Consider the following 57,671-nt stretch of genomic DNA (forward strand, 5'->3'; position numbering starts at 1 on the left):
AGAAAAGCTGTTGACATTCGTCTGAATATTTATAATAATGAGTTCAATTCAATTGTGAACGACATTGAAAGGACGAGTACACAGAAGACGTAAGCAAAGCGAGCCGGGGAAGGTGAGAGCCCGGACTGAAATCTCTGTCGAAGAACCTCCTGGAGTCGCTACCCGAACGCTTTGCAAGTAGACGTAGCCGGACCGTTCCCCGTTATCGGAACTACGAGATGTTCGTCTCGAAAAAGTGAGTAGATTCGTCTACTAATTTGGGTGGCACCGCGGAGCTTGAAGCCTTCCGTCCCATAGTCCATGGGATTGGAGGGCTTTTTTCTATTGCTCCGTCCCAAATCCCACAATTGGAGGAAGACAAAATGACAAAGACAGCAACAAGCATGATGAAGGAAAAACAACAGGCAATCACGGCGGTAAAGGCAATGTTCGAGGACAAGTTCAGCACGGCGCTAGGTCTCACGCAAGTACAGGCACCGCTATTCGTCACATCGGCGAGCGGAGTCAACGATCACTTGAACGGCGTCGAGCGCATCATTCAGTTTGACACGCAATATCCGGGACATGAGCTTGAAATCGTCCAGTCGCTTGCGAAATGGAAGCGCGAAGCGCTCGGCCGGTACGGGTTCAAAGTTGGCGAAGGGTTGTATACACAGATGCGTGCGATCCGCCGCGACGAAGAACTCGACGCGACACACTCGCTTCATGTCGATCAATGGGACTGGGAACGCGTCATCGCCCGGGAACACCGGACGACCGATTATTTGAAAGCGACCGTCGAATCGATTTATGCGGCCTTGCTTGAAACGGAACGGTCGGTCGAGTCGGCATACGCGATCGAAGCGATTCTCCCTGAGTCGATTCACTTCTTGACGAGCCAAGAGCTAGAAGACCTGTATCCGACGCTGACGCCAAAAGAACGAGAACATGCGATTTGTAAAGAGCATGGCGCGGTCTTCCTCTCACAAATCGGAGGCGCGCTCGCCTCAGGAGAGAAACATGATGGCCGAGCGGCTGACTATGACGACTGGTCGCTCAACGGCGATATTCTCGTCTGGCATCCAGAACTCGAGACGGCGTTCGAACTGTCGTCGATGGGGATCCGTGTCGATGAGACAGCACTCGCTGAGCAGTTGGTGACAGCCGACGCGGAAGAGAAGCGGAAGTATCCGTTCCATCAAGCCGTGCTCGAAGGACGTCTCCCACTTACGGTCGGAGGCGGAATCGGCCAGTCACGTGTCGCCATGTATCTGCTCCGGGCCCGTCATATCGGTGAAGTCCAATCGTCGGTCTGGCCGAGCGAGATGGTCGCGGCGTGCGAAGAAGCTGGAATTAGCCTGTTGTAATTATATAGAAGCAAATGAGCCAGGACTTTCTTACGAGAAAGTCCTGGTTTTCTGTACAACATTTTCCACCCTACACGTCAATTTTGACACCTACATAATGGAAGCGTTTTCATTTAAAGTAAGGGTGTACTGATTGGATCGATTATTTTAGTCGACTTATACACCGAGGGAGGAAGCAAGATGAAACGCAAATGGAGATTATCGACAGCTGTGATGACGGCTGGCATGGTATTGACGCTCGCTGCCTGCGGGGGCGGATCGCTCACAGAAGGGGAAGGGTCGGCTGACGAGAACGCGGATAGCGGTGACTCAAAAGATGTGACGTTGAACGTCTTCCAATTTAAAGCCGAAATCGCTAAAGATCTCGAGGCGATGGCGAAAGAATATGAAGAAGAGACGGGCGTCAAAGTGACCGTTCAAACGGTCGGCGGCGGAGCCGACTACGGTGCCGCGCTCAAATCGCAATTCGCATCTGGCAATGAACCGGATATCTTTAACAACGGTGGCTTCACGGAAGCACAGACGTGGAAAGATAAGTTGGAAGATTTGTCGGATGAAAAGTGGGTCGGTGATTTGACGGAAGTGGCCAAAGAACCGATGACGATGGACGGGAAACTGTACGGTATGCCGATGAACCTTGAAGGCTACGGTTTCATCTACAATAAGGAGCTGTTTGAGAAAGCGGGCATCAGTGAACTGCCGAAGACGCTGTCTGAATTGACGGATGCGGCTGAAAAGTTGGACAAGGCGGGCATCACCCCGTTTTCGGTCGGCTACGCGGAGTTTTGGATTCTCGGCATCCACTTGCTCAACATCCCGATGGCACAACAAGATGATCCCGATGCGTTCATCCAAGCGCTCAACGACAACAAAGAGAAGTTCGAAGACAATGAGCAGTTCCAACAGTTCTTGAAACTGTTCGACCTGACCATCAAATACGGCAACAAGAACCCGCTCACGACGGACTACAACACGCAAGTCACACAGTTCGCCCAAGGCGAGACAGCGATGCTCCAGCAAGGCAACTGGGCCCAACAGATGATTCTCGACGTGAATCCGGACATCGAGATGGGCTTCGTACCGATTCCAATCAATGATGATAAAGAGAAGATGGACCGCTTGCCGGTCGGCGTCCCGAATAACTGGGTCGTCAACAAAAACTCACAATATAAAGAAGAAGCGAAAGACTTCCTCGAGTGGATGGCGACGTCAGACACAGGAAAAGACTACATGGTCAACAAGTTCAAGTTCATCCCGGCCTTCAAGTCGATCGAAGCGAACGACCTCGGACCACTCGCTGACGATATCCTTGCCTATTCGAACGAAGGCAAGACGATCTCATGGAACTGGTTCAAGTATCCGGACGGCGCGGTCAACGAGTATGGCGCTTTGATGCAAGCGTACGTCGGCGGTCAGAAGACCGGTGATGAGATGCTCCAAGACTTCACAAAAGTATGGATGGATAAAGCTAAATAAAGACAACACAAGCAGCGAACTGACCCCTTCGCCGCTTGTGTTTTTTTTATGAAGAAACTGTCACAGGAATCCCATAAAAAGCACACACATACCCCCCTAGGTTTTCGTACAATATGTTTTGTAAGCGATTGATCAAGAGGAGGGGTTATGAGACAACTAAAACTTGGATTGCTCATCGGCTTGTTGTTCGCAGCCCCGTCTGTCCACGCGGAGTCCGATTTAGTGACGCTTGACGAACCGATCGTGGTCCGTTCGAATGAGACGTTTGACGGTGCGGGGAAACGCTTCGTCAGCTGCAATGAACCGGCGTTTCGGTTAGAAGGGACCGGGGCGGTGCTCGAGAATGTTTTGGTCGAACAGTGCCGGCAGACGGACGTGGCTGCCATACAAGTCTCAGGGCTTGGGCATCAGTTGATCGATGTGACCGTCGAAGCGTCGGGGACCGGTATCGTAGTGGAAGACAGCTACGGGGTAAGGCTCGTCCGTCCCGTCATCTCGGGGTCTAATCAACACGAGGGCATCTCGCTATTGAACAGCGAAGCGGCTTTGATCAAAGGGGCGGTCATCGACCGAGTCCGTGACGGGATCTACATCGAGAACGGGTCGGGTCACCAGCTGATTCGACCGAGCGTTGCTGATGCTAGATACGGTGTCCATCTCATGTTTCCGACAGACGTGTCGATCAATTTGCCGAACCTCCGGCGCAACGGAGCAGGTGCGATGATCATGGGGACAGAGCGCGTCGTCATCGAGAACGGACAAATCCATGACCAAGTCGGCGCGACGGCGACCGGGATCATGTTGTTTGAAGCAGTCGAGACGACGTTGCGTGCCAACGCGATCTTCGGCAATCGGATCGGGATTTATGCGGAAAAATCGGAGTGGACGACGATTCATGACAATGGTGTGAACGGCAATGATGTAGGACTGCGCTTGAAGTCGGCGAACGGGATGACGATGACAGGGAATGACTTGACCGGCAATCGGTATCCGGTCGTCTCGTTTGAGTCGGCAGACAATGTGATTCAAGGAAACGATTGGGGCGGACAGACGCTCGATTTGACACGCGACGGGTTCAGTGAGATCCCGTTTCGGGCCGACCCGTACTTGTTTTTATTGGCCGATTCATATGAAGCGTTCGAGTTGCTGTACGGTGCCCCGGGGCTAACCGTGCTTGAACGTGTGCTCCGTAGCCCGGACGAGGTCACACTCACGGACGCAGGGCCAATTGTGTCCGCGTTTCGCATTGAGTGGAACGGGTCGTTCGGAGCGGTCGCTTTAACCGGAATGATGGTTTTACTATGGATATTTGGGAGGAAACGATATGACTACGTATAAGAAAATGGCAGGACTATTCGCCGCATCAAGTTTGACGCTCGCACTTGGGGCGTGTTCGAGCGCTGCGGCGGAACCGTTCGATATCGAATGGGGCGAGACCGAGTGTGAAGTGTGCAAGATGAAAGTGATGGATAAACAATTCGCTGCCGAAGCGATCATGGACAACGGGAAAGGCTATGCGTTCGACGATATCGGTTGTTTGATGCGTGACTGGTACCCTGAGCAAACGGAAGAGGACATCGCGGCGATGTATGTGAAAGACTACAATACGATGGACTGGGTCGATTTAGATGAAGGTACGTTTGTCTATAATAAAGAAGCGAAAACGCCGATGGCTTATAACATCGTCTCGTTCGCAAAAGCAGCGGACGCGGAGACGTATGCCGAAGAGAATGGCGGCATGGTGATGGATTTAGACGACTTGAAAGAACACACGTGGGAACGCGGCGAGATGAACGGTCATAAAAAAATGAACTCGGACGACGATGGCGAAGCGAGCGACATGAGTGACGCGCACGATTCGGATGAGTCATCTGACGGTCACGGGCAGTAAGCGATGTTATGGCGGATCGAATGGTCCCGTACGCTGCGTCAGAAAGAAAGTTACGTCTTCTTGCTTGCTTGGGTACTGACACTCGTCTTGCTGGGTGGTCTCGGCCAAGCGATCCCGGTGGCGACGGCGTATACGAACGTCAGCGCGACACTCGTCACGGTGATCGGGCTCGTGTTACCGCTCCTCGTCATGTTGACGACGGCACTGCAGTGGGGCAATGAGCGTGAATCAAAGCGGATGCGACTCGTCTCGACGTTCACGGTGTCGATGCGCCGCGTGGTCTGGATGCGTTACAGCGCATTCCTGGCGACGCAAGGACTCATCATCACGCTTGCGTTCGCGCTCGCCTCGTTCCTTGTTTCGATGCCGCTCGAGACGTGGTTCGTCCTATGGGTGTATGCGTTCGGGCTCACCGCATACGGTGCCGCGATCGGCACGTTCATCGGCGTCGTCGGACGGACGAGGCTTCGAGCCGTGCTCCTCTCGTTCATCGTCTGGGTCGTCCTCGTTTTACTTTGGCCGACGCTCCTCGTGGCAACGATTGCTTGGCTGCCTTACGGGTCGCAAGCGAGTGCGATGGTCGGGCTTCTGTTTTTGAACGGATTTGAGCTGCTGCGCGTCTGGGTGAGCTCGGTCTTGTCGGCACCTGACCTGTTTGGGGCCGTCTATGAAACGTTTATCGGCTGGCTCGGCGACCCACTCGGTAGTTTGACCGTCGGCATCGCAATCTTGAGTGTCGTGTTTGTGTTGTGGTTCGGGACAGCTTGGTTACTTCGACAGGAGGGACGACATGATTCAGCTTGAACAGGTCGGTAAATGTTATGGCGATGTATGGTCGCTCCATCCGCTTGACGGAGCGATTGCCGACGGTCGGGTCGTCGCCTTATGCGGAAGCAACGGGGCTGGGAAATCGACGCTACTGAACATGTTGAACGGTACGCTCGCACCGAGTGTCGGTCATGTCTCGTTGAACGGGGAGACGCGTGACCGTCGAAAATCGTATAATCAATCGTTTGGTTATATGCCTGATGATTTCGCATTCGATCCGTCGTGGACCGTCGGTGAGACGTTTGCGTATTACGCGTTGCTTCAAGGAGTCAAACCGGATGCGTCTCTATTGAACCGTGTCGGGCTTGACGCCAAGACCCGGCAACAGGTCGGGATGTTGTCGAAAGGGATGCGGCAACGTCTCCTGCTCGCTCAAGCGTTGGTCACGAAACCTGACATTTTACTGCTAGACGAGCCGACGAACGGTCTCGACCCGACGTGGATGCATGTATTGGGCCGACTGTTGCGGGAAGAGGCCGACCGCGGGACGACGATCGTGTTCTCGACACACCAGCTCGATGTGGCGGCGAGGCTTGCTGACGAAGTCTGGATGCTTGATGCCGGCCGGCTGGAAGGACGTGTCCTCGTTCAAGATGAACAGGCCGCTTACGCCGAAATTAAAAACTTCTTTTTCGAACCTGAAGTTGAGGCTTGTCAAACAGACGCCGCTCGCACAAAATAATAGACAGTTGAAGTGGTGGTCGGAGCCTTCCGGCGCCACTATTTTTGTGGGGAGATGGAACAGATGAGAAAGAATGTTACGGTCGCACTACTGCTTGCGACTTTTTTGGCAGCGATTGAAGGGACGGTCGTCTCGGTCGCGACGCCGGTCATTGCGAGCGAGTTGAATGGCGCGGCGCTCGTTAGTTGGGTATTTGCCGCCTTCTTACTATTTACCGCGGTGTCGACACCGATTTACGGGAAAGTCGCCGACTTGTTCGGTCGAAAGCGTGTCCTCTTGTTTGGGATCGGGCTGTTCACACTCGCCTCGCTCTTGTGCGGTCTAGCGACATCGATGGAGCAGTTGATCGTGTTTCGGGCGCTACAAGGTCTTGGTGCCGGTGCGGTCCTGCCGATCTCGATGACGATTATCGGGGACTTGTATAAGTATGAAGAGCGCGGCAAGATCCAAGGGATTTTAAGCGCGGTGTGGGGCGTGTCCGGTGTACTCGGACCGGTCATTGGAGGATTTTTGGTCGAGACGTTGTCTTGGCGCTACGTGTTCTTGTTGAACGTTCCGTTTGCGCTCTTATCGTTCATCATGATCGTCACATTTTATAAAGAGACGGTCGCCGAGACGACCGAACGGATCGATATAAAAGGGGCACTCCTGTTCGCCGGGGGGACGACCGCATTCTTGTACGCCTTGATCACGTTCAGTGAAACGAACATCTTGACGTTACCGGTCGTCGTCAGCGCTGTGCTCAGTCTTATCTTGCTCGTCAGCTTCTTCATGTCGGAGCGCCGGGCCAAGACACCACTCCTGCCGCTCGAGCTGTTGAAGCAGCCGATTATCGCGTCCATCAACGGGGCCGTCTTCTTTGCTGCTTGGGTGCTCGTCTCGATGTCAGCCTACATCCCGATTTGGGCGCAGGCTGTACTTGGTAAATCGGCGACGGAGGCGGGCTTTATGCTCATGCCGCTCTCGGTCGCATGGACGTTCACGTCGATTATCGGCGGACGGACGCTCGGAGCGGCATCACCGCGACGACGAGCTGTCTTCGGGATGGGCCTGCTCTTGATTGGGACGGTCATCTTGACGCTGATGACTCCATCGAGTTCGGACGTCTGGGTGTACCTCGCCGTCGCCATCATCGGCGTCGGATTCGGTTTGTCACAACCGATGTTCATCGTCGTGTTGCAGACGGTCGTGTCATACCGTCAGCGCGGGACAGCGACAGCGGCGAACTCGTTTTTAAGTACGGTCGGACAGACGCTCGGAGTCGCGGTGTTCGGGGCGATGTTCAACTTTATCGTCTTGAGCGGATTCCGGAACGACGAAACGTTGAGCAGTGCCTCGCTCGAATCGTTCTTCAACCAGGCGGCGAGTGCCACGCTTGACGAGGGTGTTCGCCTGCAAGGTGAGCAGTTGATCGCCTCGGGACTGAACAGTGTCTTCGTCGGAGCGGCGCTCGCGGCGTTCATCGCCTTGCTCATCGCGCTTCGGTTACCGGCCCGCCCACCCGAACCTTCACGCGACGCCTAAAAGCGCGGTATGATGGGGGAAAGGAGGCGGTCACGTTGAAACGATGGTTACTCATGTTGTCACTCGTCTTTGTTGCCGGTTGTGCGTCTGATCCGGCGGACGATGCGGTCCAAGAAGAGGAAACCCCGATCGAACAACCGGCTGAATCGACGGAAGTTGCGCCGAACGAAGATGACGCGTTATCGGTTGGGGCGAACGAATCGATTGCGCGACAGCTCGACGTCCCATGGTCGATTACACGAACCGAGGACGGTTGGCTCGTTTCAGAGCGCGGGGGAACGATTGCTGTCATTGATGCTGACGGTAACGTCTCGCGTCAACCGGTCGAACTGACTGAAGATGTGCTTGAAATCGGGGAAGGCGGACTACTCGGTCTTGCTCTCGCGGATGACTTTGCGACGTCGCGACAGCTGTACGCCTATCATACGTACGGGATACCTGGGGATGTGCGGAACCGGGTCGTCGAATTGACGTGGGACGGAGAACGATTTGAAGAGACGGACATCGTCTTGGAAGACATTCCTGGAGCGCAGTTCCATAACGGCGGACGCTTATTACTCGACGGTGACGTGATTTGGGTCACGACCGGAGACGCACTCGTCCCAGACCTCGCTCAAGATGAGACGTCGATTGCCGGGAAAATCCTGCGCGTGCCGTTGTCCGGCGAAGGGGACCCGGTCGATTGGATTTATTCGTCCGGCCATCGGAATCCGCAAGGGTTGACCGTCATCGAAGACGTGCTCTATGCGAGCGAACACGGGGCGTCCGGTCATGACGAAGTGAACATCATCGAGCCAGGCAACAACTACGGGTGGCCGATCATCGAGGCCGATGAGACGGAAGACGGTCTCGAGACGCCTTGGTTTGAGGTCGGAGGAACGTCATGGGCGCCATCTGGCATCGTTGCCGACGATCAGTACGTCTATATGGCGACGTTGCGTGGAAATCGTTTGGTCGCGATCGACCGTGAGACGCGCGAAGTCGTTCCGCTCGTCGAGGATCAAGGGCGCATCCGGGACGTCTGGTTAGAAGACGACCGTCTGTATTACATCACGAACAATACGGACGGCCGGGGCAATCCGGGAACGGAAGACGATCAACTGTTCATGTTGGAATTACGTTAGAAACTGACATCTCGTCAGTTTCTATTTTTTTGTTGTTTTACGTGTGAGATTCCGTATAATAAAGACGGTAATTGGAAAATGAAGGAGTTAATGACATGAATCATTCAAAATTGGTACATAAGCACGAACAATTGTATTTCGGACTGCTTGTCGCGATGAGCATCCTGACAATTATTGTCGGAATCGTCTTGACGATTGCCTCACTCGGTATCTTCCTGTGGATCATCGGGCTAATCGTCTCGCTGTCGATGTTCGCACACTGGATTCAAATCGGCTATATTCGGACGAACGGGGTCAAAGTGACGGAGCGACAATTCACCGACCTGCATGAGATGTATCAGCGCGTCGGACAAGGGATGGGTATCCGTTTGTTGCCAGACGTCTATATTTTACAGGCGGGCGGGGTCTTGAACGCGTTCGCGACCCGATTCTTCCAAAAGAATATGATCATCTTGTATTCGGACGTCGTGGAACTGTCGCGGAACGGTCAGACGAAAGAAGTCGAGTTCGTCATCGCGCATGAACTCGCGCACATCCGCCGCAATCACGTCCAAAAACAGTGGCTCGTCTTGCTCGGGAATATCGTTCCATTTTTAGGGACAGCGTATTCACGCGCTTGCGAATATACGTGCGACCGGATGGCCGCGCATTATATTCAAGACGAAGCGGCTTCAAAACGAGCGCTCACCATCCTCGCCGTCGGCGGAAAGCTCGCCAAAGAAGTGAACGAGTTCGACTATTTATATGAAGCAAGCCGTGAGAACGGGTTCATCGCCAAATATAGCGAACTGATCTCGACGCATCCGACATTGCCGAAACGGATCGCCGCTATTGCCACGCATGCCGGTGAGGCGAACGTGCCGATGTTCAAGACGGCTGGTTATGTCAAAGCCTCAATCATCGGAACGATTGTCGTCACCGTGCTCGTCAACGGGGCCATCATCGCGTGGCTCGTCATGAGTGACGGGTTCACGGGCCTTGCCGCTTCACCGTTCAGCGAAGGATTCGCCGATGAGATGGCTGTGGAGCCGCTCCAAGAATTGGCGTACGACAATGCCAGTTATGATGCGGTGGAAGAAGAGGTGATGAACGGAGCGGATGTGAACATGCAAGATGATTACGGGGACACGCCGCTCCATAATTTCCTTTATAGTGAGAACGTCGATGTAGAAACAATCACGTTATTACTTGATAGCGGGGCAGACGTATCGCTTGAAAACGAAGACGGAATGACGCCGGGTGAATTAGCAGCAAATATGGACCATTCCGACGAAGTGATTCAATTGATCAATTCATACGAGTGACAAGAAAGACTTGAGGCATCCTTTTTGGGGCTCAAGTCTTTTTTTACGACATGATTGCAAACGCTTGCATGACCCGTGATATAATTTTCAAGAGGAGGGGTGTCGGTGAGGAGCATCCGTACGAAATTGACCGGGATGATCGCATTGACAATCATCGTTCCGGTTATTTTAGCGACCGTCATATCATTTTGGTACGTCAAAGACCGGGAACGAGAACGTGGTCTCGAACTCACGGACTGGTCACTCGAGCGCGGGACGTTGCAGATCGAACGCTACATCTCTGACTTGAGCCGCCTGCCGACGAGCCTATACGCCAATCGGGACGTCCTCGACATTCTTGAATACGGTCCCGGGCTGTCACTCGAGCAGACGGAGCTTGAAGTTCGGCGGGCCCTCCTTGGTATGTACTTATCACGTGAGGACGTCGCACAGATTCAATTGCTTATGCTTGAAGACATGGACTCGTTCGCCGCCTATAAAATGAAAGTGTCACCACGTTCGAAAAAACAACCGAGTGCGATTCAACAACAATTGCTGAAGTATGAAGAGAGCCGTGTCTTGCTCGAGGCGTCGCATCCGCTCGTCCCGTACCACGACTTTGGACCGATCGTCTCGGCAGAAGAGGTCGTGACGCTTCATTTCCGGCTCGACAAGATCGAGACGGATAAACCGCTCGCGATCCTCTCGATCGATATACCGGAAGACGTGTTTGTCGGACAACTAGCGTCGTTGCAAAACAATCCGGAGGAAAGCCTTTGGTTCATCGGCGGGAACAATCAAGTGTTTGCCAAGCTCGGGGACGAGGACATCCCGGACACGGTGGCGGCGAAGTCGATGTCGGTCGACGGGAAACATCATCGGATCATTAAATCGTTCGAGTTTGAGAATCAAACGTTTTATGTCGGGAAATCGATTCCGGATCGGTTGTTGATTGAACCGGCATCCCGGACGTCATTCATCATCTTCGTCGTCGGGATGGTTTCGCTCGTGTTAGCGTTGATCGGGGCGACATACGCATCGATGCGTTTGACGACGCCGATTAAAACGCTCACGTCGAACATTTGGCGAATCGAGCAAGGGGACATGACCGTCTCGTTCGATTCCCTGGGAAATGATGAGTTCGGCGTCCTTGGCCGGCAGTTCAAACGGATGATCGAACGGATCGATGACTTGATTCAGCGCGAATATCGGTTGGCGCTCGAAAATCGGACGAACGAACTGCGCGCCCTGCAGGCGCAAACGAACCCGCACTTTTTATTCAATGCGCTGCAGTCGATCGGGACGCTCGCCCTAAAAGGGGACGGTAAAACGGTTTATCGCTTAATCACACAGTTATCCTCGATGATGCGGTACACGATGCACCCGGACGAGTCGATGGTGACGCTCAAGCGCGAAGTCGAGCATCTCAATTCGTACGTTCGGCTCCAACAGGTCCGCTTCCCCGATCAGTTCGACGTCGAGGTCGACGTCCCGGACGCGTTGCTCGACTTGATCGTTCCGAAGATGATCCTCCAACCGCTCGCGGAGAACTTTTTCAAACATGGGTTTGAGCGGGACGGGGCGACGGCGGCCAATCGATTCTGCTTAAACATCCGTCAAACGGGAGCCGACCTCATCATCCGTTGTGAGAACAGCGGGCGAGCGATCTCGGACTTTGAGCTGAACGCCCTGCAACAACGGATCGAACGGTCGACAGGACCGATTCATGGTGCGGAAGGCACCGGTTTAAAGAACATTCGCGATCGACTCATGTTAAACTATAATCGGGAGGCTGAGTTTATGTTGGCTACACCAGAGACCGGCGGATTCCGCATCGTCATGCGTTTCCCGGCCGTGAAGGAGGCGGGTGCGTCATGACGAAAGTATTGATCGTCGACGATGAGTCGCCAGTACGGGAAGCGGTCAAATTGCTTGGGGAGTGGGAACGTCTCGGCGTCACGAAAGTGTTCGAGGCGAGCGACGGCGAAGAAGCGAAACGGATTATCACGAAAGAGCGCCCAGCCTTGGTTTTATCGGATATTCAAATGCCGCGCTGCAACGGGATTGAGTTGATGGAATGGGTGCATCAAGAGGTGGAGTCGGTAAAGCTGATCGTGTTGACCGGGTACGATGAGTATTCGTATATGCGGCGCGCGATTCAGCTCGGCAGCTTCGATTACTTGCTGAAACCGATTGATCCGGACGTGTTGAACGACACGCTCGAGCGTGCCCTCGCGGACGTCTGTCCAGCCGAGGAAGACCCAATCTTCCAAATCGGTGCGTTTATCGAGCGTCATTATGCGGAAGAGCTCAGCTTGCAAGGGATGAGCGAGCGCTTTTACTTGAGCCGCGAATACATATCGCGTCGTTTTAAGCAGCAGTATGGCGTTAACTTATCCGAGTACTTGCTGTCGATCCGCATGCTCGAGGCCAAGCGTCTCCTTGAAACAAGTAGACAACGTATTTATGAAGTCGCCCAAGCGGTTGGTTTTTCGGACGACAAATACTTCCGAAAAGTCTTTAAAAAACAAGTTGGTGTTACCCCGAACGAATATCGGGAAGGCTACCAACGACAACTTTAAAGGAGGAATTTTATCATGAGTGTACACATTGGGGCAAAAGAAGGACAAATCGCAGAAACGGTATTACTTCCAGGAGATCCGTTGCGTGCGAAATATATCGCCGAGACGTTCTTAGAGGATGTCGAACTGTATAACGAAGTGCGTGGCATGTACGGTTTCACGGGTACGTATAAAGGCAAACGCATCTCTGTTCAAGGGACAGGTATGGGTGTGCCGTCGATGTCGATTTACGTCAACGAATTGATCATGTCGTACGGTGCTAAAAACTTGATTCGTGTCGGTACAGCCGGCGGGATTCAAGAAGACGTCAAAGTGCGTGACGTTGTCATCGCGATGAGCGCATCGAGTGAGATGGGACAAAACCGTGTCCGGTTCGACGGCATGGACTACGCACCGACAGCGACGTTCGACCTCCTACATCGTGCGTATATGAACGCGGAGAAAGCGGGCATCCCGGTCAAAGTCGGTCAAATCTTCACGGCCGACCAGTTCTATCAAGATGACTTCCACCACTTCAAAAAGTGGGCGGACTTCGGTTGCCTCGCAATCGAGATGGAAGCAGCCGGCCTTTACACGCTCGCGGCGAAACATAAAGTTAACGCCTTGACGATCCTCACGATCTCTGACCACTTGTTGACGGGTGAAGAGACGACATCAGAAGAACGTCAATCGACGTTCGACGAGATGATTCGTGTCGCCCTCGACACAGCAGTCGAAGTGACGAACTAAATCATAAGTCCCTACAGACGCAACGTTTGTAGGGACTTTTTGTGTCAGTGTGCCAACGTGTCTATACAAAGCGGAACCGGCAAGCTAGACTGAAGCTGAAAACTCAGTGTCCGTGGAGGTGCTGAGCTAAGGAGAGAATTCCGTGAATAAACCATCCGCTTTTGTGATTTATAGTATCGTCTTTTTTGCGTTTTTTGATCTGTTTGCCCAACTTCCCGTCATGAGCACGTTCGCGACCTCAGTCGGTGCGACGCCGTTCATCGCCGGTGTCGTCATTGCCATCTATTCATTGTCGAACACGTTCGGGAACATTTTGTCTGGCGTTTGGACGGACAAGTTCGGTCCGTTCCGAATCTTACTCGTCGGTTTAGTGTTATCAAGTGCGAGTCTGCTCATGTATCGCCTTGTCGATGATGCTTCGATGTTATTGGTGGTGCGTGTCGTTCACGGATTCGTGGCCGGCTTGATTGTACCGGCTGCGTTTACGCTATCCGCGAACTTGACCGCGGCCAATCGACAAGGGAAAAAAGTGGCGCTCACCGGGAGCTTCGTCGGGTTGGCGGCGATTCTAGGACCAGCGTTCAGCGGCATCATGGCCAGCCGCACATCGGTCCCGGTCGTATTTACGTACGTGGCGGCGTATGGCGTGCTTGTGGCTTTGCTTGCCCTCGTCGTGTTAAAGCGGTTGCGATTCGCTGTTAAACATGAGGACCGGCGCGAAGTGGTTGGCTCGAAAACGCTAGAGCGTGACGTCGTCAAAGCGTATGTCGGGGCGTTTTTATTGATGTTCTCGCAAGGAGCGCTCGCTTATTTATTACCGCTTTACGTGCAAGCGCTCGGTTACGACTCACGGCTCAGCGGGACGTTGCTCAGCACGTTTGGCGTTGCTGCCGTCCTCGTGTTCGTCTTGCCGACGAACCGTATCTTCGACCGGTTCGAGCCGGCGCGCTTGGCTGCGCTCGGGATCGCCATCCTTGGGGTTAGTCAAATTCTGATCGGTTTGTCGGGTAGCGCAAATTTGCTCTATCTCGTGCTCGGCTGTTATGGCGTCGGCTTCGCTATTTTGTTCCCGGCCATCAACACGATGTTGATCAAAGCGACGAACAGTGCCAATCGTGGCAAATCGTACGGCTATTTCTATGCGTTCTTCTCGCTCGGTACGGTCGTGGGTTCGGCTCTCTTAGGGTGGCTGTCCGTCTCGTTAACGCAGAAATTCACGCTGACCGGGATTGTTTTGCTGCTAGCGGGCCTGCTTTTGATTGTGATCGAGCAGACAAGGAAACGTGTCGTTTCAAACAAGACCGGGTGAGATGGGCACGTATCAAGCAGCAACGGCTGAACGTTCAAAATGGTCGGGTCTGATTGGATAGTGATAAGATGAAGACAGCGTTATCACTCAAAGGGAGGCAGATTTATGCTCGCACCAATCGAACAGTTGACGATCGAAGAGCTCATCAGTAAGCAACGTCGTTTCTTTAAGACGCAAGCGACCAAATCGCTTGCATTTCGTCTCAGTATGTTGACGTTTTTGAAAGAATCGATCAAACATCACGAAACGGAAATTATTGAAGCGTTAAAAACAGATTTAAATAAATCAGAGCTCGATGCGTTCACGACGGAGATCGGCTTTATTTACGACGAGATCAGTCGGACGAATCGAGAGTTGAAGCGTTGGATGCGTCCAAAACGGGTTCGCGGCGCGGCGATCCACCTCGGGACAAAAAGTGAGGTCATATTTGAACCGCGCGGTACCGTTCTGATCATCGCTCCTTGGAATTATCCGTTCCAATTGGCTATCGCACCGCTCATCGGAGCAATCGCGGCCGGGAACACGGCTGTCGTGAAACCGTCGGAATTGACGCCGAACGTGGCCCAAGTGATGACGAAAGTGCTCGAACGGGCGTTCACCGATCGTTACGTCGTCAGCGTCGAAGGGGATAAAGACGTCGCTCAAGCTCTGCTCGAACAAAAATGGGATCACATCTTCTTCACCGGTTCGACCCCGGTCGGAAAAATCGTCATGGAGGCTGCGGCCAAGCAATTGACGCCGGTCACACTTGAACTCGGTGGGAAGTCACCGGCCATCGTCCATGAAGATGCCAATATTAACATTGCGGCGAAACGAATCGCATGGGGGAAATGGATGAACGCCGGTCAGACGTGTGTCGCCCCGGACTACGTGCTCGTCCACGAATCGAAACGTGATGCGTTTCTTGAAGCGATCAAGCGGGAAGCGTTCACGATGTTTGGGAACGGAATCGGGACAGAACGGTTCACCCGGATCGTCAGCGAGTCTCATTTTGATCGGTTGACGAGTTATTTGAGTCAAGGAAACGTCTTCTTCGGGGGAGCGACGGAGCGGGACAGCTTGAAAATCGCCCCGACCGTCATGACGGATATTCATGATGGGGCTGCTGTCATGAAAGACGAGATTTTCGGACCGATTTTGCCGGTGCTGACGTATCGTCAAATCGATGAGGCGATCGAGTTTGTGTCCGACCGTCCGCATCCGCTCGCGCTCTATCTGTTCACGGAAACGAAAGCTGTCGAACAGACGGTGCTCAAGCATCTGACATTCGGCGGCGGTTGTGTCAACGATGTCCTCATGCATTTGACGAACCCGAACTTGCCATTTGGCGGTGTCGGGGAGAGTGGGATGGGGGCTTATCACGGACGCTATAGCTTTGAGGCGTTCAGCCATGCCAAATCAATCTTACGCAACACGACAAAATTTGATGTGCCGATTCGTTATCCAAACTTTAAAGGTGCGGAGAAGCTGATCCGTCTCGTCTATCGCTGAGACTGATCTGAGACTGTAGACTTTCTACAGTCTTTTTTTTATGAGAACGATTTGAAAAATAGAAGATTGTTTGAAATGTCACATACTTTTGTGATCAGGGTGCTCACGCTACTGTATAATAAAGCCATAAATGAAACGTACGAGACATTCCAGGCACGAATGAATTGTGGAGGGAGCAGACGAACATGTCTACGAAATGTGGGACGACCGAACCGAACAGCTTTATCTTTTCAGCGGAGACGAAACAGTTATTGCTCGAAATGATGATACCTCAAGACTACCCGAAGGCTAGCATCGTCTGTTGGGAAGGTGAGAAGTGTGATAAATTCTTTTATTTGAAGAGCGGATCTGTCAAATTCACGAAGATCACGAAAAAAGGGAATCCGATCGTCATGTTCTTATATGGCGCCGACGATTTTTTTGGTGAGTTTGATATCGTCGACACGTTCCCGAGTTCTTACAGCATCGAGACGACCGAGGAGAGTGTCATTGGCGTTATTTCAAAGAAAGATATCGAGACCATCATGCAGCACGACGCCAAATTTGCCGGTGACGTGCTGCGCTGGACGTCGATGATGCGTAAGCATTCAGAGATGAAACTACGTGATTTGCTATTGTACGGAAAGCCGGGAGCGCTCGCTTCGACGTTGCTTCGGATGGCGGCCATGCACGGTGTGGAGGAAGATGACGCGGTCGTCATCTCACGACATCCTTCCGATGGGGAGCTCGGTCAACTGATCGGGGCACCGCGTGAGACCGTCAACCGGATGATGAACCAGTGGCGAAAAGAAGGCGTCCTGACAACGACGGGAAACTCGATCGTCTTGCATGATATCGATTTCTTAAAAGAGCTGTGCCATTGTGAAGGCTGTCCGGCCGGGATTTGCCGATTATAATGAGGAACCGTCTCTTAGAGAGGCGGTTTTTTTGTCGTGTTGATTTGGCTAATTGTGAATTTTATGTGTGGAAACTACGCAAAATTGATGTGATTGTCACTTTTGAAGTGATAAAAGTCACATATTAAGTCGGGGTGAATTTCATACAATGAAAGAGGAAATCATAGCGAAAGGGGTCCTTCACGTGGATAAGAACGGTGGACAAGAACCGAATCTGAAAGGCACGTTTACATCGGTCATGATCGTCGCGGGTGTCATCATCGCCATGTGGTCGTCGGTCTTTTATTTATTTGTTACACGATAACGTCAAAAGGAGAAAACAAACATGCATATTCATAAGCTTGAAAAATATTGGTTGATCTTTGGCATCGTTCTATTAGGCGTGTTTTTGACAGTGCTCGGCATTTCGGCGTTTGCAGCCGGCAACCAGCCCGCATCGGACGCCGATTTGATCGACCCGGCGAAAGTGCATCAGACGGCGCCGTTCGATAAACCTGGACTTAATAAAATTGGTGATAACGAGTATGAACTCGTCATGGTCGCGCAGGCGTTCACGTTCACACCGGGTAACGTTGAAATCCCGAAAGGTGCGAAAGTGACGTTTCTCGTCACGTCACCGGACGTCGTCCACGGTTTCCAGTTGACGGGAACACCGGTCAACATGATGGTCGTACCGGGACATATCAACTCGCTCACGTATACGTTTGAAGAAGCGGGCGAATTTTTAATCCTCTGTAACGAATATTGCGGTACGGGACATCACATGATGTCGACAAAAATTAAGGTGGTGGACTAAATGAACGACGTAGCCTCAAAACTGAAACAGTGGGAAATGGAGCGCGGCGTGCCGGTGCCGAGCATCGGTGTGAAAGAAGCGCGCCTCGCCTATGCCCACGTTGTCGTCTCGGTACTCGCCGTCTTGATTGGAGCGATCGCGGGACTCATGCAGACGCTCATTCGTACAGGAATCATTCCGGAAGTATTCGGTTACTATCAATTGTTGACGGCCCACGGTATCATGCTCGGTCTCGTCTTTACGACGATGTTTATCATCGGCTTACTTTACGCGCTGCTCGCCAAGTCGTTCGGACGGTTTGAATCGTTCCCGACACGTGTCGCTTGGCTCGGTTTTTGGATGATCATCGCCGGGGCGGTACTCGTGACGATCATGGTGCTCGCCAATAAAGCGACTGTACTTTACACGTTCTACGCTCCGCTCATGGCCGACCCGATCTTCTATGTCGGTCTCGTTCTCTTCGTCGTCGGTACATGGTTCTCGGCGTTCGCGATGTTCCGCATGTATGCGGACTATAAACAGGAACACCCTGGCGTCCATCCGCCACTCCCAGCGTACATGAGTATCATGACGATGTTGCTCTGGGTCATCGCGACACTCGGTGTTGCCGGGACGATTTTGTTCCAACTGCTCCCGCTCTCGCTCGGATGGAAAGACACGGTCGGGATTGAATTGAGCCGGACGTTGTTCTGGTACTTCGGTCACCCGCTCGTTTACTTCTGGCTCATGCCGGCCTATATCGTCTGGTATACGGTCGTGCCGAAAGTCATCGGTGGGAAGATCTTCTCGGACGCGCTCGCGCGGATGGCGTTCTTGTTGTTCCTCTTGTTCTCGTTCCCGGTCGGTTTCCACCACCAGTTGACAGAGCCGGGGATTGATCCGTTTTGGAAGTTCGTCCAAGTCATCTTGACGTTCCTCGTCGTCATTCCGTCGTTCATGACGGCGTTCTCGCTGTTCGCGACGTTCGAGCTGCGGGGACGCGCTCTCGGAGCACGCGGTCTGTTCGGTTGGGTCAAAAAGATGCCGTACGGCGATGTGCGTTTCCTCGCCCCGTTCGTCGGGATGTTGTTCTTCATTCCGGCTGGTGCCGGCGGTATCATCAACGCGTCGCACCAATTGAACGCGATGGTCCACAACACGCTTTGGGTCACCGGTCACTTCCATATCACGGTCGGAACGGCCGTCGCCTTGACGTTCTTTGGAACTGCCTATTGGCTCGTACCGGTACTACGCGGACGTACACTCACGAAATCAATGAACCGTCTCGGTTTGATTCAGACGGGGACGTGGGCGTTCGGGATGTCGATCATGTCGTATGCGATGCACATCTCAGGCCTTCAAGGTAACCCGCGTCGGACCGGTCCGGCGACGTATTTCTCAGACGCGTTGACGCGTGAATGGATCCCGTACCATATGGCAATGGCAATCGGCGGGACGATCCTTCTCGTCTCGGTGCTCATCTTCGTATATTCGATGTTCAACTTGTCATTCCTCGCACCAAAAGGTGAGGAAGAGTTCCCACTCGCAGAAACGGAAGAGGCGGCAATGGAGACGCCACGGTTCTTTGAGAACTGGAAGCTCTGGATCACGGTCACGTTCGTCTTGATTGCATTCGCCTACACGGTTCCGATTTGGCACTTGATTGAAAGCGCGCCTCCGGGAGCGAAAGGTTGGGTGCTCTGGTAAACTGAAGTCAGCCTCTAGGGCTGACTTTTTTGATTTGGGGGAGAACGTATGGAGACGTTACAGGAAGTGATTCGTGAAGCATACGCTAACCGTGTCCACGACCGACCGTTCATCGTCGCGATCGACGGCTTGAGCGGGGCCGGGAAGACGACGCTCGTCGAACAATTGAGTGGTATCGCGCCGAACGAACTGCTTCTACATATTGATGACTTCATCGTCGAACGGCATCGGCGCTATGAGACGGGGCAGCCTGAGGCGGTGGAATACTATGCGCTCCAATGGGACGTCGATCTGCTCGTGAAGATGTTGTTCGAGCCGTTGTCCCGAGGTGAGACGCGTCTGACGTTGCCATACTACGAGCGAGACGAGGACGCGATTGTCATGCGGACGATCGATGTGGCTCCGAATGCGCTCGTGTTGATTGAAGGCATCTTCTTATTGCGGGACGAGTGGCGGTCGTATTTCGACTACATCGTTTATCTTGACTGTCCACGCGAGACGCGTTACGAGCGTGTGCTAAATCGCGATACGTATATCGGCGATTTAGCGGCACGGCTCGCCAAATATGAGCGCCGCTACTGGCCGGGTGAAGCGCACTACATCAAGACGGTCAATCCAGTGATACGAGCCGACTATATCGTCCGCTCATCAAACTGACGCATCCTAATCAATGAGGATGCGTCTTTTGTTTTGGATTGTTTTGGGAAATTATTATTGACAGTCAAGTGTATTACAGTGATAATACAGTCAGATAGTGTATTAGTCGCATCATACACTTAGAGAGGTGACAACATGATCATTCAATTTAACACGAGGTCTCCCGTCTACATCCAAGTCGTCGACTACTTCAAAAAGAAGATGGCGCTAGGCGAGTTGAAGGCGGGCGAAGAGATGCCGTCGCGACGAGAGCTCGCGACCGAACTGAAAATCAATCCGAACACCGTCCAAAAGGCGTTCAAGGAAATGGAGGAACAGCAATTGATCACGACCGAACGCAATCGTCCAAGTCGGGTGACGACGGACGACCACGTATTAAAACGAATTCGGACCGAACTCGTCGATGAGGCGGTCGCTGTCTTCGTAGAATCGATTCAAGAGCTCGACGTCACGATGGACGAGCTCGTCAGCAAAATCAAACGGCAATACGGGGAGGGGAATCTCGATGATCGAGGTACTGGGAGTTAAGAAGCGTTACCGCAAAAAACAAGTCATCGAAGATGTGTCGTTCACGGCCAACAAAGGCGAGATCACATGCCTCATCGGTCTGAACGGGACCGGGAAGTCGACGATTTTAAAAGGCATCATGGGGCTGACTCCGTTTGACCAAGGCAACGTTTTGATTGACGGCAAGCCGATCGATTTGAACAACGTCGCGTTCGTACCGGACCATTCGACGTTCCCGATCCACTTCACGATCGAGCAGTGCGAGGCGTTCATGCGCGATTTTTATCCGAAGTTCGACACCAAGTTGTTCGCCCGGCTCGTCGACGAGTTCAAACTGTTTCCGGAGGACAAGTTGAGTGAACTGTCGAAAGGGACGCTCGCGAAAGTCAATTTGACGCTCGGCATCGCCCAAGACCCAGATTACTTGCTGCTCGACGAACCGTTCTCAGGTATCGATGTGTTTTCAAAAGAGCAAATCGTCGAGCTGTTTTCGAGTGACATCATGGAAGACCGCGGTGTCTTGATCACGACGCACGAGATTGACGACATCGAGTATTTGGTCGACAAGGCCGTCATGTTGAACCGGGGACGGATCGTACGTGAATTCGACGTCGAGGACGTCCGCTTCATTCACGGGAAATCGATTGTCGACGTCATGAGAGAGGAGTATGGAGCATGAATCTATTGAAATTGATTGGCTGGGAACTCGATCGCGTCAAAAAGATGTACGGGTTGTTGCTAGGGGTATTGATGACGATTCAATTCGGTTGGTTGGCCGTGTTTATATGGCGGAATACAGTACTGAATGAAGAATACAGACGTGAAGGTCAAAGCTTGTTGGTAGTGTTTCATTCCTATCTCATGAGCACTCCTTACATTTTATCGATTGGGATTGGACTCATCGTGATGCTCGTCTTCAGTGGCTGGATTTGGTATCGAGAATTTTGGGGCCGTGGCACGTTCATGATGCGCTTACTGACGTTACCCACGAAACGGATTCAACTGTTCATCTCGAAATTCATCACGGTCATGATGATGATTTTAGGGCTGATTGCCGTGCAATGGTTCGCGCTCGTTATCGAATATCAGATTTTCACGACATGGTTGGACGGACAGGGGATACGACAACAAGATACGTTCGCAGACATTCGACAATTAGATGTGTTCTCCCTTTTATATCCGACATCATTCGTCAATTTTATCATCCATGTGATGCTTATCGCTTTCGTCGTCTTAACAGTCTTCACGTTCGTATTGGTGGAACGGAGCTTATGGCAACGAACAATCTTTTCTCCGCTCGTGTCCATCGCGCTCATCGGAGGCGTCCTCGCGATTCCGTCAACCATCTTTTATGTCATTGAACAATATTTGTTTATGGATGAGCTCGCACTCATCCTCGTTATAGGGTTTCTCTTCAGCGTTGCGACATTGACGATAATTGCGCGACAGTACTTACAAAAAAAATAAGTGTGTGAGGTGAAGTGATATGAGACGTATACTGAATATCGCAGCTTTAGGCGCAATCATCGTAGCGGGAATCGGTACATATGCCGTCAGTGGGGAACAAAACCAGGACGACTGGATGTTACACGTCGATTCGAACGAGGCCGTATGGAAAAATCGCGCGGTACGCCTCTCGGCTACTGATATGGATCGATCGGGTCAAGATGTAGAGGTGTCTATTGATGGGAGTCGATTTGTCAATGGAAGTTATATTGACGAAGTCATGCAATATCGAAGCGATATCGGGGGACAAGACCGCTCGTTCGCTCGTGCTTTAAAGCAACTTAATTATGCGCAACAAATTAAAACGGAAGACGGCTATGTGGCTATCGGACAAAAAGGCCAAGACACGCTCGTATTATTGCAATCGAAAGACGGGAATATGGTCGAACGGACAGAGTTTCCTAACGTACAGTCGATTGTCGACAGTGGATGGGGCGGAATGTTTGTTTATGACGGTACTGTTCATATCGTGTATAACGAAAACTATGAACTGACGAATCAGCATGTAGCAGTGCTCGACGTAGCGACAACAACGATTGACACGAAAAAAATCGCACGTGATGGTGTGCTCATTGAATACGTGATGGGTGAAACGTGGGGATTCGCGTTAGGTGATGGTCAGCGAACGACAATCGGGAAAGACAATCGCTACATCCCGATTCAAGCGACACGCTTAGAGACGGTCGAGGCAGAAGATGGTGAAGCGTATTCAGAACATATGTCTTTATCTGGCTTATACGTCTACGACGTCGAAGAAAATCGGGTCGTTTCATTAGATGTTGAGCAAGAAGCGATTGCAACTAGCGTATTCGGGGATACGTATCAGGCCCTTCTCGCCGATGGGACGGAGACGAGTATCGACTTAAAAACGTTAACCGAAACGTCACGGACAATCATTCAAGGCGAAGTCGGGACAGCAAGTTATTACGATGGATTGCTTTACCATGTGAGTCCGACAAAAGACGGGGCAGAAGTCGATGTCTATGACGAAGCCGACCTCGTCTCAGAGGCGACCGTGACAGGGAAAGAGGTCAATCCCGACTCATTCCAATATTATGTCTATTAAAAAAGAGGCAGCGCGAGAGCTGCCTCTTTTTTACTTGGAAGGTTTTGGAATGATGACCCCTTCTTCTAAATCAAGCAACATATCGATCAGTTCCGCGCAAAACTCAGGGAATTGATCGAGGAACGCACCTGGACCGACCTCATCCATGAAGTCGATGTACAGATCTGCTACGTTGCCAGCCATCTTCGCTGGAAGTGCGAGGAAGGCCGACCCGAAGCGCCAGCTGCCACGGATGTCGAGCAGCTTGCCGAGCATGACGTCGCCTGGTTCGCGTACTTCCGGTAGCATTACCTTGTACGTCTCTTTCGTCTCCCAATCACGTAAGCCGTCTTCGGTCACTTCAAACACAGAGCACCGGGGGACGGCGAGACCGCGCAAGGCATGATAGAGAGCAGGTGACATGTCAGCTTTGTGGTCCGCCAAATAGCGGCCATGCGGTGTCATCCCATCCTCATCCGTCTCAAAGAAGACGGCCCAATCGATGAACAAATCGCGGAACAGTTCGGCGTCTTTCAAGTGCCACGTGCCTTCCGAAGCGATCTCTTGGATATAGTTCGTCCACTGCGTGCTGCGTGCGAGTGCCGCTTGCTCGTATAACTTTTTCAGTTCGGCCAGCAATTCGGACTCTTCGACGAGCAAAGGGAAGGGAATTACTTTCCGGTCTTTTTTCATCGCCGTGGTCCTCGCTTGTCTGCAGGACGTTTGACGACCGGCGGTTTGTCTTCGATCCGTTTCTCGATGACTTCGCCACGGTAAATCTCAAGCTCTTTCAATTCGACACCGAGCTGGCGGGCGAACGATTTCAAGTGCGTCAAATCTTCCGGAGTCACGATCGAGAGGACCGTCCCGGCCGCGTTACCGCGAGCGGTCCGTCCAGAGCGGTGGATGAAGTCATCGGTCGATTCAGGTAAATCGAAATGAACGACGTGCGTCACTTCATCGATGTCGAGTCCGCGCGCTGCGAGACCCGTCGTGATGAGGAGCGGATATTCGCCTTTACGGAATTCGCGGAGCGTCTCGACGCGGGCACGTTTCCCTTTCAAGCTATCGAGCATGCGATAGTTCACTTTCATCTTATCGAGCTCACCTTTGAGCGGCGGTAAGAACGAGCGGTTGTTAATAAAGGCGAGCACTTTGACGCCATCGACGTGTGACAGGCGACGAAGCAGTTCTGGCTTATAGCGACGTGTCGTCAACATATAGCCGTACGTTACTTGAGCACTGACAGTCCGTTCGACCTTCACGTGAATCGGTTCTTTCAAGAACGGGGCAGCCCATGCTTGAAGCGTGTCCGTCAATGTCGCCGAGACGAGTGAGATTTGATGCTCGTGCGCCGTATGGTTGATGATGCGCTCGGCCGCTTCCGTCAATCCGCTGTCGATGATTTGATCGGCTTCATCGAGCACGATCGTATGCGTTTCGTGCAGTTTGAGTTTTTTCTTCTCGATCAATTCAACGAGACGTCCTGGTGTCCCGACGATCAAATGCGGTTTTTTCTTCAAGCGATCGATTTGGCGCTTCAGTTCGACGCCGCCGATGAACGAGGCGATCCGGACGTCACCTTTTTCGGTGAAACGTTGCGCCACCGTTTGGATCTGCATGACGAGTTCGCGCGTCGGTGCGACGATGACGACTTGGATCCGGTCGTTCGAGGCATCGATTTTTTCAATAGCGGGTAAAAGATAAGCGAGTGTCTTACCTGTTCCTGTCGGCGCTTCAATCGTGACGTCTTTTCCTTCTAAAAGGGGCGGGAACGCTTCCGCTTGGACCGGCATCGGTTCGTTAAAGCCAAGGCGTTCCCAGGCTTCGTTAATGAATGGTTTTGTAAAGTTCATATCAGTTCTCCTTATCGTTGGGCAAAAACAAAGGAAGCATAAGCGCTCCCTGGTTCAAATATAGCGAACATGTTCAGTGTCTTGGTCAATTGATGAACGGAGCGTCTGTGTGTACACTTGTCCGTCCTCGACGAGTTTGATGTGCACGTCGATGTGCTCAGGCGAGGCTTCGACACCTTCGACCGTGAAGCCTTGATACACGCGGTATTCCAATTCTTTAAGCAATTTTGAATAGGCGTTTAGTTCTGGATACGTCGTCGCGACGTCGATTGGGCGCGACACGAGTGCGACCATTAAATGGTCACGGAAATCAATGAAATCTTCATTCTCGATATCGTCATCAAAGCGAATCCAAAAGCCTTTTTCTTCAAATTCTGTGATAAATCCGTCGCGCTTGTCTCCAGCCTCTTCGACTTTAAGGGAGATGCGGTCACCGGCTTTTAAGTTATGCTCGGCTGTTAATGGTTCATACGTCATGGGAAGAACCCCTTCCTCTTCTACAATGTTCTGCTTCCATTGTGCTCGATATAAGGCAAAAATTCAAGTTCTATCCCGAACCTGTGAGTTAAGTCACTACAAAAACTGTATGATTTTTCACAACTCTTTAAAGATAATACAGGATTAACAAGAACGTGAACGGACAGGGATTCGTCTGTTTCTATGTAAGTTAAAAAATGACTATAACAGATAAAATAGCGCTTACAAAAACGGCATAACACCAATGTTCATGAGATTGTTACAACTTTCACAAGAATGTAAAACATATTGTTCACGTTTTCACGTACACTCATATTATAAGGAATCAGGCAGTTATCTCAACTATGAGGAGTGACCATAATGGCAACTGAAATTAAATCAGCCTGGTCAGGATTTGTTCCTGGACAGTGGACGAACGAAGTGAATGTCGGTGAATTTATCCGCTTGAACCGCCACGAGTATACAGGGGATGACCGTTTCTTAGTCGGACCGACAGAGGCGACGAATCGTCTTTGGGGACAAGTGATGGAATTGACGAAAGAAGAACGGGAACGCGGGGGCGTTTGGGATGTCGATCAAAACACGCCGTCGACAATCATCTCACACGGACCTGGGTACTTAAATAAAGACCTTGAAAAAGTCGTCGGTGTCCAAACGGACGAACCGTTCAAACGCTCGATTCATCCGAACGGCGGCATTCGCATGGTCGACGCCGCGCTCGAGTCATACGGCTTCGAACCAAATCCTGAAATCACAAAAATCTATTCAGACATTCGTAAAACACACAACCAAGGTGTTTTCGATGCCTACACACCAGAGATGCGGGCAGCACGTAAGTCAGGGATCATCACAGGTCTCCCAGACGCATACGGACGTGGTCGGATCATCGGTGACTACCGTCGCGTTGCCTTGTACGGTTTAGACTTCTTGATTGCCGAGCGTAAAAAAGATTTGGCGAACAATGGCGGTTTCCTCTCGGAAGCAGACATTCGGACGCGGGAAGAGATGTCTGAACAGCTTCGTGCCCTTCAAGAATTGAAACAACTCGGCGCTGCTTACGGATTCGACCTCGGTCGCCCGGCTGAAACGACGCAAGAAGCCTATCAATGGGTATATCTCGCTTACCTTGCAGCTGTCAAAGAACAAAACGGTGCGGCGATGTCTCTCGGACGCGTATCGACATTCCTTGACGTGTACGCTGAGCGTGACATGGCGGCGGGCCGTTTGACAGAGTCAGACGTCCAAGAAATCGTCGATCACTTCATCATGAAACTCCGCATCGTCAAATTCTTGCGGACGCCTGACTATAACGAATTGTTCTCTGGAGATCCAACGTGGGTCACGGAATCAATCGGTGGGATGAGTGAGGATGGCCGTTCGAACGTCACGAAGAGCTCGTTCCGTTTCCTTCACTCGCTCACAAACCTCGGCCCGGCACCAGAACCGAACTTGACGGTACTTTGGTCGACGAAATTACCGGAAGGATTCAAACAATATTGCGCGAAGATGTCAATTGAGACGTCAGCAATCCAATATGAGAACGACGACCTCATGCTTCCAGAGTTTGGTGACGATTACGGCATCGCCTGCTGTGTGTCACCGATGAAGATCGGCAAACAGATGCAGTTCTTCGGGGCCCGTGCCAATATGGCGAAAGCACTCCTCTACAGCATGAACGGTGGACGCGATGAGAAAAGCGGCGATCAAATCGCTCCGGCTTGGGACATGAACACAGAAGACGTCCTCACGTACGACAAAGTGTACGCTGACTTCGACCGGACGCTCGACTGGCTCGCGGAGCTTTACGTCAACACACTCAACGTCATTCACTTCATGCATGATAAATATGCGTACGAACGGATTGAAATGGCGCTCCACGACCCTGAAATCTTACGGACGATGGCTTGTGGTATCGCTGGCCTTTCGGTGACGGCGGACAGCTTGTCAGCAATCAAATATGCGACGGTCAAACCGGTCCGAAATGAATTCGGCATCGCTGTCGACTTTGAAACAGAAGGCGACTTCCCGAAATTCGGGAACAACGATGACCGTGTCGACGCGATCGCTGTCGAACTCGTAGAATCGTTCATGGAAAAAGTCCGGAAACACAAAACGTACCGCGACGCGCTTCATACGCAATCGGTCTTGACGATCACGTCGAACGTCGTCTACGGCAAGAAAACAGGTAATACACCGGACGGCCGTCGTGCTGGTGAGCCGTTCGCACCGGGTGCGAACCCGATGCACGGCCGCGATACGAAAGGAGCGGCAGCGTCACTCTCGTCAGTCGCTAAACTTCCGTTCGAACACGCGCAAGACGGTATCTCATACACGTTCTCGATCGTACCGAAAGCACTCGGTAAAGAAGACGTCGCACGTGAACTTAACTTGGCGGCACTTCTTGACGGCTATATGGGTGGCGAGCACAAAGGTCACCACTTGAACGTCAACGTCTTCAACCGTGAGACGTTGCTCGACGCCATGGAACATCCAGAAGAGTATCCGCAGCTCACGATCCGCGTATCAGGTTACGCCGTCAACTTCATCAAGTTGACACGCGAGCAACAGATCGACGTCATCAACCGGACGTTCCACGGTTCATTATAAGTAAAGGCTTGGCGGCCTTCGCTTGAAGGCCGCTCATTCGTTAGGAGGTCATCTCGATGACAATGGGATATGTACACTCGGTCGAATCGTTTGGAACCGTTGACGGCCCGGGAATTCGTTTTATCGTCTTTTTGCAAGGTTGTGCGCTTCGCTGCTTGTATTGCCACAACGCTGATACGTGGGATTTTAAAAAGAATAACCATCGTTCGGCCGAGGACGTCATTCAAGAAGCGCTCAGCTATCGTCCGTTCATGGAAGCATCAAAAGGCGGCATTACAATTTCAGGGGGCGATCCGCTCGCGCAGCCAGAGTTTTTAGAAGCGCTGTTGCGTGAAGCGAAAAAACACGGGCTCCACACGACGCTCGATACGTCGGGTGCACTCCGTCCCCCTAACCTTGACGCCATCTTAGACCATACCGACCTCGTCTTGCTCGATATTAAACACATCGATGACGACATGTGCAAGAAACTGACAGGACGGAGCAACGCCAACACGCTCGCGCTTGCTGAACACTTATCCGAGCGCGGAACGAAAATGTGGATTCGCCACGTCCTTGTCCCGGAATGGACGCTTGACGAAGGGGCGCTCCGGCGCACGGCGGCGTTCATTCAAAAACTCGACCACGTCGAGAAAGTCGAAATCTTGCCGTATCATGAGATGGGCGTCTATAAATGGGAGGCGCTCGGCCTCGACTATCCGTTAAAAGGCATCAAACCACCGACGACGGAAGAAGTCGAGTGGGCGGAAGGAATCTTACAAGGTACAGTCTAAAAAACTGCGCAGACCGTTATGGTCTGCGCAGTTTTTCGTGTTATAGCCGCTTATCACGTACGTGGCAGCGAATGGCGTCCTCGTCGAGCGGACGGTTGGCGACACCGGTCTCGACAGCAGTCTTCGCGACGGCGATCGCGACGGCCGGTGCGACCCGCTCGTCGAACGGGCTCGGGATGACGATGCCGTTCGCGAGGTCGTCCTCTGTCAACAAGTCGGCGATCGCATGGACGGCCGCTTCTTTCATCTCTTCGTTGATCTCTGACGCCCGGACGTCGAGCGCCCCACGGAAAATACCGGGGAAGGCGAGGACGTTGTTCACTTGGTTGGCGAAGTCCGAGCGACCGGTCGCGACGATGCGGGCACCAGCGGAAGTCGCGAGATTCGGCATAATCTCCGGCACTGGGTTCGCGAGGGCGAAGATGATCGAATCTGTGGCCATCGAGCGGACCATGTCCTCGGTGACGGCGCCTGCGGCCGAGACACCGATGAAGACGTCGGCCCCCTCGAGCACGTCTGAGAGTGTGCCGACGTGGAGCTTCCGGTTCGTCGCCTTGGCGATCTGGTCTTTGAACGGGTTCATGCCGTCGGCGCGTCCTTCATAGATCGCACCTTTCGTATCACAGATGACGAGATCCTCTACGCCGAAGCGCTTGAGCAGCTTGGCGATGGCGATTCCGGCGGCCCCGGCTCCGTTCATGACGACACGCAGTTCAGGCATCGCTTTGTCGACTAAACGGAGTGCATTGACGAGGCCGGCCAAGACGACGATGGCCGTCCCGTGTTGATCGTCATGGAAGACCGGGATCGGGAGCGTCTGCTTCAACCGGGCCTCGATCTCAAAACATTCGGGTGCCTTGATGTCTTCTAAGTTGACGGCGCCGAACGTCGGGGCGAGCAGTTCGACCGTCCGCACGATCTCATCGACGTTGTGTGTGTCTAAACAAATCGGGAACGCATCGACCCCGGCGAAACTTTTGAACAGGACGGCCTTGCCTTCCATGACCGGCAACGCCGCTTCCGGACCGATGTTGCCGAGCCCGAGTACGGCGCTTCCGTCCGAGACGACGGCGACCGTGTTGGCGCGCAACGTATATTCATAGGACAGCTCTTTATTTTCAGCGATGCGGCGGCACGGTTCGGCGACGCCCGGTGAGTAGGCGAGGCTGAGCGCTTCTGTCGTGTCGACGTCGACTTTTGGTGTCGTTTCCAATTTACCGTGGTGCAAAGCATGCATCTCGAGTGCGCGTTCGTTCAATGTTTTCATAACTCTCTCCCTGTGTGCGTACGATTTTTTGTCTGTCACAATCGACTACATTGTATCGAAGAAACCGCTTACTTTCGAGCGTTTTACCTGCTATGGACGCAATTATTTCTGAACGATTGTTCATATATGTAGAATTGGTCTTAACATTTGGTACTAATCATAAACGAAAACAAAAAGAGTCGCGGATATTCCGCAACTCCTTTGATTTCATGCTTTTGTTTTGCGCTGTTTCTTTTCTGCTAGTCGTGCCGCTTCGGCTTGGCGTTTTTCAGCGTAACGCAGCTCGCGTTCGAGTTTGACGTAACTCGCATACCGTTTTTTATCGAGCGCACCGGTCGCAATCGCGTCGCGAACGGCACAACCGGGTTCGGCTTGATGCGAGCAGTCACGGAACCGGCATCGTTCTGACAACTCCTCGATATCGCTGAACGTGTCGTCGAGATGATCGGCGCCGTCCCAAAGACCGAACTCACGCATGCCGGGCGTGTCGATGATGAAGAAGTCGTCGACGCGGAATAGTTCGCGGTGCGTCGTCGTATGCTTGCCGCGCTCGTCGCTTTCGCGGACGGCTTGCGTCTCGGCGAGTGTTTTCCCGGCAAGCGCGTTTGTCAGCGTCGACTTCCCGACACCGGACGAACCGACGAGGACGAGCGTGCTCCCGCTCGGCAGCGCAGTTCGCAATGCCTCGACCCCGTCGCCGGTGATCGAGCTGACCGGGAAGACGTCAATTCCTGGCGTCGTCAGTTGGATGTCTTGAACGAGTGGGGCCACATCAGGTACTTGATCAGCCTTCGTTAAGACGATAAGCGGTGTCGCCCCCGTCTCCCAGGCGGCGAGCGAGTAACGCTCGAGCCGGCGTAGATTGAAATCGTGGCCGCACGCCATCGTGATTAGAATATAGTCGACGTTCGCGCAGATCAGTTGTTCGCGCGTCTCGTTGCCGGCGGCTGTCCGTGAAAGAACAGTCCGTCGTTCAAGGAGACGTCGAACCGTACCTTGACCGTGCTCACGAACCGTGAACTCGACGAAGTCGCCGATGACCGGATAGTCGCGCTCGCTCATCGCCTCGTGGCGAAATTTGCCCGATATCCCGCATGTGAAAGCAGCGTCCGCTGTCGTTACGGTGTACATATGTTGGAACTGTGCCGTGACACGCCCCGTTGTTGTGTGATCCAAATCGAATCCTCCTTTTAATTGTGGAGGACAACTGCCCTCCTGTTGGCTGACAAGGTGTATACGGCTGTTTGTAAGGTGCTCATAAAACATCATCCTTTCATTGTTCGATACATTCACTGTACCACATTTTCTGATAACGCTATCATCTCAGTCTACAGACCGAGGGAAAACAAGCCTTCCGCTCGTCGCCATCTTTTAAATGGCGTATTATGATAAGAGTGTACTTAATGAGGAGGGATGACAGATGAATCGCCAAGTGAAGCAAGTGTTGTTCATCGTGGCGGCAATCTCTCTAGTTCTCGTCCTAATCGGCTTTTTACCAAATATGATCATGTTTGGTTTGGGGGCGCTCTTAGCACTTTGGGCTGGAGTCAGATTCATGGCCGTGACACATGTCGGCGCAAAAATCGGTTACGGCTTGCTCGCCGTGATCGGGATCATCACGATTTTGTCGAATATTTGGGCGTTAATCGGAATTGTGGTGGCATGGATGTTGTTTAAAGGGTATATGATGTATGCCAACCAAAAGCGGGACGTTGAGATTTTAAATGCGGACGGGTCGCGTGCTAGTCGTAGCAGCTTCCAATCGTTCGATCAAGTCTGGCAAAAGTTTGTAAACCGTCGCTAAGTTTTTAGAAGGAGGATTTTATGATGAAGACACCATTTGATCAGTTTCGTGATTTAGCTAACGAGTTGACGAAAGAATTTTCAAAAGAAATGAAAAAGTATCAAGAAAAAGAGGCGCCACGCTCGAGTGGGGAAGCCGAATTGAACCGCCATATCCGCGGTGCTGAAAAAGAAGCGTTGTCGGTCGAACGTCTCGTCGAGCGTCAGAAGGCGTTGCTCGGCGAACTCGCGACGAAGCGTGACGATGCCAAATTGATGGCTGACAAGCGCTACGAACAGACAGAGCTCGCGAAACAAGCCGGCGAAGAGAAACTGGCTGAACGCGCCGCTCTCGAGTCAAAACATTACGGTGAACAGTATCGCTACTTCGAAGGCTTGCTCGACGAAGGCGGTCGTGAACTTGACGCTCTTGAGCGCCGTGCCCTCGAGATGCGCCTTAAACTCGACGAGATGCAAAACAAACGTTACGAGTTCGCGATGCGTGAGAACCTTGATTTGTTGAAAGGTGCGCTCGATCAAATCTTCGGAGCGGACACATCGAAGTCGCATCCGTTCACAGAAGAAGAGAAGAAAGACGCAACGAAGGAAGAACCTGCGGCCGAAGAAAAAACCGACGCGGCGGACGAAGATGATTTCGAAGCAAAACTAAAAGAACTTGAGCGTCGCTTTAAACAAGACTGACGTAACAGTTCAGCGATGGTCCAGAGTATTTTCGGGCCATCGCTTCTTTGCTTCATTGTACATATCGTTAGGGAGGGGGAAGCAGAGTGGAACGTTGGAACACACGCCAAATTATCGGCTTCATGATTATTTTATTTGCCATCGGACTATTTATCGACATCGTGACGGGTGGGAACAGCGTCCTCTTCAGCATGATTGTGCCGCTCTTGTTGCTTTATATCGGGCGTCGCTTCAGCCGGAAAGGAAATCAGCCGATCAGTTATATCTTTTATGGAATTGGCGGCGTGATGCTCGTCGGACTCATCTTTTCTTCGGCCGCGTTCGGGTTCGTCTTGTCAGGATTGTTACTCATGTTCGGGTACCGTTTGTATAAAAATCGACCGCTTGAGTCGAGTCGGTTCCGGTCGCATATTCGTCAAGAACAGGCGTTTTCGTTCGGGACGAAAGAGTCGGGTCATTACGTCTTGCAAGACACGAATGAATTCTTTTTGCTGCGCGACGTCGAGATGGATTTATCGCGCGCCATCATTCCAGAAGGGGAGACGTTCTTGCTCTTGAACGGACTCGCCGGGGATATCCGTATCCTCATCCCAGCCGGTTACGATTACTCGATCGATGCCTCAATCGGTTTTGGCAAGATCCAAGTCGATGAATCGAACTATTCACCGGTGTTCAACCGCCGTTTTTATACGGCGTCTGATGAGTACCAAGCGGCGACGCGAAAAGTCCGGATTCATATCGTGCTCATGAGCGGAAGCGTCGAGGTGATGACCGTATGAAGAAGGATTCTTACCCAAGGACGGTCGTCTGGCACCAGTTATTCAGCAGCCTACTGACAGCGTTATTCGTGACGATTGCATTTCTAATAGGTGACTCGACTTCACTCCGAGATTTATTTACACGTGAAGAAGGGTTGCCTTTCGGTGTGTCTATCGTTGTCATCGCCGTCTTGATCGGCAGCATATTCGGAGTTGGGTCTTACTTTTACTTGCGCCGGGATTTCCGTGAAGTGGCGATTGCCCTATGGAAGCTCGAGAATCAAAAAGAGATCACGTTCCGGCCGTTATCGCCGTACCGCGATACGCTTGAACGGATTGTCCGCATCAGCAAACAACGTACGGAGATGATCGAGGTCGCCAAACGGGTCGGCGATCGGCCGGTCAGTGTCGAAGAGGCACGTAGCGAGGCGGTCGTCGAAGAACGTCGTCGTGTCGCCCGTGAGCTGCACGACTCGGTCAGTCAACAGCTCTATGCGATCTCGATGATGACGACAGCGGTCAAGCAGACGATCGAATCGAAACCGGAACTCGCCGCTAAACAGATCGGTCAAGTCGAAGTCATGGCACAGACCGCCCAGGCCGAGATGCGTTCGCTCTTGTTGCAGCTTCGTCCCGTCGAGTTAGAAGGGATGACCTTGAAGACGGGGATTGAACGTCTGTTAGAAGAACTGTCCCGCAAGCAATCGACCGAGCTCGTCTGGCGTCTCGAGGAAGTGAAATTGTCACGCCATACGGAAAATGAGTTGTTCCGTATCGTTCAAGAAGCGATCAGCAATACGCTCAGGCATGCCAAGGCGAAGCGGCTCGAAATCGAAATGCGGACCGTCCAACAGACGGTCATCTTGAAAATAAATGACGACGGGATCGGTTTTAACGTCGAGGATACACAAGTCGCCTCATATGGCTTACAATCGATAAGAGAGAGAACGGCCGAAGTCGGCGGGACGTTACGTCTCGTCAGCGTGCCTGGAGTCGGTACACAAATCGAAGTGCGTGTGAAACAACAAGTGGAGGGGTTAGAATGATTCGAGTCGTATTGATTGATGATCATGAAATGGTCCGGGCCGGTGTCTCGGCATTTCTGTCGACACAGCCGGACATTGAAGTAGTCGGGGAAGCGTCGGACGGGGCGACCGGAGCGGAGCTCGCCATCGCTGAAAAACCGGACGTCGTCTTGATGGACCTCGTGATGGAACCTGTGGACGGAGTCGAGTCGACGAAGCGTATTAAAGCGAGCTGGAAAGATGCGAAAATCTTAGTCGTGACGAGCTTTTTGGACGATGAAAAAGTGTATCCGGTCATCGAGGCCGGTGCGATGAGTTATGTCTTGAAGACGGCGAACGCGAATGAAATCGCCGACGCGATCCGTCAGACGGCAGCCGGTAATCCGGTCATGGCCGCACAAGTGACCGGCAAGATGCTCGAACGTCTGCGGCACCCGGAGACGACCCTTCATGAAAGTTTGACGGCACGGGAACGCGAGATTTTGCAACTGATGGCCGAAGGCAAGGCGAACCAAGTCATCGCCGATGAATTATACATTTCGTTGAAGACGGTGAAGACGCACGTCTCGAACATTTTGACGAAGCTTGACGTCTATGACCGGACGCAAGCGGTCGTCTATGCGTTTCAACATAATTTAGTGGACAAATAATCACTCGGACGGGGGGGAACGGGATGATTCCAACGATTGAAACGGAACGACTGCAGTTACGGCAGTTACAATCGACCGATGCGGAGCAGTTACACACGATTTTTTCAAACGTCGACGTGTTGCGCCATTATGGGATGGAGCCGCATCAATCGCTTGAGCAGACGGAACAAATGCTATTCGGGATGCTAGAAGGGATTGCCGACGGATCGATCATGCGCTGGGGCATTATGAGGAAAGGTCACCCCGAGTTGATGGGGACGATCGGATTCCACAATCGCGCCCCGCGCCATCGACGTGCCGAAATCGGTTATGAGATCCATCCGCGTTATTGACGGAACGGCTACGCGACAGAGGCATTGCAGGCGGCATTGACGTTTGCTGCGTGTTCCGCAGATATCGAGCGAGTCGGGGCTATCGTCTATCCTGAAAATATCCCTTCGCAGCAACTGTTAGAACGCAACGGTTTCATTCGTGAAGGAACGCTGCGCCACTATATGCGCCAAGGCAATCAAACATACGACGTGTACGTATACGGCTACATAGCGAAAAAAGACGGACCACAATGTTAAATTGTGATCCGTCTTTTTTTATTTTTTCTGAGCCTGAATTTGTTCATCGATTTCAGACAAGTACTCCCAGCGCTCCATTTTTTCTTCGAGTGTTTGCTTGAGGGTACTGATTTCATCGTAAAGATCGTTCACTTTCCCGAGATCGCTACCGGCATCGGCGAGTCGCGCTTCTGCGGCTTCGATTTTCTGTTCGGTTATAGCGATCTCTTCCTCGATCGTCTCCCACTCTTTTTGTTCTTTAAAAGTGAACTTGACGACGTCGGCTTTGGCGCGTTCTTTCTTGTCTTTCGGTTCTTTTTTAAGCTGCCGTGCCTCGTCTTGAAGCTCGGCCAGATAGTCGCTATATTCGGCGTGGTAGACGTTGATCGTCCCCTCTTCGAAGGCGATCAGTTGCTCGGCGATACGGTCAAGGAAGTAACGGTCGTGACTGACGGCGATGACGGTTCCTGGGAACGACTCTAAGTAGTCCTCTAAAACCGACAACGTTTCCGTATCGAGATCGTTCGTCGGCTCATCTAAGAACAAGACATTCGGCTCATCCATCAAAATCCGCAGCAACACAAGACGACGCTTCTCGCCACCGGACAGTTTACTGATCGGTTTATATTGGGCGTCCGGTGTGAACAAGAAACGCTCGAGCATTTGACCGGCGGTGATCGTCTCGCCGTCCGGTGTGTAGATGACTTGGGCGATCCGTTCGATCTCGTCGATGACCCGTCGCGTCGTATCGTCAAATTCGACTTGTTGACCGTAGTAACCGATGTGAACCGTCTCACCGTGGACGACCGTGCCTGACGTCGGTTCGATGCGACCGGCGAGCAAGTTCATGAGCGTCGTCTTGCCGCTCCCGTTCGGTCCAACGATGCCGTATCGTTCTCGGCGTCCGAACAGCCAGCTGAAATCGTGAATGAGCGGCGTGTCCGCATACTGGAACGATAACTGTTCGACTTCGATGACTTTTTTTCCGAGCCGGCGTGAACCGACCGATACGTCGAGCGCATCGTCTTCGGCGAGTGCCTCTTGCTGCTTTAAGCCCTCGACACGTTGAATCCGGGCTTTCTGTTTCGTCGTCCGAGCTTTGGCACCGCGGCGTAGCCAAGCGAGCTCGCGTCGCAAGATGTTTTGCCGCTTTTGTTCCATCGACTGAGAGCGGGCTTTGCGTTCGGCCCGTTTCTCGAGGAACAGTTCATAGTTCCCGTCATAAAAGTAAGACGTGCCGTCGGCAATCTCGAGAATATGGTTCGTCACCCGGTTCAAGAAATAACGGTCGTGGGTGATGAGCAAGATCGCGCCTCGGTAGTCCGCGAGAACCGTCTCGAGCCAAGCGATCGTATCGGCGTCGAGTTCGTTCGTCGGCTCGTCGAGTAAGAGCAAGTCGGCTTCGTCGAGCAAGGCCGCAGCGAGCGCGACCCGTTTTTGTTGGCCCCCGGAGAGGGAACTGATCTCGGCCGACACGTCAGGTAACCCAAGCCGATTCAAGATCGACTTCAGCTTCGCTTCCGTTTCCCAAGCGTCAGCGGCATCGACCGCTTGCTGTGCTTTCATGAAACGTTCGAGCCATTGCTCGCTCGATGGGTTCGCCTCGAGTGCTTGGCGAGCGAGCTCGTATTGTTTTAACGCCATGACGGATGGGGTGTTGCTTGTGAACAAGGCGTCTAAAATTGTCTGACCGGGAGCGAAATCAACGGTTTGCGTCAAATAACGAATCCGATAGTCGTTCGGATGTTGCATCGTGCCTTTGTCGGCTGTTTCGACGCCGGCAATGATTTTTAAGAACGTCGATTTCCCAGAACCGTTGACGCCGATGACGCCAATCCGGTTACCGGGATGAATCGTCATCGTGACGTCGTCAAACAAGACTTTGTCGGCGAACTCTTTACGGATGCCTTCGATTGTTAATAAACTCATTTGGAACCTCCTTCAACGACTTGGCGAATCATCGCTTCTACTTTCGCTGTCAATTCTTTATTCGAGACGTCGGCCGGGTCGATGGCCGGTAAAAACGTCACATCGACGATACCCGGTCTAATCCGATTTTTCATTTCGAGCAGGTGATGGCTGCCGTTGATCGCCACCGGAACGATTTTTGCTCCGCTCGACGTAGCGAGCGTCAGGCTGCCGGCTTTAAACTCTTTCATCGGCCCACCTTTTGAACGAGTGCCTTCCGGGAAGATGATGATGGACTGTCCGGATTGGATCGTCTCGACACCGGCACGGATCGCTTTGACGGATTGGCGGCGGTCACTGCGATCGATAAAGATGCAACCCATCAATTCCATCCAACCCGCGATCATCGGAATTTTTTTGACTTCGATTTTTGAGATGAACGCTTTCGGGTGCTTTGTCGCCGTGATCATGATCGGGATGTCGAAGTTTCCTTGGTGGTTGGCGACGTAGACGACCGGTTCGTTCGGAATATGTTCTTGTCCGTGCACACGGACTCGGGCTCCGGCCACTTTCAATAAGAAGCCGGCCCAGTTGTAGGCGATTTTTTGAACGTAATCGTATCGTGCCGGTACGTCGAGTCGTTTTGCTTTCGGATAAAACGGAAGCAAGACGGGCAAGACGGCGAAGAACGAGAAAAACCAAATGGCGGTGCGTAACATAGTATCAATCTCCTTTTCAAAATAGAGCCAAACAGCAAGAAAGAGTCTTCTTCTCACACAGAGAATCTGACTCTTAGACATGAATCTTTATTCCCAGAAGCGAGAATCGGTTTCCTCTTCTTCTTCCTCGAGTTCGAACGTAATTCGTTTATTCACCGGGTCAACGACAAAGTAGGCACCGTCTTGCTCGATGCTCTTAAACTGCATCACGTGATCACTGCCAATTTCTAAGGTGAGGCGGATTCGATTGTCGTCATCGACGAGCAAAATGCCGTCTTCTTTCAGCCACAGCTCCATGACGGGTGAATAGCGTAACAGCCATTCGTTCGATAAAGGGATTTCATTCATTCGTGTTTGTGCCTCCTACGGTCCAAGTCCGTTGTGCTCTTCTATCTAGAATAGAATACCAAAAGTGGAGTGGGAACACGAGCGTTATGTAGAGCGTTTGCGTGAACTGGAGTGCATGCGAGCGACGATGCGATCGATGCGCTTTTGATTGCGCCTTTCTTTCAGGAGCACGTTCATTTGTGCGATAAGCTGTTTAAATGAAGATAGACCCATGGCGAGCAGTGCCGCGAACAAGAATGTGCCGATCGGATCTTTGAAAAAACCGGTTTGGAGCGAGACGGACAAACCGACGACTGAAAGAATCGTGGTGAGAAAATAAAATAGCATGAGTGACTCTCCCTTCCCAGATGATTCAATTGAAAAAACCGAACGTATTTCTCGTTCGACAAGTGAGCAAAAAATTCCTTTTTTTGTCGAACAAAACAAAAAAACGCCTTCTGACGAGCGAGAGGGCGCTTACTCTTGAACCATCGTGACGGAAGACGACACGTTCGTATCGACACCGTTTGAGAATATGAAACTCAGCGAAGCTAGAAGAGCGAAGAATGCAATCAAAAGGCCCTTCATGAAGCGTTTCGCAAATGAGCGAGATTGAACATCAAACATTTTATTTCCCCCGTTCGGACATTGCTGAAACCTGATTTATAAACAACACTCCTTTAATAATAACGTTTTCAAAAAGTGGATACTAGATGGAAAAACATTGTTCACAAAATTGTCACAAAATTCCGTCTGATACTCGGTCGATTTAGAAGCTTGACGGTTGGGTGGTTCATTGTCCCGTTCACAAATTGGACACAATTGACCTGAAGCAGGAAAAGGAACGTGATATGATTAAGAACGTGTGTAGGTAGGTATACTGACAGTAATAAGATGAAAAAGGATGTGTATAGAATGGTATTACGTGCAGGAGATGTAGTCGATCTAGTTGCGGAACGTTCAGCCGATTTTGGCGTATTTATTGGGAACGGCCGTGAAGAGGTATTACTTCATCGGAAAGAACAAACAGAAGAAGTCACAGTCGGTCAAACGGTGCGTGTCTTCCTATATCATGACTCGGAAGGCCGTCTCGCTTCGACGATGACGATTCCGAACGTATCGTTTGATGAATATGAATGGTTCGAGGTGACAGGCGTTCGCTACAATACGGGCGTCTTCGTCAACATCGGCATTCAAAAGGACGTGCTCGTCTCGCTCGACGACCTTCCTGAAAACCGGACATATTGGCCAAAAGAAGGCGATAAGCTATGCGTCCGTCTCAAGTACGATCAAAAAGGCCGTCTGCTCGGAGAACCGGCTCATTATGCGTATTTGAACTTGCTCGCCCGTCCCGCCAAAGAAGAGTGGGGCAATCAAGACGTTCAAGCGATCGTCGTCAATAAACGCGATGTCGGTGTCAACGTCTGGGTCGAGAACGAATCACTCGGTTTCTTACATGAAGCAGAGATGACGCGATGGCCGCGTCTCGGCGAACAGTTAGCAGTACGTGTGACGCAAGTGAAACAAGACGGCACCGTTCTTGTGTCGATGAAACCACGGGCGTACGAAGCAATCGACCCGGATGCAGAAAGCATTCGTTCTTACATCGAAGAACGCGGCGGTGAAATGCCTTACGGCGACAAGACAGCCCCGGACGTGATCGACCGTGAGTTTGGCATGAGCAAGGCGGCCTTCAAACGGGCGCTCGGGAAGCTCTTGAAAGAAAAGCAAGTTGAAAAACTCGACAACGGGTATAAATTGAAATAAGATTACTCATGTACAGGTGGCCGAAAAAAGTTTTAGAATGTATTTCTTTCATTTTAGAAACAAATGCGGTATAGTAATAAGAGTTGACTACGAGGAAACATTTAAAGAACGTCTGCAGAACCAACCTCAGACGTTTTTTGCATGAACAAAGGAGAATATAATTTGACAAAATTTCAAGATTTACAGTTAAGTGATGCATTAGTAAAAGGTGTACTCAAAATGGGCTTCGAGGAAGCGACACCGATCCAAGCTGAAACAATTCCAATCGCACTCACAGGAGTGGACGTATTAGGTCAAGCACAAACAGGTACAGGGAAAACAGCAGCTTTCGGTATTCCGACAATTGAGCGAATCGACACAAAGGCGCGTCAAGTCCAAGCACTTGTTCTTGCACCGACACGTGAACTTGCGATTCAAGTTGCAGAAGAATTGAACAAAATCGGGGAAGCGAAGCGTGTATACGCACTTCCTGTATATGGTGGTCAACAAATCGACCGTCAAATCCGCGGCTTGAAAAAGAACCCGCAAATCGTCGTTGCGACACCTGGACGTCTCATGGACCACATGAAACGTAAGACGATCAAACTCGATGAGATCCAAACAGTGATCTTGGATGAGGCGGATGAAATGCTCAACATGGGCTTCGTTGAAGATATCGAGATGATTTTGAAAGGCCTTCCGGCTGAACGTCAAACGCTTCTCTTCTCAGCGACAATGCCACCACAAATCAAGAAGATTGCTGAGCGCTTCATGAAGTCGCCAACGATCATCAAAGTAAAAGCGAAGGAAATGACAGTTGAAAACATCAACCAACAGTTCCTCGAATTGCGTGAAAACCAAAAATTCGATACGCTTTGCCGTTTGATCGACATCGACTCACCAGAACTCAGCATCATCTTCGCTCGTACGAAGAAACGTGTTGACGAAGTTACAGAAGCACTCATCAAACGTGGTTACACGGCTGATGGCCTTCACGGTGACTTGACGCAATCAAAACGTGACCAAGTCATCCGTCGTTTCAAAAACGGCACGATCGACATCTTGGTCGCAACAGATGTAGCGGCGCGTGGACTTGATATCACAGGTGTCACACACGTTTACAACTTTGACGTCCCACAAGATCCGGAAAGCTACGTGCACCGTATCGGACGTACAGGCCGTGCTGGTAAAACAGGTACTGCCCTTACGTTCATCACGCCACGTGAATTCGGTCAAGTGAAGTCAATCGAGCGTGTGACGAACAAGAAAATGAACCGTCGTCACGTACCGACGATCGCAGAAGTACTCGAAGGAAACCAAAAGCAATCAGCTGAAGATTTGATCGAACGCGTTCAAGCGGGCGATTTCAAAGCTTACACGCAACTTGCGACTGAGCTCCTTGAAGAGTACGAAGCAGTCGAGCTTCTCGCAGCAGCACTTCGTGGTTTGACGAAAGAGCCAGATTCAACACCTGTTGAAATCTCTTACGCAGAACCAGTTCGTGTGAAACGTCAAGGTGGACGCAACGACCGCGGTGGATACCGTGGTGGCGCACGCAGTGGTGGCGGAGACCGTCGCACTGGCGGCGGAGACCGTGGCGGACGCTCAGGCGAACGTAGCGGTGGCGGTGGATACCGTGGAAAACGCACTGGTGGGACTGACGATCGTCGTCGCTCATCAGAAGACCGTGGCCCACGTCGTCCGCGTGACTAATCGATAAAACGAAAACCGCATTTCCTTAAGTGGATTTGCGGTTTTTTTATTTGTCTCATGCTACACTGAACGAGTAGAGATTGAAGGATGAGGTGTCAACGGATGGTAGAACTAGGTTTAGGTCTCGTCATATTATTGGCGTGCGTCCTAGCATTGAAACCGATTGTTATGCGGACAGCACGTCCGAATTTCCGATATATTCCGGTCGCCACACTTTTGTTTGGCGCGATGATTTGGTTAGTCATGGCCATCGGCGTCGGCGGGAAGATGGGAATCGGATACGGTGTGATGAGTATCGTGTATTTTATTGCTTGTTTCGGTGCCTATATGTATGTGCATACACGAGCGAGCTGAAACCGGCTCGTTTTCTTGTTTCAAAAATGAGGATGAGGTGATCCAATTGGACGCAGTGGATGTGATGATGAATCCAAATGAAGTCGAAGTGACATATGAACCGATCTTCGGGGCGGCCACGTTTCAAGTGGAAGGGTACATGGTACACGGCCATTTCAGGGGCGAGTCGCTCACCCCGTTCTTTTACGATGACGACGTACCGGTCGAGTATCAACTCGACATCGCCAAACGGATGGAACGATTGGCCGCCGAAGCGTTGCGTGACGAAAAGCAGTTCGTCACGTTCCGCTGCCGGTCGGAATGGATCCTTGAAGAAGGGGGCGAAGCATTTTTAGCACCGTTACGGGAATTGAACTTCCCGCTCCACCGGATATTTGTGACACTTCAAGGGACCGAGCTCGTTGATGTGTCTCGTCTGTCCCGCGTCGTTCAATATTATCGATCTTCTGGTGTGAGAGTCGCGCTCGACTTTGCGGAGTCGACGAGTATCGAGGACATCATGACGATTGCACCGGAGTTGTTGCTTGTCGATTTAGCAACGATGGTCGAGAAGAAGACGTTGTCGGTGACTTACCCCCAAATGCTCCAGACGATGGAATACATCGCTTCGAAACTCGGGGCCCCGCTGCTTTATAAGTCAATCGATCATCTCGGTCAGTTGCGTTACGCTTGGCAGCACGGTGGAAGTTACTACATGGGTGGCTTGTTAGGTCGTCAAGAGGATTTCCCGCCGCGTGAAGCAAAAGGAATGAGTGTGCTGACGCAAGAAGTTCCAGCGTTCTTCCTGCACGACCAAGAGCGATTGAAGCGGTTGTATGAGCTGGAATTCGAACTTCACGGAAAAGTCGCGGAGCTCGTCCAAACCGGGAAATGGTCACGGGATAAGAAGGATGAATGGCTGCTCCATATCGCCCCTAAATTAGAAGGGATGCTCGTTCGCTACTACTTGACCGACCAAACTGGCTTCCAGACGAGTGCGAACGTCTACCAAGAGCAACATGTTTGGAAAGTCGACAACACGTACCGGGGCTATAACTGGAGTTTTCGACCATACTTTATCAGAACGATGGCGGCGATGAGCGTTCGCGGACGGGGCTATTTGTCGGAAGACTATCGCGACTTCAGCTCTAACGAAGTGACGCGGACGTTCAGTTATCCGTTGCCGGACGGCATGTTTTTGTTCGCCGATCTATCAGAAGAATACTTATACCAAAACCGATTATTAGATTGAGAGGGATTATGATGTTTGATTACGATTATGATGCGTTGCGTGAGATTGGAAGAATTGTCGCCCGGGCAAGGGATGAGATGGCTCAGGCCGTCACGCCAGGAATGACGACGAAAGAGCTCGATGCGATCGGGCAACGTATTCTTGAAGAAGAGGGAGCGGCCTCGGCGCCGATTACGATGTATGAGTTTCCGGGCTATACGTGTATCTCCATCAATGAAGTGGCTGCCCACGGAATTCCAGGTAAAGAAGTCATTAAAGACGGGGACATCGTCAATGTCGATGTGTCTGCCGTGAAAGATGGCTATTATGCAGACACGGGACGGACGGTGATTGCCGGTACACCGAAATCGCCAGAACATGTTCGCTTAGTCGAGGTCTCGCTCACGTCGCTCGAAGCAGGTCTCAGCAAAGTGAAGGCCGGTACGAAAGTGAACCAGATCGGAAAAGCGATTTACGCGGATGTCCGCAAAAATGGCTTCACTGTCATTCGAAACTTGGCAGGTCATGGACTCGGCCGCACGCTCCACGGCGAACCGGAGACGATCTCGAACTACTATAGCCGGGAAGAGAATGACATCTTGAAAGTCGGTCAAGTCATCGCGGTCGAGACGTTCGTCTCGACGAAAGACGAGATCGTCTACCAGTCAGAAGAGGATGGCTGGGCGTTGTTCACACCGAACGACAGCCCCGTCTCGCAGTTTGAACACACGGTCATCGTGACCGAGGACGGCTATGAAGTGTTGACTGGCACGTTCCGAGAAGAATAATGTAATCAAACAAGGATACAGACCGCGGTCTGTATCCTTGTTTACGTTAACTGGATGATTTGTTCGCTTAACTGATGAATCTTTTTCCAATCCGGAGTGACGACGTCAGGGATCGAGAGCTGACCGTTTTCGACGTCGAGCTGCGTATCGAGCAAGTCAGTCTCGAAATAGGCGCTCGTTCCGGCCATGTCGGCCGGATAGGCGGCACCCGTCAACGAGGCGAATAAGAGCGTATGATAACGGCCGATCGATGATTCGTACATACCGCCGACCCAATACGGAGTACCGCTGTCACGGATTGCGAGCGCCTCGGTCAATCCCCCGACGCGGGCAGGTTTGATGTTGACGATGCGTCCGGCCTGAAGCCGATTCATCGTCTCGACGTCTTGCCGTGACGTGATGGACTCGTCAAGACAGATGGGCGTCTTGAGTTTTGATTGCAGGTCGGCCGAGTCGCCCCAGCAGTCGCTTGGATAAGGCTGCTCGATCATCAAGAGACGATGGGCGTCGAGTTGTTCGAACCAGTCGAGCGGCTGCTCGTGTGCACTGCCGTTCAAGTCGATCATGAGCGGAGCGTCCGGGAAAAAAGTTCGTACTTCTGCGAGCGCCGTCAATAGCTCATGGGGCGATGCTTTCAACTTGATCCGTTCGAACCCGGAATCGAGCGCTTGTTCGATCGCGTTCAACGTTTCGGTGAGCAGGCCGATCCCAATCGTCCGCCCACAAGCGACGTGATCTCCGGCTTGCAAAAGTTGTTTTAGCGTCATGCCAGCACGGGCGGCCTCGATTTCCCAGAGTGCACTCTCCCACATCGCTTTTGCCATCGGATGTCCGATGATCGAACGGACGTGGTCTGAAAATGTGGTCGCGCTGACCGTCTGTCCGTTCAGCAATCGATAGATCAGTTCAGACGTGTCGACGGTCGAGCGAACCGTCTCCGACGTATACCACGGCGTCTCAAAAGCGACACCTTCACCGTATCCGACTGCTCCATCGGTCGTTTCGAGACGGAGGATGACCGTCCGTCTCGTCGTCAAGACGGCATGGGCTGTCACGAGCGGGTGTTTGAACGTAAGTGGGACGATGTAAAGGTCAGCTCGTTGAATCATAATCGGTCTCCTTTAAGCGGTGTCTCATCAATTTTCCGTTGGCGTTTCGTGGGAGCTGAGTGACCGCGATCAACGCCTTCGGATGCTTATACTTAGCGAGGTGGTCGTTTAAAATTTGCGTAAGTTCGTGAGGGTCGTACGTCCCGACGATATATGCAATCGGGACGGCGCCCCATGTCGGGTCAGCCTTCCCGGTGACACCTGCGTCCTCGATACCGGGGCATCGCAACAGGACGCTCTCAATCTCCGCGGGATAGATGTTTTCTCCGCCCGAGATGATCAAGTCGCTCCGGCGATCCAAAACATATAAATAGCCGTCTTGGATCGTTCCGAGGTCGCCGGTTCGCCAGTACCTGTCCTCGGTCCAAGCGTTCGCTTCCGATTCGTTATAATAGCCGGGCGTGACGGTCGGGCCATTGACTTCAATCTCACCATCGCGACTGATACGGATGCGGGTCGGTGCGATCGCTTGACCGCTTGAACCGATGTGGTCCAGTGCTTCAGACGGTAATAGCGTCGCGACTTGAGAGCACGTCTCCGTCATCCCGTACGTCTGAGCGATCGGCAAGTGGCGGCGGTCTGCTTCTTCGAGCAACGTCCGTGGCACCGGTCCGCCTCCGACGAGGATGACGCGGAGATGGTGACTTGTCAATCCTGCGTCGAGCAGTCGCCCGAGCATGATGGCGACGAGGGAAAGATGGGTGATCCGTTCAGACGCGATCAATTGGATCGTACGCAAGACGTCAAACTTCGGTTCGACGTATAATGTCGAGCCGAACAAGGCGCAGCGGTACACTTGAGCGAGTCCGCTCATGTGGAACAGCGGTGTGACGACGAGCATGCGGTCGGTCGGCTCGTATCCGAGATGTTTTTTTGCGGCCTCGGCGCTCGCGCGATGATTTCCGTACGTCTGTTGCACCGCTTTGGCGTGTCCGGTCGTGCCGGACGTAAACATGAGCGACATGACCTCGTCACGCCCCCAGCGATGATGTCGGCGCAATGGCTCTTGATCGCGTACGCTCACGTCGATTTGAGGGACGTTGAGGTCGATTTCCTGATCGACGAGTAAGATGTCGATGTGGGCCTTGTCGAGTTGCATTGCGAGTTCGCTTGTGGTCAGTCGTGTATTCAATGGGACGAGTACTTTTCCGAGCGAATGGACGGCGTGGACTGCGACGACATAGTCTTTACTATTTGACGCATACAGTCCGATGTGACGAGCGTCCGGAACGGTCCGGCCTAAAAAGTGTGCCAAGCGCGAGCTCTCATCGATCAATTCGCCCCACGTCAGACGTTCCGTTGCGGTGACGAGGGCGATCGTGTCGACAGGATGTTGCTTAAAATCATAATCCATCACAATTACCTCCAAAAAAAGAGTAGCGAATTCGCTACTCTCTTACGATTTACGGGAAACGCGGGAATTGACCGAAGTCAGGGTCACGTTTTTCTTTGAAGGCGTCACGGCCTTCTTTTGCTTCATCTGTCGTGTAGTAAAGGAGCGTCGCGTCACCGGCGAGCTGTTGGATTCCGGCCAAGCCGTCCGTATCAGCGTTCATCGCAGCTTTCAAGAAGCGGAGTGCTGTCGGCGAGTGTTGCAAGATCTCTTGGCACCATTGGACCGTCTCGGCTTCAAGCTGTTCGAGCGGGACGACCGTGTTGATGAGCCCCATGTCGAGCGCTTGTTGTGCGTCGTATTGACGGCACAAGTACCAAATCTCACGAGCCTTTTTATGTCCGACGATACGTGCCAAGTAGCCTGAACCGTAACCGGCATCGAATGAACCGACTTTCGGTCCAGTTTGACCGAAACGAGCGTTGTCGGCCGCAATCGTCAAGTCACAGACGAGGTGCAAGACGTGTCCGCCACCGATGGCGTATCCAGCGACCATGGCGATGACCGGTTTCGGGATGACTCGGATCAAGCGCTGAAGATCAAGAACGTTCAAGCGCGGGATATCATCGTCACCGACGTAGCCGCCGTGACCGCGAACTTTTTGGTCGCCACCTGAGCAGAAGGCTTGATCGCCTTCACCTGTCAAGATGATGACGCCGACTTCTTTATCGTCACGGGCGCGCGCGAACGCGTCAATCAATTCGTTGACCGTGAGCGGACGGAACGCGTTCCGAACTTCCGGGCGGTTGATCGTGATTTTTGCGATCCCGTTCCACTTCTCATATTTAATGTCTTCATACGTACGGACCGATGTCCAGTTTGCTACTGATTCCATTTAAATTCCCCCTAAAATCAATTTCTCTATCATTGTACCAAATTGTTGGGTGTTCTCGATATGGGGAGCGTGGCCCGCACCCGAAATTTCGTGTATCCGAATGTCTGGACGACGTTCGCACATAGCGCGAGCAATCGTTTGAAACTTCACATCGTGCGCACCGACGATCAAATCGGTTCGAGGCAGGCGGTCAAGATGCGTCCATAGCGACGGCATACTGCCGGTCCCGATGGCGCGCAAACTGTTCGCGAGCGCTGACGGGTCTTGAGCGAGCCGCTCATGTCGAAGCGAGGCCCGCATCTCGTCCGTTTGGCGCCAAAGCGGGAGCATCTCCCATGCGGCGACGAACGCTTCGATTCCGTCCGTCTCGATTCGTCGCGCGAGCCGTTCATCGGCGTCGCGTCGCGCTCGTCGTTCTGAAGCGGTGAGACCGGGCGTCGTACTAATCCCGATGAAGTGGTCCACGCGCTCGTCACAGGCTGCGAGTGTCATCCCGATGCGGCCGCCGAGCGAATAGCCGATGACCGTCCACGGCCTTTCGTCCGTGTCGAGCAGCGTCGACAAATCCTTCACTTGTTGGCTCATCTTCGCGCGGGCGACCGAGCAACTGCCGGTCTGTCCATGTTGAAGCAGGGACGGGGCGACGAGGCGCACCGGCAAGTCAGGGAAATACGAGAGCCATCCGGCGTTGCTCGTGAAGCCGTGCAACAAGAGGACCGGTCTTCCGGACCCGTGCTCGATTACTTCATACGACACGTCACGGACAGTACGTCTCACGTCCCGTTCTCCAACGTGAGACGCGTGCAGATCGATTCCGTCCAGTTCCGGTGGGATAAGACGTTGTCGGCACGGTCAGACGGGAATTCGATCAACTGAATCCCGGCCTCGATCGCTGCTGTCACGTCTTCTGGACGTTCGAGCAGTTGATAGCTAAGCCCGTATGTGTCGGCGAAGCCACGGATGTTCAAGTCGAGCGGTGTACCGAACAAGTCTTCGAACATCTGTGGCTCGATTGATGCTTGCGGTAAGAAGGAGAAGATACCGCCGCCGTTGTTGTTGGCGACGATGATCGAGAACGAGCCAGGATGCGTCTTTAGTAACTGCAGGGCGTTGCTGTCGTGATAGAACGCCAAGTCACCGATCAGTAACGCGGCTCGTTCTGTGTCGTGGCAAGCGCCGAGCGCGCTCGAGATGATTCCGTCGATTCCGTTCGCGCCTCGGTTGGCGAAGACGGATACGGCTTGTCCGGCGCCGAGCGTCGTGTCGACGTCACGGATCGGCATGCTGTTGCTGACGAACAAGCGGTCGATCTGAGCGTTCAAGACGTGACGCGTCAAGGCGCTCTCACCGCTCAGACTTGGTTTGGCCGATTCGGCGACTTGTTCGAATAAGGAAAAACGAGCGCGGTAGACGTCGTCAAACGGGACGTCGATGACATCCAAATAATCATTCGCGTCGCCGTAGACGACAGTCGCACGACTCGATGGGTCGCGAAACGAGCCAGGCTGTTCAATCAAGATTTGGTGGGTCTGTTTGAGCCATTCATTCAACCGTTTCGATACAGGAGCCGCACCGAAGCGAACGACCGCATTCGGCGTCCATTCTGGGCTATGCTCACTTGCGAGCCACGTGTCATAATTCGTCAAAACGCCGTCAAAGCAACGCATGCCACTTAGCGGATCGGCGAACACCGGAATTCGGTGAGTGTTTGCTACGTTGTAGATGGTTTCGAGCCAAGGCGTCGGCGTGCCAGGTCCGACGACGAAAGCGAGCCGTTCGACGGCCGTCTCTTGTTTGAAGCGAGCCAAGTCGTCGGTGACGGGACGAATGTACGAGGTCTCGCTCCGTCTCGAAGTGGCGGTCAATTGTGACTTCAGACGGTCGATATCGGGCAGTAACGGTTCTCGGAACGGAATGTTAATATGGACCGGTCCGAGCGGGGCCTGCGCACTCAAGCGTACGAGACGTCCGACGGCTTGTTCCATATAGCGCAGACTCTCTGGCTCGGGCACCGGTAGATCGAGGCTCGTCTTCACATGTTCACCGTAGAGACGGACTTGATCAATTGCTTGCGGGGCCCCGACGTTACGCAACTCATGCGGCCGATCTGTCGTCAAGACGACGAGCGGGAGCTGGGAAATCGTTGCCTCGGCGACAGCTGAAAAATAGTTGGTAGCGGCTGTGCCGCTCGTACAAATTAATGCGACCGGCCGAACGTCTTCGCCAGCGCGGGTCAGTCCGAGCGCGAAGAAAGCGGCTGAACGCTCATCGACGACGACGTGATGGCGTATATTCGGGTGCAAATACGCGGCCATCGCCAGCGGTGTCGAACGCGAACCGGGACTGATGACGACGTCATAAATCCCAGTTTCGACGAGTCGATTCATCATATGGGATACCCAATTCGTTAACATATCGTTCATTCGTGATTGCCTCCTGAAATGACTTGGTCTAACCCGAGCGCTTGCTTGATCGGGCTCAATTTGATTTCTGTCTCGGCTAGCTCTGATTCGAGTTCAGACTCTTGGACGATTCCACAGCCTGCGTATAATGCCACGAACTGATGCTGGACGAGGGCCGAACGGATGGAGACGACAAATTCACCTTCTCCGTCGGTGTTCAACCAGCCGAACGGTGAGCCGTACCAGCCGCGATCGAACCGTTCGATGTCGCGTAGCAAGCGGACGGCCGTCCGCTTCGGAGAACCGCCGAGTGCGGGTGTCGGGTGCAACGATTCAATGATGGAGAGGAGAGACGCGTTCGTGTCCAAAGTCGCTTTGATCGGTGTGTGTAAATGAAATACCGAGCGGTTCTCTAAAATCGTCGGGGACGGTGCGACATGAATGGTCGCTGCATAAGGCGTGAGAGCGTTTTGAATGTCTTTGACGACGATTTGGTGCTCTTCTAAATTTTTACGGTCATGCAACAACTGCTGTTTCGCCGTCTCGGTTTCCGCGTCCGTATCCGGGCGTTTGATCGTGCCGGCGATGGCCGCAGTCTCGATATGCGGTCCTTGTTTACGGACGAGCCGCTCCGGTGTGGCCCCGAAAAATCCGATTTCCCGTTTCGGTTGATATAAGAACACATAACTGCCTTCTTGATGTTCAGACAAGTGCCGTAGCGTCTTCGCGAACGGGAACGCTTCATCTGACGTCTGGTAAATCTCTTCCCGGGCGATGACGAGTTTCTCGACTTTTTCTTCGGCGATATATCCTTTCGCCTGTTGAAAACTTGATTTAAAGTGATCGACGCCGTCTTTTACTTTCGAATACGTCGGTGACGACTCATCGGGCGCGTGCAGGGCGTTGAACTGGGCCAATTGGTCGGCTAGTTGAATTAAATATTGTTCAACGGTCTGGTTTGAAGAAACAAGGGTCGACACCGTCAACGTGTGCCTGTCACCGGAACGACGGTATAAAAATTTAGGGACGACTAAAGCCGCCTCGCCGAATGAGTCCCACATGTTTTTTTGAGGTCGGACGAACGTATCGAACGAAAATCCTGAGAACGCATAGATGACGGCATCGACATCTCGGCGATGCAGGCTCCAGTCGTATTGCAGACGTTGGAACCGTTCGGGTCCGGACGCCGTCAAGACGAGCGCGTCGGCACAACCGAGCATTTCAAGTGAGCGATCGGGTGTCGAAAAATAATAGTGTGATGTTTCTGTATTTTGAATGATATGAAACGCGTCGAAAGAAGGGATCTCCCACGTGTATGAGGCAAGGACAGGTCGTTGCCATGCGCGTGCGCGTTTATGCGCTTGTTCGATTCGTTGTTTAATGTGTGTTTGAGTATCTGGCATATAAGAAAAGCCTCCTCAATCCGATAGAATATTCATCTTTTAGTGTATCATGACTTAACGGATGTACTGCCCGTCAAATGCTCGAGAAACATGACTTCAGACGATTGAGGGGCGGGCATTGACAGATTTTTTTGTGGAGACGTAAACTAACGAAGGGAGGGAAGTAGATGAAGAAGAGAGAGAAAGGTGCTTATTGGCGCATGATTCGTCCGCACACACTGACGGCGAGCTTTATTCCGGTGCTGTTAGGAACGTTTATCGTCGTCGGTCAAACCGATTTGAAATGGGGTCTGTTCTTGGCGATGCTCATCGCCTCGGTCTTGATTCAAATCGCGACGAATTTATTTAATGAATACTATGACTACAAACGCGGGCTCGACCACGAGGGCTCGATTGGAATTGGCGGCTCGATCGTGCGAGACGGGTTCACGCCGGGTCAAGTGCTCGGCATCGCGCTCGGGATGTATGGCGTCGCGGGAATTCTCGGCCTATACATTGCCGCTTCGACGAGCTGGCATTTGCTTTGGATTGGAGCGTTGTCGATGGTGGTCGGCTATCTGTATACGGGTGGTCCGCTTCCGATTGCGTATACGCCGTTCGGTGAACTCGTCGCCGGATTGTTCATGGGCTACGTCATCATCGGGATTTCAGGATATATTCAAATCGGCACGGTGACGACTGAGTTGTTGCTCGTGTCGTTCCCGATGGCGCTCTTGATCGGGGCGATTTTACTGGCCAACAATATTCGAGACTTGGATAACGATAAGGTGAACGGACGACGCACAATCGCGTGTCTCGTCGGACATCGCCGAGCAGTGCTCGTTTTGGCCGGATTCTTTATCGTTGCGCTGATTGGTATCCTCGTCGCCGTATTCGTTTACGGGGTGACGCCTTGGGTATTGCTTTCGCTATTGACCGTTCCGATCATGATTCGTGCGGTGAAGCGTTTCTGGGTGAAACGCGAGCCGGCCGACTTGATGCCGGCGATGGCGATGACGGCGAAGGTCAACACGTTGTTCGGGGCTTGGATGGTCATCGGGTTGATCGTCGCACGCGTTATCGCATAAACATAGAGGAGGGAAACGATATGTCAGTCGTCAAAGACATGCTTGCGTTCAATGAACGGTTCGTGACAGAGAAGCGGTATGAGCAGTATGTGTCAGATAAATTTCCCGATAAGAAAATTGTCATTTTAACTTGTATGGACACACGGTTGACGTCGCTATTGCCACATGCGCTCGGTTTGAAGAACGGCGACGCGAAAATCATCAAAAACGCGGGCGCGGTATTGTCGCATCCGTTCGGATCGGTCATGCGTTCGATTCTCGTCGCCTTATACGCTCTCGGTGCGGAAGAAGTGGTCGTCATCGGGCACTACGATTGTGGCATGGCCGCTATCGACCCGAACGCGGTCATCGGCGAGATGGAGCGGCGCGGAATTGAGCCGCAGACGTTACAGACGCTCAAAGCCTCAGGCATGAACTTGGAGAAGTGGTTGCACGGCTTTGACTCGGTCGAGGCGAACGTCGTCAACTCGGTCAGTCTGATCAAAAACCATCCGCTCCTGCCACCGGCCACGAACGTCTACGGATTTGTCATCGATCCAGGGACGGGTCGACTCGATGTCGTAGAGGCATAATCATCCATGCAAAAGGCGAGCTCTCTCAACGGAGCTCGCCTTTTGTCATCCGTACGTGTTGACCGGAATATCTTTGTAGTCATCTTCGTCCGAGTCTTTCGACTTGGACTTTTTGTTTTTCTTATAGTTTTTCTCATACTCCTGCTCGCTCGGGGTTTTGAAGAAGCATTGCCACGTGGCGTTGATCTCAGAGCCGATCAAAATGATCATGCCGGTCAACTGCAGCCAAAGCAACGTGACGATGATGCCTCCTAGTGACCCGTACGTCGAATCGTAGTTGCCAAAGTTCGAGACGTACAGGCTAAAACCGAGTGAGACGAGCTGCCAAGCGATGACGCCGAAGATGGCGCCGGGGACGGTGCTTTTCCAAAATACGTGTTGTTGCGGTGCGATCTTATAAAAGATCGACAGCGTCAAGATTAAGATGACCGTCGTCAGCACGTAACGGAACACGTTGATCAAGACGACTTCGGCACCGGAAATCGGGAGGTAGTCTGAAATGAATCCGATGATCTGTGAGCCGAACACGTTCGAAATGATGAGCAGCAAGACGCCGACGCCGAGGAGGAACGTCAAGCCGAGGGCGATGCCTTTACTGACGAAGAAGTTGCGTTCGTTGTCCTCACCGTACGCGTGGATTGCCATATTGATCAACCGTTCGACCCCTTTAGAGGCCGACCAAATCGCTAAAATCGCACCAATCGAGAGCAGTCCGCCTCGTGGCTCGCCGATCGCCTCAAAGATCCCTGATAAAAAATCGGTCGCCGCCGAACCTGGCGCTAGGTTATTTAGCTGTTCTTGAAACGACGCTTGCGTGATATCGAAGAACGAGAGCAACGCTAAAATAAAAATGATTCCCGGGAAAATCGATAAGAACCAAAAAAAAGCGAGCGTTGCGCCGTAATCTTGAACGTCATGCTCTTTAAAACGACGAAACAACTCTTTCCCGAAGGAGAGCCAATTCTTTTTTTCTTTCACTTCTGTAGTGTCCATGCACATATCCTCCTGAACGTTATCGTTAGAAACTATCTTTCCCGATTTGTCAGCAGGTTACACATTGATTCAGTCTTCGGCTAACGTTTTGTCAAAGAATCGTTCTGGAGTGGTGGTGAGCAGCTCGGCTAAAGAAGGGGGTCTGACCGGCAGGCGGCTCAATGCGCTCCGCTTCACCCAAATCGGTGTGTACGAGCCGTTCGTCTGTTCAGCTTGGAACTCTTCGCCTGTACCGGTTCCGAATTCGCCACTTGTGACGCGGGCCCAAAAATAAGGATTCAATTCACCGTTGAAGGCGACGTAGGCGGCGACTCCTTCAAGCTCGACGTGGACGCCGAGTTCTTCATAAGCTTCACGGACGGCAGTTTCTTCAGCCGTATGGCCAAACTCGACACCGCCGCCAGGGAAGACGTAATAGAGTGCGTTTTCTTTTTCGCGTCGAATGAGCGCGACCTCGTCGTGTTCGTTCGTGAGGATGATGGCGCTGCGTAATTTTGTTCTGACCAATGGGATCGTTCCTTTCGGTAGCTTATAGTGAACAAAACGCATCGACTCACCGTCGATGCGCTTTGTTAATCTGTCGTCGTTTGTTCTAGCGATTCGTACATATCAGAAGTCAAACCGTTCTCGTGAGAACCGATGACTTTTGCGGCGACGCGCATGCCGAGGCGGAGCGCGTCTTCGATCGAATGATGTTTCATCAATTCAGAGATGACGGCCGAGAAGAATGAATCACCGGCGCCTGTTGAATCGGCAACTTTGACTTTCGTCGTCGGGACGTGTCCTTGCTCGTTCGTCCGGAGATCGACGTAGACGGCACCGAGCTCGCTCATCGTGACGATTGTGAGCGGCGCACCTTTCATCGCGAGCACTTCGGCGACGCGCAATGCGTCATCGACGGTGACGATTGACATATCAGACAGGATTTCGGCTTCTTCACGGCTACAGATGAAGCCGGTGAAGCCTTGAAGCAAGTGGCGATTTCGCTCGATGACGGACAAATGACCGCACACCCCGTAAAGCGGGAGCTTCATCTCGCGACAAAGTTCAATCGTCTCATTCAAGACGTTGACCGACAGATCGAGGTCGATGGCGACGGCTTCGCTTTCGGCGAACACCGTATCGATTCGGCGGAGGATACATTGTTCCATCATCGCTTCATCTGGTTGTTTCGAGATCGAGGTCTGGAGGTCGCCGTTATTGTCCATGACGGCGAGCCACATGCCCATACCGTTATCTTCAAGCAGGTCGACATGATCGACGTTGACGTTTAAGTCGCGAAGCTCTTGAAGGACACCCATCCCGATTTGGTCGTTTGTGACGGTTGACACGAACCGGACGTCGTTACCGAGGATGCCTAAGTTTTGCGCGACGTTACGGCCGGTTCCGCCGTTCGAGAACGCGATGTCTCCGACGTTTTTCGCATCTTTATGAAGCGGGGCGAACGATGTTCCTTTAATATCGACAAACACTTTGCCGATCACTGCAATCGTATTCATATGCTGTACCACCTTTAGCCAATCATCTATCTGTTATCGGTCTGTTAGACACACTGTTTCCATTATAGCGAAACCGTCATTCGCTTTCAATGACGGTTTCAAACGTTGTCGAAATTTGTCAGTCCCATGAAGAACTGAGCAAGCGCAGTCCGTTCAAAATGACGAGAATCGTTGACCCTTCATGACCGACGACGGCGAACGGCATGACGAGCAGCTCGAAGATGTTCGTCGCGATCAAAACGAGGATGACACCGAGGGCGAACACGACGTTCTGCAAGACGATCCGGTTCAATTTACGAGATTGCTCGATTGCTGAACTCAAGCGGACGAGGTCGTTTTTCATGAGGACGACGTCAGCCGTCTCGAGTGCGGCGTCGGTTCCTTCGCCCATGGCGATCCCGACATCTGCTGTCGCGAGGGCCGGGGCGTCGTTGATGCCGTCGCCAATCATCCCAATCGTGCCGTACTCTTGTTTTAACAGCTTGATTTGTTCAACTTTCTCTTCTGGGAGGCATTCGGCGATGTAGCGGGTCAAGCCCGCTTCCGTCGCGATGGCGCGTGCCGTTGCTTCATTGTCGCCTGTGATCATGATCGTCGCGATCCCGAGATGGTTCAAGCGCTCAATCGCTTGTTTGGCTTCCGGGCGTAACGTGTCACGCAGTGCGAATGCACCGATCGTCTGCTTATCGTCACTGACGAAGACGAGTGTGTGTCCGGCGGCTTTTAACCGTTCGACATCTTCGCGGTAGAAGTCACCGCTCCGGTCGGCGAACTTTTGTTTACCGACCCGGTAGGAAGTGCCGTCAATCGTCGCCTCGATGCCTGAACCGGTGATGTCTTTAAAGTGATCCATGTCTCCCGTGTGTTTGCCTGTGAACTTGACGAGCGCCTCGGCGAGCGGGTGCATCGAATGTTCTTCGATCAAACTGACGACGCGGTAAACGTCTTCTGCTGCCATATCAGGATGAACCAACGCCGTTTGGACGACCGGCTTACCGATTGTGAGCGTCCCTGTCTTATCGAATGCGATCGCTTTGAGACGTCCCATGTTTTCAATGTGGACACCGCCTTTGAACAAAATCCCGTGTTTAGCAGACGAGGCGATGGCGGCAAGCGCGGCTGGTGTGATCGCTGCTACGAGGGCACACGGTGAGGCGACGACGAGCAGGATCATCCCGCGGTATATGCTCGTCTCGAGCGACCACGAAGTGAGGACGGGACCGAGCAAGATGATGGCCGTGACCGAGATGAGCACGATTTGGACGTATCGTCCCTCGTAGCGGTCGATGAACTGGGCCGACGGCGATTTTTCTTCTTGGGCTTGCTGCACCATTTGAATGATTTTTTGGAACAACGTCTCGGTAGCGAGTTTCGTCACCGATAACGTGAGCACCCCGTTCAAGTTAACACTTGAACCGAACACTTCATCGCCGACGGTCCGATCAACCGGAATCGATTCCCCGGTGATGGCGGCTTCTTCGATAGAGGCGGTCCCGCTCAAAATGCGCCCGTCGACCGGGATACGTTCGCCCGGCCGGACGTAAATCCGGTCGCCGACTTTTAAATCATCGATGTGCACAACTTCGAGACCGCCGGCTGCATCAAAACGGGTCGCTTGTTCCGGTTGGAGTTCCATTAACGATTCGAGCGCACGCTCGTTTTTGTTCAGCGTGTAAGTCTCGAGCGCTCCGGATAAGGCGAAGATGAAGATGAGGATCGCGCCCTCCATCCAATAGCCGATCGAGGCGGCGCCGATCGCCGCGATGATCATGAGTAGCTCGACGTTCAATGAATGGGTTTCCCACGTATCGGTCAGTCCTTCTTTGGCTT

56 protein-coding genes, 1 pseudogene and 1 other annotated feature (1 of these 58 running past the window's edge) are annotated in these 57,671 nt (G+C 52.4%); of the genes and pseudogenes, 38 read left to right on the forward strand and 19 right to left on the reverse strand.

The window, feature by feature from the left end:
• Nucleotides 1-55: 55 nt before the first annotated feature.
• Nucleotides 56-297 (forward strand) — a binding site (T-box leader).
• Between the two features lie 65 nt (nucleotides 298-362).
• The 23 genes from asnA to A6395_RS11570 all read left to right on the forward strand — a co-directional run bounded on the left by asnA (nucleotide 363) and on the right by A6395_RS11570 (nucleotide 23,379).
• The gene (gene asnA, locus A6395_RS11465) at nucleotides 363-1,346 is read left to right on the forward strand and encodes an aspartate--ammonia ligase (protein ID WP_084813050.1); all 984 of its coding nucleotides are present in this window, start codon (nucleotides 363-365) and stop codon (nucleotides 1,344-1,346) included.
• Between the two features lie 180 nt (nucleotides 1,347-1,526).
• Nucleotides 1,527-2,822, forward strand: coding sequence for an ABC transporter substrate-binding protein (locus tag A6395_RS11470; protein ID WP_071399129.1), 1,296 nt, complete (start codon nucleotides 1,527-1,529; stop codon nucleotides 2,820-2,822).
• 147 nt (nucleotides 2,823-2,969) lie between these two features.
• Nucleotides 2,970-4,160, forward strand: a complete 1,191-nt coding sequence (locus A6395_RS11475) for a right-handed parallel beta-helix repeat-containing protein (protein WP_071399130.1) — start codon at nucleotides 2,970-2,972, stop codon at nucleotides 4,158-4,160.
• A complete protein-coding gene (locus tag A6395_RS11480; protein WP_070328887.1) occupies nucleotides 4,147-4,713 on the forward strand; it encodes a nitrous oxide reductase accessory protein NosL in 567 nt (188 codons plus the stop codon). The genes A6395_RS11475 and A6395_RS11480 overlap by 14 nt, the downstream gene beginning before the upstream one ends.
• A 3-nt stretch (nucleotides 4,714-4,716) precedes the next feature.
• Nucleotides 4,717-5,517, forward strand: a complete 801-nt coding sequence (locus A6395_RS11485; RefSeq protein ID WP_071399131.1) for an ABC-2 transporter permease — start codon at nucleotides 4,717-4,719, stop codon at nucleotides 5,515-5,517.
• Entirely contained in the window at nucleotides 5,504-6,223 is a 720-nt protein-coding gene (locus A6395_RS11490; protein ID WP_071399132.1) for an ABC transporter ATP-binding protein, read from the forward strand. Before A6395_RS11485 ends, A6395_RS11490 begins: the two co-directional genes overlap by 14 nt.
• Before the next feature lie 63 nt (nucleotides 6,224-6,286).
• Nucleotides 6,287-7,747, forward strand: a complete 1,461-nt coding sequence (locus A6395_RS11495; protein WP_071399133.1) for an MDR family MFS transporter — start codon at nucleotides 6,287-6,289, stop codon at nucleotides 7,745-7,747.
• A gap of 35 nt (nucleotides 7,748-7,782) precedes the next feature.
• Entirely contained in the window at nucleotides 7,783-8,871 is a 1,089-nt protein-coding gene (locus A6395_RS11500; RefSeq protein WP_071399134.1) for a PQQ-dependent sugar dehydrogenase, read from the forward strand.
• A 95-nt stretch (nucleotides 8,872-8,966) separates the two neighbouring features.
• On the forward strand, nucleotides 8,967-10,175 hold the full coding sequence (locus A6395_RS11505; protein ID WP_071399135.1) for a M48 family metallopeptidase: 1,209 nt from the start codon (nucleotides 8,967-8,969) through the stop codon (nucleotides 10,173-10,175).
• A gap of 105 nt (nucleotides 10,176-10,280) precedes the next feature.
• Entirely contained in the window at nucleotides 10,281-12,032 is a 1,752-nt protein-coding gene (locus A6395_RS11510; RefSeq protein ID WP_070328893.1) for a sensor histidine kinase, read from the forward strand.
• The gene (locus tag A6395_RS11515) at nucleotides 12,029-12,736 is read left to right on the forward strand and encodes a response regulator transcription factor (RefSeq protein WP_071399136.1); all 708 of its coding nucleotides are present in this window, start codon (nucleotides 12,029-12,031) and stop codon (nucleotides 12,734-12,736) included. Before A6395_RS11510 ends, A6395_RS11515 begins: the two co-directional genes overlap by 4 nt.
• 15 nt (nucleotides 12,737-12,751) lie before the next feature.
• Nucleotides 12,752-13,465 carry a purine-nucleoside phosphorylase gene (deoD, locus tag A6395_RS11520; RefSeq protein ID WP_016508372.1) on the forward strand — a complete coding sequence of 238 codons (714 nt, stop codon included), beginning with the start codon at nucleotides 12,752-12,754 and terminating at the stop codon, nucleotides 13,463-13,465.
• Nucleotides 13,466-13,607: 142 nt separating this feature from the next.
• Nucleotides 13,608-14,774 carry an MFS transporter gene (locus A6395_RS11525; RefSeq protein ID WP_071399137.1) on the forward strand — a complete coding sequence of 389 codons (1,167 nt, stop codon included), beginning with the start codon at nucleotides 13,608-13,610 and terminating at the stop codon, nucleotides 14,772-14,774.
• Between the two features lie 105 nt (nucleotides 14,775-14,879).
• Nucleotides 14,880-16,265 (forward strand): aldehyde dehydrogenase, encoded by a 1,386-nt coding sequence (locus tag A6395_RS11530; RefSeq protein WP_071399138.1) that lies wholly within the window; start codon nucleotides 14,880-14,882, stop codon nucleotides 16,263-16,265.
• A gap of 185 nt (nucleotides 16,266-16,450) precedes the next feature.
• Nucleotides 16,451-17,161 carry a Crp/Fnr family transcriptional regulator gene (locus tag A6395_RS11535; protein ID WP_071399139.1) on the forward strand — a complete coding sequence of 237 codons (711 nt, stop codon included), beginning with the start codon at nucleotides 16,451-16,453 and terminating at the stop codon, nucleotides 17,159-17,161.
• Nucleotides 17,162-17,345: 184 nt separating this feature from the next.
• Nucleotides 17,346-17,465, forward strand: coding sequence for a cytochrome c oxidase subunit 2A (locus A6395_RS15910; RefSeq protein WP_233589685.1), 120 nt, complete (start codon nucleotides 17,346-17,348; stop codon nucleotides 17,463-17,465).
• 21 nt (nucleotides 17,466-17,486) lie between these two features.
• Nucleotides 17,487-17,957, forward strand: coding sequence for a cytochrome c oxidase subunit II (locus A6395_RS11540; RefSeq protein ID WP_071399140.1), 471 nt, complete (start codon nucleotides 17,487-17,489; stop codon nucleotides 17,955-17,957).
• Nucleotides 17,958-19,643: a b(o/a)3-type cytochrome-c oxidase subunit 1 gene (locus tag A6395_RS11545; protein WP_071399141.1), complete on the forward strand. Its 1,686-nt coding sequence runs from the start codon at nucleotides 17,958-17,960 to the stop codon at nucleotides 19,641-19,643. It begins immediately after the preceding gene.
• A gap of 48 nt (nucleotides 19,644-19,691) precedes the next feature.
• Entirely contained in the window at nucleotides 19,692-20,300 is a 609-nt protein-coding gene (locus A6395_RS11550; protein WP_070328900.1) for a kinase, read from the forward strand.
• Nucleotides 20,301-20,435: 135 nt separating this feature from the next.
• On the forward strand, nucleotides 20,436-20,828 hold the full coding sequence (locus A6395_RS11555) for a GntR family transcriptional regulator (protein WP_070328901.1): 393 nt from the start codon (nucleotides 20,436-20,438) through the stop codon (nucleotides 20,826-20,828).
• The gene (locus tag A6395_RS11560) at nucleotides 20,806-21,486 is read left to right on the forward strand and encodes an ATP-binding cassette domain-containing protein (RefSeq protein WP_071399142.1); all 681 of its coding nucleotides are present in this window, start codon (nucleotides 20,806-20,808) and stop codon (nucleotides 21,484-21,486) included. The genes A6395_RS11555 and A6395_RS11560 overlap by 23 nt, the downstream gene beginning before the upstream one ends.
• Nucleotides 21,483-22,274, forward strand: a complete 792-nt coding sequence (locus A6395_RS11565) for a hypothetical protein (protein WP_071399143.1) — start codon at nucleotides 21,483-21,485, stop codon at nucleotides 22,272-22,274. The genes A6395_RS11560 and A6395_RS11565 overlap by 4 nt, the downstream gene beginning before the upstream one ends.
• 19 nt (nucleotides 22,275-22,293) lie before the next feature.
• Nucleotides 22,294-23,379 (forward strand): hypothetical protein, encoded by a 1,086-nt coding sequence (locus tag A6395_RS11570; RefSeq protein WP_071399144.1) that lies wholly within the window; start codon nucleotides 22,294-22,296, stop codon nucleotides 23,377-23,379.
• Between the two features lie 30 nt (nucleotides 23,380-23,409).
• On the opposite strand, the gene A6395_RS11575 is transcribed toward A6395_RS11570, so the two are convergent.
• Genes A6395_RS11575 through A6395_RS11585 form a run of 3 tightly spaced genes read right to left on the reverse strand, consistent with a single transcriptional unit; the run spans nucleotide 23,410 to nucleotide 25,691 of the window.
• Complete coding sequence (locus A6395_RS11575; RefSeq protein WP_252100538.1) at nucleotides 23,410-24,018, reverse strand: hypothetical protein; 609 nt, start codon at nucleotides 24,016-24,018, stop codon at nucleotides 23,410-23,412.
• A gap of 29 nt (nucleotides 24,019-24,047) precedes the next feature.
• Nucleotides 24,048-25,214 carry a DEAD/DEAH box helicase gene (locus A6395_RS11580; protein WP_071399146.1) on the reverse strand — a complete coding sequence of 389 codons (1,167 nt, stop codon included), beginning with the start codon at nucleotides 25,212-25,214 and terminating at the stop codon, nucleotides 24,048-24,050.
• Nucleotides 25,215-25,268: 54 nt separating this feature from the next.
• Nucleotides 25,269-25,691, reverse strand: coding sequence for a hypothetical protein (locus tag A6395_RS11585; RefSeq protein WP_071399147.1), 423 nt, complete (start codon nucleotides 25,689-25,691; stop codon nucleotides 25,269-25,271).
• Between the two features lie 360 nt (nucleotides 25,692-26,051).
• On the opposite strand from A6395_RS11585, the gene pflB reads away from it, so the two are divergent.
• Both pflB and pflA read left to right on the forward strand, forming a co-directional pair.
• Entirely contained in the window at nucleotides 26,052-28,298 is a 2,247-nt protein-coding gene (gene pflB / locus A6395_RS11590; protein WP_071399148.1) for a formate C-acetyltransferase, read from the forward strand.
• A gap of 56 nt (nucleotides 28,299-28,354) precedes the next feature.
• Nucleotides 28,355-29,071, forward strand: coding sequence for a pyruvate formate-lyase-activating protein (pflA, locus tag A6395_RS11595; protein WP_070328909.1), 717 nt, complete (start codon nucleotides 28,355-28,357; stop codon nucleotides 29,069-29,071).
• A gap of 40 nt (nucleotides 29,072-29,111) precedes the next feature.
• Here pflA and A6395_RS11600 read toward each other — a convergent pair whose 3' ends face one another.
• Together A6395_RS11600 and rsgA are read right to left on the reverse strand one after the other, a co-directional pair.
• Nucleotides 29,112-30,338: an NAD(P)-dependent malic enzyme gene (locus tag A6395_RS11600; protein ID WP_071399149.1), complete on the reverse strand. Its 1,227-nt coding sequence runs from the start codon at nucleotides 30,336-30,338 to the stop codon at nucleotides 29,112-29,114.
• A 207-nt stretch (nucleotides 30,339-30,545) separates the two neighbouring features.
• The gene (rsgA, locus tag A6395_RS11605) at nucleotides 30,546-31,514 is read right to left on the reverse strand and encodes a ribosome small subunit-dependent GTPase A (protein ID WP_252100539.1); all 969 of its coding nucleotides are present in this window, start codon (nucleotides 31,512-31,514) and stop codon (nucleotides 30,546-30,548) included.
• A 244-nt stretch (nucleotides 31,515-31,758) separates the two neighbouring features.
• Between rsgA and A6395_RS11610 the strand changes: the two genes are divergently transcribed.
• The 6 genes and pseudogenes from A6395_RS11610 (at nucleotide 31,759) to A6395_RS11635 (ending at nucleotide 35,824) form a co-directional block, all read left to right on the forward strand.
• Nucleotides 31,759-32,142 (forward strand): lmo0954 family membrane protein, encoded by a 384-nt coding sequence (locus A6395_RS11610; RefSeq protein ID WP_016508398.1) that lies wholly within the window; start codon nucleotides 31,759-31,761, stop codon nucleotides 32,140-32,142.
• Between the two features lie 23 nt (nucleotides 32,143-32,165).
• Nucleotides 32,166-32,822: a PspA/IM30 family protein gene (locus A6395_RS11615; protein WP_071399150.1), complete on the forward strand. Its 657-nt coding sequence runs from the start codon at nucleotides 32,166-32,168 to the stop codon at nucleotides 32,820-32,822.
• 86 nt (nucleotides 32,823-32,908) lie between these two features.
• On the forward strand, nucleotides 32,909-33,601 hold the full coding sequence (liaF, locus tag A6395_RS11620) for a cell wall-active antibiotics response protein LiaF (RefSeq protein WP_071399151.1): 693 nt from the start codon (nucleotides 32,909-32,911) through the stop codon (nucleotides 33,599-33,601).
• Entirely contained in the window at nucleotides 33,598-34,626 is a 1,029-nt protein-coding gene (locus A6395_RS11625; protein ID WP_071399152.1) for a sensor histidine kinase, read from the forward strand. Before liaF ends, A6395_RS11625 begins: the two co-directional genes overlap by 4 nt.
• A complete protein-coding gene (locus A6395_RS11630; RefSeq protein ID WP_070328913.1) occupies nucleotides 34,623-35,255 on the forward strand; it encodes a response regulator in 633 nt (210 codons plus the stop codon). The genes A6395_RS11625 and A6395_RS11630 overlap by 4 nt, the downstream gene beginning before the upstream one ends.
• A 23-nt stretch (nucleotides 35,256-35,278) precedes the next feature.
• A pseudogene (locus tag A6395_RS11635) lies at nucleotides 35,279-35,824 on the forward strand (GNAT family N-acetyltransferase).
• An 18-nt stretch (nucleotides 35,825-35,842) separates the two neighbouring features.
• Here the strand turns inward: A6395_RS11635 and A6395_RS11640 are convergent.
• The 4 genes from A6395_RS11640 to A6395_RS11655 form a co-directional block, all read right to left on the reverse strand.
• Complete coding sequence (locus A6395_RS11640; protein WP_071399153.1) at nucleotides 35,843-37,732, reverse strand: ABC-F family ATP-binding cassette domain-containing protein; 1,890 nt, start codon at nucleotides 37,730-37,732, stop codon at nucleotides 35,843-35,845.
• On the reverse strand, nucleotides 37,729-38,430 hold the full coding sequence (locus A6395_RS11645; protein ID WP_071399154.1) for a lysophospholipid acyltransferase family protein: 702 nt from the start codon (nucleotides 38,428-38,430) through the stop codon (nucleotides 37,729-37,731). The genes A6395_RS11640 and A6395_RS11645 overlap by 4 nt, the downstream gene beginning before the upstream one ends.
• An 87-nt stretch (nucleotides 38,431-38,517) precedes the next feature.
• Nucleotides 38,518-38,778: a hypothetical protein gene (locus A6395_RS11650; RefSeq protein WP_016508370.1), complete on the reverse strand. Its 261-nt coding sequence runs from the start codon at nucleotides 38,776-38,778 to the stop codon at nucleotides 38,518-38,520.
• An 84-nt stretch (nucleotides 38,779-38,862) separates the two neighbouring features.
• Nucleotides 38,863-39,105, reverse strand: a complete 243-nt coding sequence (locus A6395_RS11655; RefSeq protein WP_070328917.1) for a hypothetical protein — start codon at nucleotides 39,103-39,105, stop codon at nucleotides 38,863-38,865.
• A gap of 567 nt (nucleotides 39,106-39,672) precedes the next feature.
• Here A6395_RS11655 and A6395_RS11660 point away from each other — a divergent pair.
• The 5 genes from A6395_RS11660 to map all read left to right on the forward strand — a co-directional run bounded on the left by A6395_RS11660 (nucleotide 39,673) and on the right by map (nucleotide 44,568).
• Nucleotides 39,673-40,524, forward strand: coding sequence for a CvfB family protein (locus A6395_RS11660; RefSeq protein ID WP_071399155.1), 852 nt, complete (start codon nucleotides 39,673-39,675; stop codon nucleotides 40,522-40,524).
• Between the two features lie 162 nt (nucleotides 40,525-40,686).
• Nucleotides 40,687-42,216 (forward strand): degradosome RNA helicase CshA, encoded by a 1,530-nt coding sequence (cshA, locus tag A6395_RS11665; protein WP_071399156.1) that lies wholly within the window; start codon nucleotides 40,687-40,689, stop codon nucleotides 42,214-42,216.
• Nucleotides 42,217-42,318: 102 nt separating this feature from the next.
• Nucleotides 42,319-42,570 (forward strand): hypothetical protein, encoded by a 252-nt coding sequence (locus tag A6395_RS11670; protein WP_071399157.1) that lies wholly within the window; start codon nucleotides 42,319-42,321, stop codon nucleotides 42,568-42,570.
• A 64-nt stretch (nucleotides 42,571-42,634) separates the two neighbouring features.
• Complete coding sequence (locus A6395_RS11675) at nucleotides 42,635-43,801, forward strand: EAL-associated domain-containing protein (RefSeq protein ID WP_233589688.1); 1,167 nt, start codon at nucleotides 42,635-42,637, stop codon at nucleotides 43,799-43,801.
• Between the two features lie 11 nt (nucleotides 43,802-43,812).
• Complete coding sequence (gene map / locus A6395_RS11680; RefSeq protein ID WP_071399158.1) at nucleotides 43,813-44,568, forward strand: type I methionyl aminopeptidase; 756 nt, start codon at nucleotides 43,813-43,815, stop codon at nucleotides 44,566-44,568.
• Between the two features lie 41 nt (nucleotides 44,569-44,609).
• Here the strand turns inward: map and menC are convergent, their stop codons facing one another.
• Genes menC through A6395_RS11710 form a run of 6 tightly spaced genes read right to left on the reverse strand, consistent with a single transcriptional unit; the run spans nucleotide 44,610 to nucleotide 51,710 of the window.
• Nucleotides 44,610-45,677, reverse strand: coding sequence for an o-succinylbenzoate synthase (gene menC, locus A6395_RS11685; protein WP_071399159.1), 1,068 nt, complete (start codon nucleotides 45,675-45,677; stop codon nucleotides 44,610-44,612).
• Nucleotides 45,661-47,031 carry an o-succinylbenzoate--CoA ligase gene (gene menE / locus A6395_RS11690; protein WP_071399160.1) on the reverse strand — a complete coding sequence of 457 codons (1,371 nt, stop codon included), beginning with the start codon at nucleotides 47,029-47,031 and terminating at the stop codon, nucleotides 45,661-45,663. The genes menC and menE overlap by 17 nt, the downstream gene beginning before the upstream one ends.
• Nucleotides 47,032-47,080: 49 nt before the next feature.
• Nucleotides 47,081-47,905, reverse strand: a complete 825-nt coding sequence (gene menB, locus A6395_RS11695; protein ID WP_070328925.1) for a 1,4-dihydroxy-2-naphthoyl-CoA synthase — start codon at nucleotides 47,903-47,905, stop codon at nucleotides 47,081-47,083.
• Nucleotides 47,906-48,682, reverse strand: a complete 777-nt coding sequence (locus A6395_RS11700) for an alpha/beta fold hydrolase (RefSeq protein WP_071399161.1) — start codon at nucleotides 48,680-48,682, stop codon at nucleotides 47,906-47,908.
• Nucleotides 48,679-50,328 carry a 2-succinyl-5-enolpyruvyl-6-hydroxy-3-cyclohexene-1-carboxylic-acid synthase gene (gene menD, locus A6395_RS11705; RefSeq protein WP_071399162.1) on the reverse strand — a complete coding sequence of 550 codons (1,650 nt, stop codon included), beginning with the start codon at nucleotides 50,326-50,328 and terminating at the stop codon, nucleotides 48,679-48,681. Before menD ends, A6395_RS11700 begins: the two co-directional genes overlap by 4 nt.
• Nucleotides 50,325-51,710: an isochorismate synthase gene (locus tag A6395_RS11710; protein ID WP_071399163.1), complete on the reverse strand. Its 1,386-nt coding sequence runs from the start codon at nucleotides 51,708-51,710 to the stop codon at nucleotides 50,325-50,327. Before A6395_RS11710 ends, menD begins: the two co-directional genes overlap by 4 nt.
• Before the next feature lie 167 nt (nucleotides 51,711-51,877).
• On the opposite strand from A6395_RS11710, the gene A6395_RS11715 reads away from it, so the two are divergent.
• Entirely contained in the window at nucleotides 51,878-52,777 is a 900-nt protein-coding gene (locus tag A6395_RS11715; RefSeq protein WP_071399164.1) for a 1,4-dihydroxy-2-naphthoate polyprenyltransferase, read from the forward strand.
• A gap of 20 nt (nucleotides 52,778-52,797) precedes the next feature.
• Nucleotides 52,798-53,349 carry a beta-class carbonic anhydrase gene (locus A6395_RS11720; protein WP_071399165.1) on the forward strand — a complete coding sequence of 184 codons (552 nt, stop codon included), beginning with the start codon at nucleotides 52,798-52,800 and terminating at the stop codon, nucleotides 53,347-53,349.
• A 45-nt stretch (nucleotides 53,350-53,394) separates the two neighbouring features.
• Here A6395_RS11720 and A6395_RS11725 read toward each other — a convergent pair whose 3' ends face one another.
• The 4 genes from A6395_RS11725 to A6395_RS11740 all read right to left on the reverse strand — a co-directional run.
• Nucleotides 53,395-54,342 (reverse strand): YihY/virulence factor BrkB family protein, encoded by a 948-nt coding sequence (locus tag A6395_RS11725; protein WP_071399166.1) that lies wholly within the window; start codon nucleotides 54,340-54,342, stop codon nucleotides 53,395-53,397.
• A gap of 69 nt (nucleotides 54,343-54,411) precedes the next feature.
• Nucleotides 54,412-54,891 (reverse strand): NUDIX hydrolase, encoded by a 480-nt coding sequence (locus tag A6395_RS11730; RefSeq protein ID WP_071399167.1) that lies wholly within the window; start codon nucleotides 54,889-54,891, stop codon nucleotides 54,412-54,414.
• 23 nt (nucleotides 54,892-54,914) lie between these two features.
• Nucleotides 54,915-55,841 (reverse strand): carbohydrate kinase family protein, encoded by a 927-nt coding sequence (locus A6395_RS11735; protein WP_071399168.1) that lies wholly within the window; start codon nucleotides 55,839-55,841, stop codon nucleotides 54,915-54,917.
• 118 nt (nucleotides 55,842-55,959) lie between these two features.
• On the reverse strand, nucleotides 55,960-57,671 hold the 3' portion of the coding sequence (locus A6395_RS11740) for a heavy metal translocating P-type ATPase (protein ID WP_071399169.1). The gene runs 199 nt beyond the window's last position; the window shows 1,712 of its 1,911 coding nt (coding positions 200-1,911); its start codon lies off the right edge, out of view — the gene reads right to left on this strand; it ends in the stop codon at nucleotides 55,960-55,962.

This window comes from Exiguobacterium sp. SH31, assembly GCF_001816105.1.
Lineage (GTDB): Bacteria > Bacillota > Bacilli > Exiguobacteriales > Exiguobacteriaceae > Exiguobacterium > Exiguobacterium aurantiacum_A.

Coding starts and splice junctions, on each gene's coding strand:
- A6395_RS11535 (WP_071399139.1), top strand. CDS start 16,451: ATGTCTACGAAATGTGGGACGACCGAACCGAACAGCTTTATCTTTTCA.
- menB (WP_070328925.1), bottom strand. CDS start 47,905: ATGGAATCAGTAGCAAACTGGACATCGGTCCGTACGTATGAAGACATT.
- A6395_RS11505 (WP_071399135.1), top strand. CDS start 8,967: ATGAATCATTCAAAATTGGTACATAAGCACGAACAATTGTATTTCGGA.
- A6395_RS11480 (WP_070328887.1), top strand. CDS start 4,147: ATGACTACGTATAAGAAAATGGCAGGACTATTCGCCGCATCAAGTTTG.
- A6395_RS11540 (WP_071399140.1), top strand. CDS start 17,487: ATGCATATTCATAAGCTTGAAAAATATTGGTTGATCTTTGGCATCGTT.
- A6395_RS11725 (WP_071399166.1), bottom strand. CDS start 54,342: ATGGACACTACAGAAGTGAAAGAAAAAAAGAATTGGCTCTCCTTCGGG.
- A6395_RS11580 (WP_071399146.1), bottom strand. CDS start 25,214: ATGAACTTTACAAAACCATTCATTAACGAAGCCTGGGAACGCCTTGGC.
- menE (WP_071399160.1), bottom strand. CDS start 47,031: ATGGATTATGATTTTAAGCAACATCCTGTCGACACGATCGCCCTCGTC.
- menD (WP_071399162.1), bottom strand. CDS start 50,328: ATGAACGATATGTTAACGAATTGGGTATCCCATATGATGAATCGACTC.
- asnA (WP_084813050.1), top strand. CDS start 363: ATGACAAAGACAGCAACAAGCATGATGAAGGAAAAACAACAGGCAATC.
- A6395_RS11550 (WP_070328900.1), top strand. CDS start 19,692: ATGGAGACGTTACAGGAAGTGATTCGTGAAGCATACGCTAACCGTGTC.
- A6395_RS11610 (WP_016508398.1), top strand. CDS start 31,759: ATGAATCGCCAAGTGAAGCAAGTGTTGTTCATCGTGGCGGCAATCTCT.
- A6395_RS11630 (WP_070328913.1), top strand. CDS start 34,623: ATGATTCGAGTCGTATTGATTGATGATCATGAAATGGTCCGGGCCGGT.
- A6395_RS11555 (WP_070328901.1), top strand. CDS start 20,436: ATGATCATTCAATTTAACACGAGGTCTCCCGTCTACATCCAAGTCGTC.
- A6395_RS11640 (WP_071399153.1), bottom strand. CDS start 37,732: ATGAGTTTATTAACAATCGAAGGCATCCGTAAAGAGTTCGCCGACAAA.
- A6395_RS11715 (WP_071399164.1), top strand. CDS start 51,878: ATGAAGAAGAGAGAGAAAGGTGCTTATTGGCGCATGATTCGTCCGCAC.
- pflA (WP_070328909.1), top strand. CDS start 28,355: ATGACAATGGGATATGTACACTCGGTCGAATCGTTTGGAACCGTTGAC.
- A6395_RS11670 (WP_071399157.1), top strand. CDS start 42,319: ATGGTAGAACTAGGTTTAGGTCTCGTCATATTATTGGCGTGCGTCCTA.
- A6395_RS11485 (WP_071399131.1), top strand. CDS start 4,717: ATGTTATGGCGGATCGAATGGTCCCGTACGCTGCGTCAGAAAGAAAGT.
- A6395_RS11600 (WP_071399149.1), bottom strand. CDS start 30,338: ATGAAAACATTGAACGAACGCGCACTCGAGATGCATGCTTTGCACCAC.
- A6395_RS11730 (WP_071399167.1), bottom strand. CDS start 54,891: ATGCGTTTTGTTCACTATAAGCTACCGAAAGGAACGATCCCATTGGTC.
- A6395_RS11650 (WP_016508370.1), bottom strand. CDS start 38,778: ATGAATGAAATCCCTTTATCGAACGAATGGCTGTTACGCTATTCACCC.
- A6395_RS11470 (WP_071399129.1), top strand. CDS start 1,527: ATGAAACGCAAATGGAGATTATCGACAGCTGTGATGACGGCTGGCATG.
- A6395_RS11585 (WP_071399147.1), bottom strand. CDS start 25,691: ATGACGTATGAACCATTAACAGCCGAGCATAACTTAAAAGCCGGTGAC.
- deoD (WP_016508372.1), top strand. CDS start 12,752: ATGAGTGTACACATTGGGGCAAAAGAAGGACAAATCGCAGAAACGGTA.
- menC (WP_071399159.1), bottom strand. CDS start 45,677: ATGATTCAACGAGCTGACCTTTACATCGTCCCACTTACGTTCAAACAC.
- map (WP_071399158.1), top strand. CDS start 43,813: ATGTTTGATTACGATTATGATGCGTTGCGTGAGATTGGAAGAATTGTC.
- A6395_RS11475 (WP_071399130.1), top strand. CDS start 2,970: ATGAGACAACTAAAACTTGGATTGCTCATCGGCTTGTTGTTCGCAGCC.
- A6395_RS11565 (WP_071399143.1), top strand. CDS start 21,483: ATGAATCTATTGAAATTGATTGGCTGGGAACTCGATCGCGTCAAAAAG.
- A6395_RS11625 (WP_071399152.1), top strand. CDS start 33,598: ATGAAGAAGGATTCTTACCCAAGGACGGTCGTCTGGCACCAGTTATTC.
- A6395_RS11515 (WP_071399136.1), top strand. CDS start 12,029: ATGACGAAAGTATTGATCGTCGACGATGAGTCGCCAGTACGGGAAGCG.
- A6395_RS11560 (WP_071399142.1), top strand. CDS start 20,806: ATGATCGAGGTACTGGGAGTTAAGAAGCGTTACCGCAAAAAACAAGTC.
- A6395_RS11490 (WP_071399132.1), top strand. CDS start 5,504: ATGATTCAGCTTGAACAGGTCGGTAAATGTTATGGCGATGTATGGTCG.
- A6395_RS11645 (WP_071399154.1), bottom strand. CDS start 38,430: ATGTTACGCACCGCCATTTGGTTTTTCTCGTTCTTCGCCGTCTTGCCC.
- A6395_RS11675 (WP_233589688.1), top strand. CDS start 42,635: ATGATGAATCCAAATGAAGTCGAAGTGACATATGAACCGATCTTCGGG.
- A6395_RS11615 (WP_071399150.1), top strand. CDS start 32,166: ATGAAGACACCATTTGATCAGTTTCGTGATTTAGCTAACGAGTTGACG.
- A6395_RS11710 (WP_071399163.1), bottom strand. CDS start 51,710: ATGCCAGATACTCAAACACACATTAAACAACGAATCGAACAAGCGCAT.
- A6395_RS11655 (WP_070328917.1), bottom strand. CDS start 39,105: ATGCTATTTTATTTTCTCACCACGATTCTTTCAGTCGTCGGTTTGTCC.
- A6395_RS11660 (WP_071399155.1), top strand. CDS start 39,673: ATGGTATTACGTGCAGGAGATGTAGTCGATCTAGTTGCGGAACGTTCA.
- A6395_RS11495 (WP_071399133.1), top strand. CDS start 6,287: ATGAGAAAGAATGTTACGGTCGCACTACTGCTTGCGACTTTTTTGGCA.
- A6395_RS11570 (WP_071399144.1), top strand. CDS start 22,294: ATGAGACGTATACTGAATATCGCAGCTTTAGGCGCAATCATCGTAGCG.
- pflB (WP_071399148.1), top strand. CDS start 26,052: ATGGCAACTGAAATTAAATCAGCCTGGTCAGGATTTGTTCCTGGACAG.
- A6395_RS11545 (WP_071399141.1), top strand. CDS start 17,958: ATGAACGACGTAGCCTCAAAACTGAAACAGTGGGAAATGGAGCGCGGC.
- A6395_RS11530 (WP_071399138.1), top strand. CDS start 14,880: ATGCTCGCACCAATCGAACAGTTGACGATCGAAGAGCTCATCAGTAAG.
- A6395_RS11735 (WP_071399168.1), bottom strand. CDS start 55,841: ATGAATACGATTGCAGTGATCGGCAAAGTGTTTGTCGATATTAAAGGA.
- A6395_RS11720 (WP_071399165.1), top strand. CDS start 52,798: ATGTCAGTCGTCAAAGACATGCTTGCGTTCAATGAACGGTTCGTGACA.